This window comes from Caulobacter sp. GW821-FHT05F04, from assembly GCF_059419665.1.
The window spans coordinates 501465-557836 of the sequence record NZ_JBWKSF010000002.1; the positions used below are offsets into that span (position 1 = coordinate 501465).

Sequence of the window (56372 nt, forward strand, 5' to 3'; positions counted from 1 at the left end):
GCCTGCGCCATTCCTGGCATCATGTCGACGCGGGTGATCGACAACAAGGAAGACCGGCTGACCACCATCCTGGTCGCGCCGCTGATGACCTGCTCGGCGCGGATCCCGGTCTACACCCTGATCATCGGCGCCTTCATTCCCAAGCAGACCGTCTGGGGCGTGCTGTCGCTGCAAGGCCTGGTCATGTTCGGCCTCTACGCCGGCGGCATCGTCAGCGCCCTGCTGGTCTCGTTCGTCATCCGCCGCGTGTTCTGGCGCGGCGCGGTCGAGCCCTTCATGATGGAGCTGCCGACCTATCGCTGGCCCGAGCCGCGTAACGTGCTGATGAACCTGTGGACCCGCGCCCGGATCTTCATGAGCCGCGCCGGCCGGATCATCCTGCCGCTGATGGTGCTGGTCTGGGTCCTGTCGACCTTCCCCTATCCGCCGGAAGGCGCGACGGGGCCGGCCATCGACTACAGCTTCGCCGGTCGCATCGGTAACTTCATCGCGCCCGTCATGGCCCCGATCGGCTTCAACTGGCAGATGACGGTGGCCCTGATCCCGGGCTTCGCGGCCCGTGAGGTCGCGGTGGCGGCGCTGGGCACGGTCTATGCGGTGGGCGGCGACGGCGACGCGGCCGCCACGACCTTGGGCTCGCTGCTGTCCCACCAGTGGTCGCTGGCCAGCGCCCTGTCGTTCCTGGCCTGGTACGTCTTCGCTCCGCAGTGCGCGGCGACCCTGGGCGTGGTCAAGCGCGAGACCAACGGCTGGACCTGGCCGACGGTGATGTTCGTCTACATGACCAGCCTGGCCTATCTGGCCTCGTTCGTGACCTATCACGTCGCCGTGGCGATGGGCGCGGGCTGAGGTCTGCTACAGGCCCTTTAGCCAGGCGAAGACATCGTCGGGCCGCTCCTGGGCCGACAGGCCCTCCTGGCGCGCCGCCTCGCCCAGCTTGCGCAGCCGGCCGGGCGTGACGCCGAACCGGGCCCGGAAGGCGCGGCTGAAGTGGGCGTCCGACCGGAACCCATGGCGATAGGCGACCTCGGCCAGGGTCATCTGCTCGGCGCGATCCTGAAGGATCACGTCGAAGGCCTGGTCCAGCCGCCGCCGCTGGATGAAGGCGCTGACGCCGCCGGCGGGCTCGAACACCTTGTAGAGCTGGCTACGGGACACGCCCAGGTGCTCCCGCACCGTCTCCGGCGACAGGTCGGGATCGTCCAGCCGCCGCTCGACGAACTGCTGGCCAGCGATCAGCAGCACCTTCTCCAGCGGTCGGGGATCGGCGCCCATCGGTTCACCGCAGGCGAGTATCGCGCCGCTCACCAGGGCGGTCGTGGCCTTGGCGGCCATCGGCGTTTCAGCCGGCGTCATCGTCTCGATGGATTCCCACAGGGCGCGCAGATGCGAGGCCAGCATCCTCCCCGCCGGGGTGGCCTCCGAAACCACCCGGCCGTGGAAGTCGAGGCCGGCGGCCCGCGGGTCCAGCAGGCTGCGCGGCATCATGAGGTAAAGCGTGACGTAGGGGCTCTGGATCGTCGAGCGGTAGGGCCGCGCCATGTCCACCAGCCGGATCGCGCCCATGTCGCTGCTGGCCTCGCGGCCATCATAGTCGGCGCGCCAGACGTTCTTCCCCAGATCCAGCACCGCCATGACGGTGTCCGTCGCGTCGGCCATGATGTGGGTGAGCTTGCGCTCGAACCGCTGGGGAACGCCGACGCATCGCGCGAAGACGACATGGCCAAGCTGGTAGCCTTCCAGCCGGTTGTGGAAGTCGGCCTCGGGCGACAGCAGGGTGATGTCGAACAGATGCGCGCAGGCCTTGCGGTACAGTTCGACGGCGTCGGGCTGCTCGCGGGCGTCCAGCACCCATAGATCCCGACTCAGACGGTCACTCACGCGGAAGCCTCGCCGAACGGCCGAGACTCATCCCGGCGAAAATCCCAGAGCAATAGAATGTGGACCGTCGGTCAATGACAGAGCCACGACGCCGCGCGAGAACGAGGGGCATGTCGCGCGCCGGTGGGGTACAGGCGCGCCATGCCCAGAGCCTCCTCCTTCGCGGAACCCAGGAGGCGGTGGGGCGGTTCGTCGGCGCGCATACTGATCGCGCCGACGAAACGCTGGACCCTGTCGGGTCAAGCCTTGGCGGGTTTGGCCTTGGTGGCCCTAGCGGGTCGGAACCGGGACTTCGCCGCGATAGTCGTAGAAGCCGCGACCGGTCTTCTTGCCCAGCCAGCCGGCCTCGACATACTTCACCAGCAGCGGGCAGGGGCGGTACTTGCTGTCCGCCAGGCCTTCGTGGAGCACGTTCATGATGCTCAGCACGGTGTCCAGGCCGATGAAGTCGCCCAGTTCCAGCGGGCCCATCGGATGGTTGGCGCCCAGCTTCATCGCCGTGTCGATGGCGTCCACCGTGCCGACCCCTTCGTACAGGGTGTAGATCGCCTCGTTGATCATCGGCACCAGCACGCGGTTGACGATGAAGGCGGGAAAGTCCTCGGCGTTGCTGGTGATCTTGCCCAGCGACTTGGCGAAGGCCACGGCCGTCTCATAGGTCGGCACGTCGGTGGCGATGCCGCGGATGATCTCCACCAGCTTCATCAGCGGCACCGGGTTCATGAAGTGCAGGCCGATGAAGCGCTCGGGACGGTCCGTGGCCGAGGCCAGGCGCGTGATCGAGATCGACGAGGTGTTCGAGGCCAGCAGCGTGTCGGGCTTGAGGTGCGGCTGCAGGCTGCGGAAGATCGACTTCTTGACCTCCTCGTTCTCGGTGGCCGCCTCGATCGCCAGGTCGGTCGCGCCGATGGCCTCCAGGTTCTCGGCCGCCGAGATGCGGGCCAGGGCCGACTTCATCGCGGCGTCGTCGATGATGCCGCGGCCGACCTGACGGGCCATGTTCTTCTCGATCAGGGCCAGACCGGCGTCGATCCGCTCGCGCGAGACGTCATGGAGACGCACATCGTAGCCGGCGAGGGCGGCGACATGGGCGATGCCTGACCCCATCTGGCCGGCGCCGATGACGCCGACCGTCTTGATTTCACTCATAAAAGCCAAGCCTTCGCTTGAATTAGCGCCGGACCTGCGTGTCCGCGCCCTGGATGTGCCGACTTTTCTAGCACGAGAAACCGTGGCGCCGCCAAGGCTTTGCTGCGATGCAACGTGAGCTTGGTTGTCAGGCGGAGATCACGCCGTGGGCGGATAGGCGCGGACCGCGCCGTTCGGGTCCTCGACCGCGTCCCCTCCGGGTCCATGCGTGACATAGTTCGGTCCGACCGGGACCTTGCCGTGGCCGCCGGGGATGTCGAGGACATAGGTCGGCTGGGCCAGGCCCGAGACCGTTCCGCGCAGGGCTTTCATGATCGCCTGACCCTCGGCCAGCGTCGTGCGCAGGTGGGCGGTGCCGGGGGCGTGGTCGCCATGGTGCAGGTAGTAGGGGCGGATCCGCATCTCGACAAAGGCCCGCATCAGCGCGGCCAGCACCTCGGCGTCGTCGTTGACGCCCCGCAACAGCACCGTCTGGCTCAGCATCGGGATCCCGGCGTCGACGATCCGGGCGCAGGCGGCGCGGGCGGCCGGGGTCAGCTCGCGGACGTGGTTGGCGTGCAGGGCGACATAGACGGTCTTGGTGGTGCGCTTGAGGACCGCGACGAGGTCGTCGGTCACCGCGTCCGGATCGACGGCGGGCGCACGCGTGTGGAAACGGACGATCCTGACGTGGGGGATCGCCTCCAGCCGGTCCATCAGATCGGCCAGGCGGCGGGGCGACAGCACGAACGGGTCGCCGCCCGTGACGATGACCTCCCAGATCTCCGGCCGGCCGGCGATATAGGCGAAGGCGGCGTCCAGCTGGGCCGGGGTCAGGTTCGCCAGGCCCTCGGGGCCGACCATCTCGCGGCGGAAGCAGAACCGGCAATAGACCGCGCAGGTGTGGGTCGGCTTCAGCAGCACCCGGTCGCGATAGCGGTGGACGATCCCCTCGACGGGGCTGTGGACGGCATCACCGATCGGGTCGCCGTCCTCGCCGGGGCTGGCGACCAGTTCCTCGGGCGAGGGGATGAACTGGCGGGCGATCGGGTCGTCGGCGTCGGCGGGATCGATCAGCTCGGCCATGGCCGGGGTGATCGCCACGGCGTAGCGCGCCGCCACGGCCTCCAGCGCCGGCAGGCGCTCGGGCTGGACCAGTCCGGCCTCGGTCAGGGACCGGACGTCGCGGAGGGTTTTCCCCAGGGGCGGAAGGGGGGGCGGCATGAGGCGCGGGGATATGCGGGATTTCCGGGCCGGAGGCAAATTACGGGTCTGTTCAACTCTGGCCCTTAACCGTAGCCGCGAGGGAGAGGACCATCGTGACCCAGGAACGCAACATCGTCCCGCTCGCGGCGGCCCTGGCCATGGCGATGGTCTTCCTGTTCCTGCCCCAGGTGCTGAACGACGGCGACACCTACTGGCACATGGCCACGGGCGAATGGATCCTGGCTCACGGCCGCGTCCCCGACCAGGACGTCTTCTCCTACACCCAGGCCGGCCGGCCGTGGGTCGCGCACGAGTGGCTGTCCGAGACGCTGATGGCCCTGGCCGCGCGGCTGGCCGGCTGGGCCGGGGTGACGGCGCTGTTCGCCATCGCCGTCGGCGGGGCGACCTGGATGTTGGTCCGCCGGCTGTCCTTGCAACTGGGCGGCCTGACCCTGATCACGACGACGGTGCTGGCCCTGGCCTGCATGAGCGGCAGCCTGCTGGCGCGGCCGCACCTGTTCATGCTGCCTCTGCTGGTGGCCTGGACGATCGAGATGCTGACGGCCCGCGACGAACATCGGGCGCCGCGCCTTTGGTTCGCCCTGCTGATGATCCTGTGGGCCAATCTGCACGGCAGCTGGGTGTTTGGCCTGGTGGTCGCCGGCGCCTTCGGGCTGGAGGCGCTGGCCGAGCCGAACGCCGACAAGCTGAAGGTGCTGCGCGGCTGGGGCCTGTTCGGCCTGCTCGGTCTGGTCTGCGCCGCGATCACCCCCCATGGGCCGGCGGCGTTGCTGTTCCCGTTCCAGGTGACCAGCATGGCGGTGCTGCCGCACATCACCGAGTGGCGGGCCGAGGACTTCTCGCACCTCTCGCCCTTCGCGATGGCGCTGCTGGCGACCCTGTTCGTCTGCCTGGGCCGTGGCGTGAAGGTCCCCACCTTCCGGCTTCTGCTGTTGCTGTCTCTGCTGTTGATGAGCTTGCAGCACATCCGCCATCAACTGGTCCTGGCCGCCGTCGCGCCGCTGCTGCTGGCCGGGCCGTTGGCCGAAGCGCTGGGCCATGAGCCGGCCAAGCCCAAGCCCTCACGGACTTTGCTGGCCGGCTTCGGCGTGGCCTGTGTCCTGCTGCTGGGCGTGCGCCTGGCCTGGCCGCTGCAACGGATCGACGGCCTCAACAGCCCGGTTACGGCGCTCGACAGCGTGCCCGCCGAGCTCCGGAGCCAACCGGTGCTCAACGGCTACGGCCTGGGCGGCTACCTGATCTACAAGGGCGTGAAGCCCTTCATCGACGGCCGCGCCGACATGTACGGCGACGCGTTCAGCGCGCGCTACTTCCAGGCTGTCGAGCCCGACTCTGTCGCCCTGCGCAAGCTGCTGGCCGACTACCGCGTGGCCTGGACGATCTTCACGCCGGACGATCCGGTGGTGGCGCTGCTGGACAAGGATCCGGCCTGGCGTCGGATCCATGCGGACCCGTACGGCGTGGTCCACCGGCGGGTGAACTAGAGCTACGGGGCATCGAAGCTACAAACTCTTGTCATCCCGGAAGCCTCGCAGAGGCTGTCCGGGACCCAGGGGCCAATACGCTGCGGTTGCCCCTGGGTCCCGGCTCTCCGCTTCGCTGCGGCCGGGATGACAAGAAAGGGTGGCGTTCAATGGAGGCCGGATTAGCCCTCCGCCACCGGCGTCCAGATCACGTCCTCGATCCGCCGGGCGCCCGTGGCCAGGAGGACCAGGCGGTCGAAGCCGAGCGCTGACCCCGACGCTTCGGGCATGTGCTCCAGGGCGGCCAGGAAGTCCTCGTCGAGCGGATAGCGCTCGCCGTAGATGCGGGCCTTCTCGTCCATCTCGATCATGAACCGGCGGCGCTGCTCGGCCGGGTCGGTGAGCTCCCCGAACGCGTTGGCCAGCTCGACCCCGCAGGCATAGAGCTCGAACCGCTCGGCCACCCGCGGGTCGGCGTCCTTCGGGCGGGCCAGGGCCGCTTCCGAGATCGGATATTCGCACAGCACCGTGGCGCGGCCTTCGCCCAGGCGGGGCTCGACCTTCTCGACGATGACGCGGCTAAAGACGTCAGCCCAGCCGTCGTCATCGGCCACCCGGATCCCGGCGGCGCGGGCGGCGGCGGCCAGGGCGTCACGGTCGGTCGAGCCGTCGGCGGCCACGCTGGCCAGCAGGTCGACGCCGGCGTGGCGCTGGAACGCCTCGGCCACCGACAGCCGCTCGGGCTCGGCGAAGGGATCGCAGGCCATGCCCCGGAAGTCGAAGCGCGTCGCGCCCGCCGTCTCGGCCGCCAGGGCCAGCAAGGTCGCGCAATCGTCCATCAGGGTCTGGTAGGGCGCGCCGGCCCGATACCACTCCAGCATGGTGAATTCCGGATGATGCAGCGGCCCGCGCTCGCGGTTGCGCCACACCTTGCCCAGGCTGAAGATCTTCTCCTCGCCCGCCGCCAGCAGCTTCTTGCAGGCGAATTCCGGCGAGGTGTGCAGGTAGAGCGGGCTGGCCTCGCCCGAGATCGTCAGGGCTTGCGTGGCGAAGGCGTGCAGATGCGCCTCGTTGCCAGGGGACACCTGCAGGGCGGCGGCCTCCACCTCCTCGAACCCTTCGGTCTCGAACCAGGCGCGGAACGCCTTGGTGATCCGGTTGCGGGCCAGCAGGAACGGACGGCGGTCGGCGTGGACGCCGCTGCGCCACCAGGTGGCGCCTGGGGGGGAAGAGCTCTGGGACAAGGACAGAAACCGAAGAAGCTGGAGATTTCGCCCCGTTCGCTATAGGAGGGCGGGCACGGATCAATAGCACGATCGCGCCCGCGGCCTCGCGCGCGCTTTCCACCGAGGACGAAATTTAAGTGAAGGTCGCAGCCAGCTCGCTCCGCAAAGGCGCCGTCGTCGACATGGACGGCAAGCTCTACGTCGTCCTGACGGTCGACAACATCCACCCCGGCAAGGGCACCCCGGTGACCCAGCTGAACATGCGCCGCATCTCGGACGGCGTGAAGGTTTCGGAACGCTACCGCACGACCGAGCAGGTCGAGCGCGCCTTCGTCGACCAGCGTGACCACACCTTCCTGTATCAGGATGGCGACGGCTATCACTTCATGAACCCGGAAACCTTCGACCAGGTCGTGGCCACCGAGGACGTGATCGGCGACGCCGCGCCCTACCTGCAGGAGAACATGACGGTCCAGCTGTCGACCCACAACGACGTGCCGATCGCCATCGAACTGCCGCGCACCATGATCCTCGAGATCGTCGACACCGAACCGTCGGTGAAGGGGCAGACCGCTTCGTCGTCCTACAAGCCGGCCCTGCTGAGCAACGGTGTCAAGACGACCGTCCCGCCGTACATCACGGTCGGCACCCGCGTCGTGATCCTGACGGAAGACAATTCGTATCAGGAGCGCGCCAAGGACTAAGTCCTTCGGAGCTTCCGGAACGACGAAAGGCCCGACGGGAAACCGCCGGGCCTTTTTATTTGCGCATCCTCGCTCTCAGCGCCGCGGTCGCTCAAGCTAGAGGCCGATGGCCTCCAGCTGCGCGACGCTCATGGCGTCCAGCTGGGCCGCGGTCAGCTTGTTGACCTGGGCGCGCGACAGGCCGCTCAGCTGGTTGGGACTGAAGGCGGCGATCTGCTCGCCGGTGAAGCCCGAGATCTGGCTGGGCATGATCTGGCCGATCTGCTCGCCGGTGAGGCTGCGAATGGCCACGGCGGGCAGCTGGCCGACCTGGGTGGTGGTCAGGGCCCCCAGCTGGGCCCCGGACAGCCGCGCCAGGCCCTCGGCCCCGAACGCCGTCAGCTGCTCTCCCGAGAAGCCGCGCACCTGGGTCGCCGACAGGCTGCCGAACTGTTCGTTGCTCATGCCGTTCACCGCCGCCAGCGACAGCGCGCTGATCTGGCTGTTGGTGAGGGCCGCGACCTGGGTGCGGTTGAGCTCGCCGATGTCGGCGGGCGTGAGGCCGCGCACCTGCACGGGTGTCAGCGCCGAGATCTGGCCGGCCGAGAGCGCCGCCACCTGGGTGACGTTCAGGGCCGAGATGTCGGCGGCCGAGAAGCCTTCCAGCTGGCCGGCGCCCAGGGCGCCGATCTGGCTGGCGGTGAACTCGCCTATGTCGGCGCTGCTGAACCGCTCGATCTGGCTGGTCGTCAGGCCGCGCACCTGGGCGGTGGTCAGGCGGGCGAACTGGGTGGCGTCCAGGGCCGAGAGAATGTCGCCGCTAACCGCGCCGATCTGAGTCCCGGACAGCACGGCCACCTGGGTGGTGGTCAGCGCCCCGAAGGCGGTGGCGTCGAGGCTGGCCACCTGGGTCGTCGACAGGCCCGTGATCTGGCTGGTGGTCAGGCTGGTCAGGCGCGAGGTCCCGAGGGCCGCGAAGGCCGTGGGCGACAGGGCGCCCAGCTGGGTCGGATTCAGGTTGGCCACCTCGGTCGAGGTGAGGTTGGCGATGAACGTGCCGGACAGGCCCGCCATCTGGGTGGCGCTGAGCGTGGGCAGCCGGCCCTTGAAGACGCTGTCGGGCAGCACCGCCAGCTGGGTGGGCGACAGGCCGGCGAACTGGGCGGCCGTGAGGTCCGCGATGGCGGTGGTCGACAGGCCGCCGATATTGGTCGTCGACAGCGCGCCCAGTTGCGAGGGGGTCAGGCCGTCGACCTGGGTCGCGGACAGCTCGGCGAAGTCGGTGGTCGACAGGCTGGCGATCTGGGTGGTGCTCAGGCTCTGCACCTGCGCCGCCGACAGGCGGGCGACCTGGGTGGCGGTCAGGGCGGAGAAGGCCGTCGGCGTCAGGGCCGACAGGAACGCGCTCGAGAGGCTGCCGACCTGGGTGACGGCCAGGGCGGACAGCTGGTCGCCGGTCATGGATCCGGCCTGGGTGGTCGACAGGCCGGCCAACTGGGCGGAGGTGAACCCCGCCACCTGGGTGGCGCTCAACGCCGGCAGGGCTTCGCTGGCCAGGGCCCCGACCTGGATCGAGCTGAGCGCCGCCAGCTGGGTCGCCGACAGCCCGCCAACCTGGGTCGATTGCAGGGCCGAGATCTGCGACGGAACGAGCGCGCGGACCTGGGCGGTGCTCAGGGCGGCCAGCTGGTCCGGCTTGAGGGCCGCCACGTCGGTGGCCGAGAGGCCGCCCAACTGCGACGCGGCGATCGCGCCCACCTGGGTCGTGCTCAGTTCGCCCATGTCCTCGGGCGTTAGGCCGCGCAGCTGGGTGGCGTTCAGGCCGCCGATCTGGGTGGTCGTCAGGGCCGCGACCCGGGCGGCGTCCAGCGCCGAGAAGGCGGTCGCCGACAGGCCGCCGATCTGGGCGGGGCTCAGCGCGGTGAGGCGCGCGGTCTCGATCGCCGCCACCGCCGTACTGGTCAGGCCGGCCAGCTGGCTGGCGCGCAGGCCGGTCCACTGGGTGGTGTTGAGATAGGTGAGATCGGTGGCGTCCAGGCCGCTCAGCTGGGTGGCGGTGAGACCCTGCACCTGGGTGACCGCCAGCCCCGCCCACTGGGTGGCGTTGAGATTGCCGATCGTCTCCGGCGACAGGGCGCCCAGCTGCATGCCGGTCAGGGCCGCGATCTGGGTGGGGGCCAGAACGCCGAACATCGTCGTGGCGAAGCCTTTCAGCTGCGTCGATGTCAGGCCGCGCAACTGAGAGGCGGTCAGCTGCCGCAGGCTTTCGGGGTTCAGGCGGCCCAGATTGGTCACCGACAGCGCGCCGAGCTGACTGGCGTTGAGGCTGCCCAGCTGGGTGGCGCTCAGGTTCGTGGCGATGTCGGACGGCAGGCCGGCCATCTGTTCGGTGGTGAGGCCGCGAAGCTGGCCGGCGCCCAGGGCCGCGATCTGGGCGGCGCTGAGGCTGTCCAGCGCCGCGGTCGACATCTTGCTGATCTGGGTGCTGCCCAGCAGGCTCACGGCCGTGGTCGACAGGTGCGGAACCAGGACGCCCACCTGGGTCCCGGTCAGGGCGCCGATCTGGGCGCTGTTCAACTCGTCGACATCGCCGTCGGTCAGGCCCTTCAGCTGGGTTGTCGTCAGGCCGCGCATCTGCACGACGTTGAGCCGGGCCGTCTGGGTCGCGTCCAGGGCCGACAGCGACTCGGGCGTCAGGCCGCCGATCTGCGTGGCGCTCAACGCGGCGACCTCGGTGGCGGTCAGCCGGCCGATGTCGGTGGGCGTCAGCACCTTCATCTGCGTGGCGGTGACCCCCTTCAGCTGCAGGCTGCTGAGCGAGGCGACGCCGCGCAGCGTCGCGAACTGGGTCCCCGACAGCGCGCCGATCTGGTCGAAGGTCAGGGCCCCGACCTGCTCGGCCGTCATGGCGGCCAGGTCGCTGGTCGACAGAGCTTTCACCTGCAGCGGCAGCAGGGCCTTGATCTGGGTCGGGGTGAACGCGGCGAAGTCCTCGTCCGACAGGGTCGCCAGCCGCTCTGGCGGAAGCTCGCGGATCTGGGCGGCGGTGAAGGCCTTCAGCTGGGCGCGGGTGAACTCGTTGAAGTCGGCGCCGTTCAAGCCCTTCAGCTGATCGGGCCGCAGGCGGGCGATCTGGCTGGCGCTGAGCGCGGCCACGTGGGTGGCGTCGAGGCTGGAAAAGGCGGTGACCGACAGCCCGCCGACCGCCACCGGGTCCATGGCGGCCAGCAGTTCGGGCTTGAGGGCGTGGACCGCCGTCACCGACAGGCCGCCCGTGTGGTTGCCGGACAGCCCGGCGATCTGGGTCGGCGTCAGCTGGTTGAGGAAATCGGCGCCGGCGCGGCCGATCTCTACGGCGGGCAGGCTGCGGATCTGGGTCGGCTTCAGCGCGGCGATCCGCTCGGGACCAAGGGCGGCCAGCTGGGTGGCGGCGAGGGCCGACATCTGTAGGGCGCTGGCGCCGGCCCACTGTTCGGGGGTCGTCAGAGCGATGGCGTCGGCGCCCAGGCCTCTAAGGGTCTGCACCGACAGGCCCGCGAACTGGGTTGGGCTCAGCGCGCCGACCTGATCGGCGGACAGGCCGGTGAACTGGGTCTGGGTCAGGCCGCCGATCTGGGCGGCGGTGAGGGCCGACAGCTGCTGGTTGCTGAACTCGCGGATGTCGGATGCGGGCAGCTGTCGCAGCTGGGTCGGGGTCAGGGACCGCACCTGGGCCAGGGACAGGCTCTGGACCTGGTCGCGCGACAGGGCCGAGACCGCCGACGACGACAGGGCGACGATCTGGGTCAGGGCCAGGCTATCCAGGGTGGTGGTGCTGAGCTGCGCGATCGTCGTGCCCGACAGGGCCTGCACCTGGACGGCGTTCAGCAGCTTCAGCTGATCGGCGCTGAAGGCGACGGCCGACGACAGGCGCGGCAGCTGGGCGGTGGTCAGGGCCGACAGCTGGGTCTTGTTGAACCTGGCGAACTGCTCGGCGGTCAGGCCGCTGATCGCCGTGGCCGAGATCGCCGCGACCTGAGCCTTGGTCAGCTTGGCGAATTCGGACGGCGGCGCCTCGGCCAGCGCCGCGGCGCTCAGCGTGGCGATGCGGGCGGCGGGCAGGCTGGACAGGGCCGAGGTATCGGAAACGCCGGCGACCATCTCTACTCCACCCACTCCGCGCGCCAGAGGCGCCGCTAGCACGATCGCACGAATCGCAAATCCACTTTAAGTGGAAATTCGTACAGTTTAAACTATATTTCCAATTCGCGCGTAGCGGGTCAAGCCTTCGACCAGGGCGTCGAAGACCAGGCGGACCCGGCGAACGTCCTTCAGGTCCTCGTGGGTGACCACGAAGGTCTCCAGGTCGATGGCGAACAGATCGGCCATTACACGCTCCAGCATCGGATCGCGCGCGGCCAGGCCGACCTGGCAGATGCCCAGCCCCAGGCCGGCGCGGATCGCCGCCAGCTGGGCCACGTCGTTGTCGGTGCGGAAGGAAAAGTCCTCGACCCGCAGGTCGAGACCCAGGCCCATGGCCTTGACCGCCCGCACGCCGATCGTCTCGCTCTCATAGCCGATCAGCGGCATTCGGCGAGCGTCTTCCATCGTCGTCGGCCGGCCCCAGGCGTCCAGCACGCGCTTGTGGGCGAACATGCCGAGGCTGATATTGCCTATCCGCTTGGCGACCAGGGCCTCTTGAGTCGGCCGCACCATCCGCACGGCGATGTCGGCCTCGCGGCGCAGCAGGTCCTCGCTACGGTTGGTCAGGGCCAGCTCGAAGACCAGGCCCGGATGGGTCTCGCGCAGCTCCGCCAGCATCGCCGGCAGCACCTCCATGCCGACTACCTCGCTGGCGGTGATCCGCACCACGCCCGAGGCGGCGCCCGCCTCGGCCGAGGCGGCGCGGGCCAGGGAGGCGGCGGCCAGCGCCATGGCCCGGGCGTGCTGCGCCAGGTCCTTGCCCAGCGCCGTCGGCGTCAGGCCCGAGGGCGAGCGGGTGAAGAGGGCCACGCCCAGCTGGGCCTCCAGGTCCTCGATCCGTCGCCGCACCGTGGGCTGCGCCGCGCCCAGCTGGCGGGCGGCGGCCGACAGGCTGCCGGTGTCGATCACGGCCAGGAAGGCGCGCTGGCGCTCCCAGTCTACGGCGATGGGCGGCTCGAGGCTCATTCATTTTTGATAAGCCAATCAATCATTCTTAGCAATTTCTATCGAGGTATGCGCGGCGCATCTTCCGGTCATCGACTTTCACGGAGACCCCCGATGACCCCCTCCAACCGCATCGCTCTCGTCCTCGGTGCCAATGGCGGCGTGGGCGGAGAGACCGCCGCCGCCCTTGTCCGCCACGGCTGGACCATCCGCGCCCTGGTCCGCGACCTGGCCAAGACCGCCCGTCCGGGCTTCGACTACATCCAGGGCGACGCCCTCGACCGCGACGTCGTGGTCTCCGCCGCGAAAGGCGCGTCGATCATCGTCCACGCCGTCAATCCGCCCGGCTATCGCGGCTGGAAGAAGCTCGTCCTGCCGATGATCGACAACAGCATCGCCGCCGCCCGCGCCAGCGGCGCGCGGATCCTGCTGCCGGGCACGATCTACAACTACGATCCCGCCGCCCACGCGCTGATCGACGAGACCACGCCGCAGCGCGCCTTCACCCGCAAGGGCAAGATCCGCGTCCAGATGGAGGCGCGCCTGGAAGCGGCCGCCGCCCCAGGGAGCGAAAATGGCGGCGTGCGGTCGCTGACCCTGCGGGCTGGCGACTATTTCGGGCCGCGTTCGACGACGAACAGCTGGTTCGCCTCGGGCCTGGTCTCGCCCGGCAAGCCGGTGAAGACTATCCTCTATCCCGGTGACAAGGGTGTCGGTCACGCCTGGGCCTATCTGCCCGACGTCGGCGAGACCTTCGCGCGGCTGGCCGATCGCGAGGCCGAGCTGCCGGCCTTCGCCCGCTTCCACTTCGGCGGGGTCTGGGACGCCGACGGGACCGCCATGGTCCGCGCCATCGCCCGCGCCGCCGGCGACGAACGCCCGAACGTCCGCCGCCTGCCCTGGGGGCTGCTGCCGTTGGCCGCGCCGTTCAACGAAACCCTGCGCGAACTCCTCGAGATGAGGCCGTTCTGGCGAGAACCTGTCCGCCTCGACAACCGCCACCTCGTCGCCTTCCTCGGCCAGGAGCCGCGCACCCCGCTGGACGTGGCCGTGGCGGCGACCATGCGCGGCCTGGACGTGCCGGTGGTGGAGCAGGGCGCGCCGTCGCGGTTGGCGCGGGCCGCCTAAGCCCGCGCGAGCCGCCGGTCGAACTGTCCGATGGTCGAGACCAGGGTCGCCATCTCGATCGGCTTCTCGATGAAGGCGTTCATGCCGGCCGAGAGGGCTTCGGAGCGCTCGTCGTCCATGACGCCGGCTGTCAGGCAGATGATCGGCAGTCGCTCCCAGCGGGGCTCGGCGCGGATGCGGCGGGTGGCTTCCAGCCCGCCCATCCTGGGCATGTTGAAGTCGATCAGCACGATGTCGAAGTCGGCCTTGCCCAAGGCGTCGATCGCGGCCTGACCGTCGCCGGCCTCGACGATCTCGCAGCCCAGAGGAGCCAGCATCATGCCGATGACCTTGCGATTGACCGGATAGTCGTCGACGACCAGCAGCCTCAGCGGCGGTCCCGCCGGCGTCCCGCTGGGCGCGACCACGGCGGCGGGCGGGTCGCAGAGGAAGGTCAGGACGAAAGTCGAGCCCTTGCCGACTTCGCTTCGGGCCGTGACCGCGCCGCCCATCATCTGCGCCAGGCGGCGCGTTATGTTCAGGCCCAGGCCCGTGCCGCCCGTGCGTCGCGCCGTGGTCGGATCGGCCTGGACAAAGGGCATGAACAACCGCTCCAGCACCTCGGGGCGGATGCCGACGCCCGTGTCGGAGACGGTGATCTTCACCCGTAGGCGACCCACCTCGGGCGCGGGCGCGCAGCCGACCCGCACCAGGATCTGTCCGAAGGGGGTGAACTTCACGGCGTTGGAGATCAGGTTGGTCAGGCACTGGCGCACCCGCAGCGGGTCGAAAGTCAGGGCCGCGGGCACGGCGTCGTCGACCCGCAGGGTGATGGTCGAACCCTTCTCGCGGGCCTGCGACTGGTTCAGTCGCACCACGCGGTCGGCCAACTGGGCCAGGTCGCCGACGATCGGAGCGATCTCCAGCTTGCCGGCCTCGATCTTGGCGAAGTCCAGCACGTCGTTGAGAAGGGCCAGCAGGGTGCGGCCGGACTCTTCCAGCAGTTCGACCTGCTCGCGCTCGCCGGGCTCCAGAGGCTCCAGCTTCAGGGCCTGGGAGAGGCCCAGCATGCCGTTCAGCGGGGTGCGCAACTCGTGGCTCATCAGGGCCAGGAACTCGGACTTGGCCTGGCTGGCGATCTCTGCCCGGGCCTTGGCCTCCTCAAGAGCGCGACCGTTGCGCATGCTGGTCAGGGAGGCCTGGGCGGTGTAGGCGGTCAGCATCAGCGCGGCGAGGAACAGCACCAGCCGCTGGCCCGGCGGGAACGGGTTGAAGACCGCGGTCAGGGCCAGCAGCAGCAGGGCCGCGCCGCCGCCGACGATCAGCAGCAGGAGCTTGGATCGCGCCGTGAACGCCTGGGCGTGGACCAGCAGGGCCGACAGCAGGCACACGGCCGCCAGGCGCATGACCTCCTGGTCCAGGGTCCACAGCAGAACGACCAGCGCCCACCAGACCAGGTTCATCCAGACGACGGCCGCGACATAGGCCTGGCGCTGTCGGGCGGTGGTCGCCTGGTCGGCGCGCTGGGGCTTGCTGGCGACCCAGACCGCGGCCTCGGCGCTGGCGAAGGCCAGGCCCCAAAGCAGGCCTGCAAGCGGATCGACGAACAGGGCGTAGCACGTCGCGCTAAGCGCCCCGATGGCCAAGCGCAGGCCCAGCGTCGGCAGGCTGCGCGCCGTGACCGTGGTGACGCCTTCATCGACCCATTTCGACCAGCCCGGCACGATCGTTTCTCCTCGCTGCCCGCGCCCCTCGGATAGCGGCCAAGCTTTCGCACCCGGTCGCGGCGTGACGCAACAGACGACGCCGGGGGCGGGAACCGAGATCGGGTGTTTCGCTCAGCGGGCCCCGCATCACCGCCCAATAAGAAAGGCCCGGAGTCTCCTCCGGGCCTTTCCGCTATTCATGAGCCCGTGGAGGCTGGCTTACTTGCCCGCCGCCGTCAGGGCGTCCATCAGTTCCGGGACGGCCGTCTTGTAGTCGGCGACCAGGCCGAAGTCGGCCACCTGGAAGATCGGCGCGTCGGCGTCCTTGTTGATCGCGACGATCACCTTGGAGTCCTTCATGCCGGCCAGGTGCTGGATGGCGCCCGAGATGCCGATGGCGACGTAGAGCTGCGGGGCCACGACCTTGCCGGTCTGGCCGACCTGGTAGTCGTTCGGGGCGTAGCCGGCGTCGACGGCCGCGCGCGAGGCGCCGACGGCGGCGCCCAGCTTGTCGGCCAGCGGCTCGATCACGCGCTGGAACTCCTCGGCCGAACCCATGGCGCGACCGCCCGAGACGACGATCTTGGCCGCGGCCAGTTCCGGACGGTCCGACTTGACCATCTCTTCGCTGACGAAACGGGTCTTGGCCGCATCGGCGCCGCCAACCGTTTCGACCGAGGCCGAGCCGCCTTCCGCCGCCGCCGCGAAGGCGGTCGGACGGACGGTGATGACCTTCTTGGCGTCCGACGACTGGACGGTCTCCAGCGCGTTGCCGGCATAGATCGGGCGCGTGAAGGTGTCGGCCGAGACGACCTCGACGATGTCCGAGATCGGGGCCACGTCCAGCTTGGCCGCGACGCGCGGGGCGAAGTTCTTGCCGCCCGAGGTGGCCGGAACCAGGATCGCGTCATAATTGCCGGCCAGCGCCAGGACGGCGTCGGCCTGGGCTTCGGCGATGCCGTGACCGAGGGCGTCGCTCTCGGCCAGCAGCACCTTGCGGACGCCGGCGATCTTGGCCGCTTGGTCGGCCACGCCCTTGGCGCCCTTGCCCAGGACCAGGACGTCGACGTCGCCCGAGATCTTCAGGGCGGCGGTGACGGTCTTGTGGGTGGCGTCGCGCAGGTGCGCGTTGTCGTTATCGGCGACGACGAGAACAGCCATTACAGCACCCCCGCGGTGTTGAGCTTGGAGACCAGATCAGCGGCGGTTTCGACCTTGACGCCGGCCGAGCGCTTGGCCGGCTCGGCGACCTTGATCACCTTCAGGCGCGGCGCGATGTCGACGCCGTAGTCGGCGACCGTCTTGCTGACGATCTCCTTCTTCTTGGCCTTCATGATGTTGGGCAGAGACGCATAGCGCGGCTCGTTCAGGCGAAGGTCGGCGGTGATGATCGCCGGCAGGTCGACGTCGAGGACCTGCAGGCCGCCGTCGACCTCGCGGGTGACCTTGGCGGTCGAGCCCGAGACTTCCACCGCCGAGGCGTAGGTCGCCTGCGGCCAGCCCAGCAGGGCCGACAGCATCTGGCCGACGGCGTTGTTGTCGCCGTCGATCGCCTGCTTGCCCATCAGGACCAGGTTGGGGTTCTCTTCAGCGACGACGGCCGCCAGCAGCTTGGCCACGGCCAGCGGCTCGGGATCGGCGTCGGTGGTGATCAGGATCCCGCGGTCGCCGCCCATGGCCAGCGCCGTGCGGATCGTCTCCTGAGCTTGCGCCGGACCGATGCTGACGATGACGACCTCGGTCGCCACGCCCTTCTCCTTGAGACGCACGGCTTCTTCGACCGCGATCTCGCAGAAGGGATTCATCGACATCTTGACGTTCGCAAGGTCGACACCGGTCTGGTCCGCCTTTACGCGGGCCTTGACGTTGTAATCGATAACCCGTTTGACCGGGACTAGGACCTTCATCGGTTTCCACCGCCTCCAGGCTGCTTTTTATCCTGCTTGGCCTCCGACTTACCGTTTCGGCGCCGCAATGCAAGTTTCCCTTTGCGTAAGCGTAATGCATTAGGTCGGGCAGGGTTCAAACGGTTGTACGATTTCCGGCGCTTCGCTGCCCGATGACGCCGCCGCCGCCAATTCCCTTACGCGCGGAAAGACGGTAAGGGGCGCCCATGAACAAGACTTTCACTCGCCTGAAGTACATCTTCTTGGGCCTGTTCGTGCTGTTGAGCGGCGCCGCCCTGACCTACCACGTCGTATGGGTATGGCCGAAGGAGAAGTGCGAGAAGCAGGGGCGCCCCTGGGCGGGCAAGTGGATGAAGTGCGGGCGGGTCTATTCGATCGAGACCCTGACGCGCCGCCCGTTGAACGTGCCGCCGATCAATGGCGAGGCGGCGGTTCCGGCTCCCGCGGCTGCTCCGGAAAAGAAGTAGGCTCTACCGCGTCGCGCCGGGCTTCCACAGGACGTCGGCGCGCCCCTGATCGTTGCTCCACCGCGCCGCGACGAACAGCAGGTCCGACAGCCGGTTCAGATACTTGATCGCCGGCTTGCCCACGATCTCGCCCTCCATCTGCGACAACGCCACGCAGGTCCGCTCGGCTCGGCGGCAGACGGTGCGCGCCACGTGCAGGGCCGCCGCCGCCGGCGACCCTGCGGGAAGCACGAACGACGTCAAAGGCGCCATCTCGCCGTTCAGCAGGTCGATCTCGCGCTCCAGACGTTCGACCTGGCCGTCGAGGATGCGCAGGGGCTCCCAATCCGGCTTGCCGTGCTGCTCGGGCGTGGCCAGATCCGCGCCCAGGTCGAAAAGGTCGTTCTGGATGCGCTCCAGCATGGCGTCGAGCTGGGGATCGTGCGCCGTGTGCTGGCGAGCCATCCCGATCGTGGCGTTGGTCTCGTCCACCCCGCCATAGGCTTCCACCCGCGCGGAGGCCTTGCTGACCGGCGCGCCGGTGGCCAGCCGCGTCGAGCCGCCGTCGCCCGTGCGGGTATAGATGCGATTAAGCGTGACCATGCGTCGCGGACTCCGGTTCGACGAAGCAGGTTACCTACGCGCCGCCACGCCGCCACCAGAATGCGGCGGCGACCAGCACGATGATGGCGATGAACTGCAGCAGCACGCGCAGGCGCATCAGCTTGTTCGAATAGGAGCGGCCGAAGTCGCCGCCGCGGAACAGGGCGTAAAGCCCGGCGGCCAGAGCGATCAGGACCGCCAGCAGGGCGGCGGGAACGAGGAAATCGAACAGGTGGCTCATGGCCTCGGAGAATAAGGCGTCGCGTCAAGTCGCGCCATAGAGGCCGTAGCCGTAAGGGCGTCCGTGGCTCCAGGGCGACGACTTGGTTCGATGACTGTCGTCCGTTGAGCCAATTCGCCGAACCTGTTCGGTGAGTGAATTTGTCGCAGTGACGCTCTGAGAGCGCTCCCATATCTATACCATACGCTTTTGTCCGGCGATTTGAGTTCGCTTTTGCGGTTGCAATGGCCTCCCCCTAGCGTTATTGCGCCCGCTTCCTATTTTTCAGTGTGCGTTCGTTGAACATGATCAACCTCCCCCACCGCGGATCGTTCAACGCCTTTCACTCACCCCAGCGGGGGTAGGAGTTACCTGCAATGGCCCAGAGCGCTCTGCTCTCGACCAACGCTGCGCTCTCCGCGTCCGATCGCGAAGAAGCCATGGCCGAAGTCCGCCAACTGATCACCGACCTGCGCGACGCCGCGCAGGATGGCCGTCAGCTGGCCCGCCGTTACGCCGACGTCCTTCAGAACGTCGTCGATGAGTACTGCATTGAGTTCGAGAAGCGCGCTGAAGCCGCTCTCGCCCGCCTGGAGGCCGCCGCATGAGCTTTGTGTCCGTTAACATCGAGTCCGCCACCGACTCTCCGGTGAAGCTGACCCGCCGGGCCCTGGCCAAGCAGCGCACCCGCGAACGCGTCCTGGCCGCCGCCCGCAGTCTGTTCAGCGAGCGCGGCTATGAAGGCGCGACCATCAGGGATATCGCCCAGGTCGCCGGCATGTCGACCGGCGCCGTGTTCGCCAGCTTCGCCGACAAGTCGGAGCTGTTCGAAGAGATCCTGACCGCCGACTACGAGGTCATCTACGCCCAGATGATCCAGGCCTCGCGCAACGCCAAGACGGTCGACGAAGCCTTGCTGGGCCTGTTCGGCGTCGCCTACGGCTTCCACGTCGAGCAACTGCCGCTGCTGCGCGCCAGCATCGCGGTGTCCTGGACCCGGTCGGAAGCCGCCGAGCGCCGCGCGCGCGGCGATATCAAGCACCTGTTCCATCTGATCGCCGACGCTCTGCAACGGGCCATCGATCAGGGCCAGTTGAAGAAAGATATCGACGTCAAACTCTTGGCTGAAATGAGCTGGGACGTGTATGTCGCCAACTATCGCCGCGCCGTCTACGACGGTTGGTCGGTGGAAGCTCTGCTGGCGCGGCTTTCGGATCAACTGAAGGTGATCTTCGCGGGCGCTCGCGCCTGACGAACGAAACTGGGCGCTCCGTTCGGGGGAACGGAGCGCCTTTGTCACAGCGACGCTAGCGTGTTCGAGGGGGACGTGCGTGGGCGTAAGAGATGATCAGAAGGCGGCGACCCGGGAACGGGTGCTTGAGGCCGCCAGGGACCTCTTCAATGAGGTCGGCTACGATGAGACGACGATCCGCGCCATTGCTGAGCGCGCGGGGGTCTCCGTCGGGAGCGTGTTCACCACCTTCGCCTCCAAGGCCGAGGTGCTGAGCCATGTGATGAACCACCGGCTGGCCGAGCTCTATGCCGAGCTCGACCGCGTGGCGCCGCTCCTGCGCGGCGGCACCGCCGACAAGCTGTGCTCGATCTTCGCCATCCACTACGAGTTCGAGACCCGGCGGGTGAAGCTGTTCCTGGCTCACATCGCCGCCTCGTACAATCCGAACAACGATCCGGGCGTCACGCCCTACGGCCGCAATCCGCGCCTGTCCCAGATGCTGCTCGACGTCCTGGAAGAGGGCGTGCGCAAGGGCGAGGTGCGGGGCGACCTGGATCTGCGCCTGATCATCGACACCCTGAAGGCCTCGTACGCCTGGAATTACCGGATGGCCGCCGCGGCTGGCGGGAACATGCCGGCGGCCGAGATGTCGGCGGTCATGGACAAGCAGATCGCGGTGATCGCCGAGGGATGGAAGCCACGGTAACGGGGCGCTTTTTGATTTAGATCATCCGGAACAGGGCGTCCGTCTGGGAATTGTTAACGCGCCACCCAGGAGCGTCGGCATGCGCGTCCCGATCTCGTCCGCCGTCTCTTTCGCCCTTCCGCTGATGGTCGCGGTTCTGGCCGCGACGCCGGCCCTGGCTTGTTCGGCGCGGGCGGCGGCGGGAGACACCATCGCCGGGCCGGTGCTCGAGGTTCCCGCCGCTGGCGTAATCTGCGTGGCCTTGGGCCCCGAGCCGTCGGACTGGGTGCTGGTGCGCCTGGGCGGCGGCGCATCGATCGACCGCAAGGTCCTGATGGCCGCGGTCTTCGCCCGACGGGTGGAGTGCGTGATGGGCGCCGAGGGCCGGGGCCATTGCCGCCTCGACGGCGCCGACGTCGTGAGCCTGGCCCAGACGCCGACCGTGCAGCAGGCCGCGCTCAGCTGGCGCTGAGCACTCCTTTTTTCCTACTGCGGTCCCGCCCCTGGGTTCTGGAACTCGAAGCCGGGATCCTTGCGTCCCTTGCCCGTTCCGAAGGTCCAGGCCAGCGTGATGCGGATATTGCGAGCGTCGGGATCGCGGACCACCAGGCTCTTCAGCGACGGGGTGTCGATCACCTGCTTATCGCGGTAGAGGCCGAGGGCGTCCTGGACGGAGACCAGAAGCGACAGCTGCTCGCTGATCTTGCGGCGGTAGCCGAGGTCTATGCCCGCGAACGGCTTGGCGTAGCCTTGCGGCGTCAGGCGCTTGCCGACCAGGAAGCCGTTGACCTGCAGAAGATCCTTGGGCGTGGCCTGCCAGCTCAGGCTGGCGCGGCCCTGGGCCGTGGTGCCCGTGCGTTTGTCGGTGAAACCCAGGTTCGAGCCGTCCAGCTGCGCCCAGAACAGGGTGCTGCTGAGGTTATAGGTCAGCTTGGGCGTCAGCTTGCCGTTCAGGACCAGCTCAAGGCCGCCGTTGCGGGTCTGGGCGACATTGGCCTTGGTGGTGACGAAGACGCCGCCGCCCCGGTCGGTGACCACGTCGGTGACCACCTTGTCGTTCTCGCGGTAGAACAAAGTCGCCAGGGCCATCATCGGCGCCTTGCGGTATTGCCAGCCAAGCTCGAACGAGTGGGTCTGCTGGGGCTTCAGGTTCGGGTTGCCGATCCGGTAGTTCAGCGGGTCCAGCAGGAACGGCGCGGGATTGAGGTCGAACGGACCGGGACGCTGCAGCCGCTCGCTGTAGCTGGCGGTCAGTTTCTGCTGGTCGTTCAGCTTGTACGACAGGTGCAGGCTGGGCATCAGCCGGGTGGTGTCATTGTCGTCCTTGCGGCCGGTCGAGGTCAGATCCAGCTTCGACTGCTCGTAGCGCAGGCCGGCCAGCATCGTCAGGTCGCCGAGCGGGCGCTCGTAAGTGACATAGGCCTGGCTCAGCCGCTGTTCGTAAAAGAACGTGTTGGTCAGGCCGGGATCGATCGCGAGGCCGCTCAGCGCGCCGCCGCGCAGGCCGACATTGTCATAGACGTTGTCGTCGAACTGCAGATCAAAGCCCAGCTTCAGCGTCTGGCCCGGACCCATCGGTCGGACATAGTCGCCCTTGAGGTCGGTCTGCCGGGTGTCGTAGCCCAGCCGTTGCTGGTCGTAGGCGCTGGACGTCGCCGGCGCGGTCGCCGAGGTGTGGCCCGTGCGCGTGCGGTTGTCGTCGGTGACGTCGTAGCTGAGCCTCAGCGAAAGCTCGTGGCCGTCGCCGTCGAACTTGCGGCGCAGACTGCCGACGATCGCGCCGTTGTCGCGGCGCTGACGGAGCGTCATATCGCGCCGATAGGCCTGGATGAGCGCTCCATTGGCGTCCTCGCGCGTGGTGTCGGCGGCGCTGTCGAGCGCCAGGTTGAAGCGCGACAGCCGCGCCTCGCCGCCGATCCGCAGCTTGTCTGAGACGTCGTAGTCGACCGTGGCCTGGCCGGTGACGCCATCGATGTCGAAGTCGGTGGTCCCCTGGGTTTCGCTGTCGAGATTGGCCTGCCGGCGGCGCTCGTAGTCGACCTCGTCGAAGACGTCGCGGCGATAGTTGATGTCGCCGGCGGCCGACAGCTTGCCGCTGTTGTAGCCGATATTCCCCAAAAGGCCGTTGCGGCCGTGGTCGCCGCCCGTGACGCGGATCGAGCTGGTCCGGCCCGCGCCCTTGGCCTTCTTGGTGATCAGATTGATGACCCCGCCCGTGCCGTCGGCGCGGAACTCGGCCGAGGGGTTGGTGATCACCTCGACGCGATCGATGCGCTCGGCCGGCATCTGCTGCAGCGCCTGGCCGCGACCGTCGCCCTGGAACAGGCCCGAGGGCTTGCCGTCGATCAGGATGGTGACGTTGGGATCGCCGCGCATGCTCACATTGCCCTGCACGTCGACCTCGACGGACGGGACGTTGCGCAGGGCGTCGGCGATGCCGCCGGACTGAGCGGCCAGATCGCCCGAGACGCTGTAGCTGCGGCGATCGATCGAGGTGCGCACCGCCGGAGCATCGGCCGTGATGGTCACGGCGCTGACGCCGTTGGCGGCCTCGGCGGCGGGGGACTTCGCGGCCGGCGCCTGGGAAACGGGCGGTTGCGCGGCGGGGGAGGCCGCGGCGGCGGCTTGGGCGGCGAGCGCGATCCAGACGGTAGGCACTTGAAATTTCCCCTTAGGTCGTTGGCGTCAGCGACGGACTTGGCTAGGATACAGCTGTATTCTGCATTAGAATACAAATGTACTTTCGGTAATGGAGTTGGGCGCATGCGGATTTCGGGCGCCGAGAGCCAGATCATGGAGGCGCTGTGGCGCCGCGGTCCGTTGACGCCCGAGGGCGTCGTCGCCGAAGTGGGCGTGGCCCACGACTGGGCGCCGGGCACGGTAAAGACCCTGATCACCCGCCTCCTGAAGAAGGGCGCGATCGCCGGGGCGCGTGAGGCGGACGGCTATCTCTATCGGCCGCTGGTGTCGCGCGATGACTACGTGCAGTCCGAGAGCCAGAACCTGGTCGACCGGCTTTTCGGCGGCGAGGTAGCGCCCTTGGTCGCACACTTCGCGCAGCACCGGGCGTTGACGGCTAAGGACGTCAAGCTGCTGAAGGACCTGATCGCGGACATCGAGGACGATGGCTGAGCTGTTCGCCGACCTGCTGGACATGAACCTCGCCCTGGCCGTCGCGGTCGCGGCGGTGATGGTTCTGCGCCTGCCGGCGCGGCGGCTGTTCGGGGCGCGAGTGGCGTATGGTCTGTGGAGCCTGCCGGTGCTGGCCGTGCTGGCCATGCTGCTCCCCGCGCGAGTGCTGACGGTCCGGGTTCCGGCGGCGTCGGTCGAGGCGGGGCAGACCTCGGTCATGTCCGGAATGACCCTAGCCAATGCTCCGGTCGACATCCGGCCCTATCTGGCGGGGCTGTGGCTGCTGGGCGTGATCGCCAGCCTGGCCTGGCTGGCCTGGAACCAGCTCCAGTTCGCCCGCGCGGCGAAGGCGGGGAAGGCCGGGCCGGCGGTGATCGGCGTGCTGCGGCCGCGCGTGGTGGTTCCCGACGACTTCGAGGGCCGCTACACCCCGCGCGAGCGCGAGGTGGTGCTGGCCCACGAGCACGCCCACCTCCAGCGCCGCGACCCGCCGGTCAACGCCCTGGTGGCGCTGGCGACCTGCATCAACTGGTTCAACCCGGCCGTCCATGTGATGGGCCGCTGGCTGCGCATCGACCAGGAACTGGCCTGTGACGCTGGCGTGGTCGCCGCCTATCCGAAGGCGCGCCGCGCCTATGCCGAGGCGATGCTGAAGACCCAGCTGGCCGCCCGGCCGCTGCCGCTGGGTTGCCACTGGGCGACCCATCCGCTGGCCCAGCGCGTACGGCTGCTGTCGCGCCCGACGCCCAGCCGCTTCCACCGCCTGGCGGGTCTTTCCTGTATCGCCCTGCTGGTCGCGGGCGGCGCCGCGGCCGTCTGGGCCTCGCGGCCGCCGGAGGTGGTGATGGCCTTCGACCCGCCGCGCGTCGTCGAACCGCCACGGCAGGCCCCGCGTCCGGCCAGCGCTCCGGTCGCGCCGCCCGCGCCCAAGGCCGCGCCGCATCGTCCCGTCGCGCCCCCCGCGCAAGTCGCCGTCACCGAGCCGATCCTGGAGCCGGTGGCCGAGCCGCCGCCGGTCGCGATCGAGCCGCCGATGCAGATACGCCGCGTACGGATCATCCGCGCCGTGGCCGACCGTTCGCAGGTGCGGCCCGGCTCGGCGGTGCGGGTGGTGGCCAGCGGCGTCGCGCCGGACGGCGCCCACCTTTGGGCCGACTTCACCGCCTTCGGCTCGCAGCGGCTCTATCGCAAGGGCGCCTATGAGCGGGGCGGCAGCCGCTATTCGCTGTTCACCAGCGTCGTCCAGCAGGGCGAGCGCCTGCTGGTCACGGTCAGCCTGGGCCGGGGCTTCCGGCCCGACCAGACGGGCTCGATCGATCTCCTGCCCAACCAGACCGGCGTGGTGCGTCTGCCGACCGGCCAGGACATCGTCGTCACTACCAGTGTCCGCGCCGAGACGCCGGACGAGATCGAGGAGGGCCGCCAGCTGACGGCCTACCAGGCGATGTTCGAAGGAATGCGGCGCCCTGAACGGGGTTAGGCTTCCTTGGTCAGCCGCAGGTCCTGGTAGTCGAAGCTGAAGTCGGCCAGCGGCGAGACCGCCTTGACCAGGGCCGAGACCACCTTGCCGTCCTTGAGGTCGAAGGTGAGGAAGGCGTCCTCCTGGGTGCGGTCGTCGAAGACCGTCTTGAAGGTCTCGCCGTCGAAGACCTCCAGCTTGCCCTTCAGGAGCGGGGTCTTGTCGAAGGCGACGTGCAGGCCCTGCTTCTTGCCCCCTTTTCCCTTGGTTGGGCCGACGACCGTAATCGTCACCGTGCCGTACCAGGGGTCGCGATAGACCCCGGCATAGGCGGCCAGCGGCAGGCTGGGTTTGGCGCCGGACGATGGCGTCGTGGCCTTGGCCGCGTCCTTGATCGTATCGGCGTCGGCCTGGGCCTGGACACGCTTGGACGAGGCGATCCAGTCGAAGTCGCCGCGGCCCTGCAGGCGGTCCGGCCCGCCGTAGCGCATCGAGCGCAGGACCGGGTTCTCCTCGGCGTTGGTCATGACCATGATGCCGGATTTCCGGCCCGGCAGCAGGCCCGTGTAGGAGATGAAGCCGGCCAGGCCGCCGGTGTGCCACAACAGGCGCTCGCCGCGATGATCCTGCACGAACCAGCCCAGGGCGTAGGCCTGGATCGACGGACGGACCGGGTTCTCCGTGATCGGACCATCGGTCGAGGTGGTGATGGTCTGCGGCTTCCACATCTCCCTGGCCGAGGCCTCGCTCCACAGGCGCTTGCCGTTGGGCGACAGCCCCAGGCCCAGCTGGACCATCAGCCACTGGGCGATGTCCTTGGGCGTGGAATTGACCCCGCCGGCCGGACCCGCCGCGTCGAAGCTGCCGTCGAACGGCAGCACGGTCTGCGGACCCAGGCCCCGCACGGGCGGGCCCAGGCGGCAGTGCGGCTCGGCGCGGCGGGCGCGGTCGACCAGGGCCGGGCTCGAGACGGTGTCGTTCATGGTCAGCGGCTGGAAGATCCGGGTCTTGATGACCTCTTCCCACCTCGTCCCGGTGACGGTCTCGATCAGCACGCCGGCGGCCACATACAGCACGTTGTCATAGGCGTAGCCGCCCCGGAACTGGCCGCCGATCGGCAGGTACTTCAGCCCCGCCACGATGTCGGCGCGGGTGTGGGTGGGCGAGGGCCAGATCATCAGGTCGCCGGCCCCCAGCGTAAGCCCGCTGCGGTGGACCAGAAGGTCGCGGACGGTCATCAGCTTGGTGACCACCGGATCGCTCATCTGGAACGACGGCATGTACTTGGTGACCGGCGCGTCCCACTCCAGCTTGCCTTCCTCGACCAGCATGGCGATCAGGGCGGCGGTCATGGCCTTGGTGTTGGAAGCGATGCCGAAAGCGGTGTTTTCGTCGACCTTGTCCTGGCCCCCTAGGCGCTTGACGCCATAGCCCTTGGCCAGGGTGACCTTGCCATTCTCGACCACCGTGACACCCAGACCCGGCTGATCGGGGAAGGCGGCCATGACCTCCTGGGCGAACTTGTCGACCGCCGCGCCGACCGCCCCGGTGTCCTGGGCGAAGGCCCGGTTGCCGAACGCCGCCAGGCCGCCGGTGGCGACAGCCGAGACGAGAGCGGTGCGGCGGGTCGTGGCGAGCATGGGCGGGCGATCCTTCGATTGGAGGACGGAGGCTAAGCTGAGCCTCCGCCCACCGACAAGGGTCAGTTCCCGCCATCCAGAAGCCGTCGCGCGATCACCTGGGCCTGGATCTCGCCCGCGCCCTCGAAGATGTTGAGGATCCGGGCGTCGGCCAGCAGGCGGCTCGCCGCATACTCCATGGCGAAGCCGTTGCCGCCGTGGATCTGCAGGGCGTTGTCCGCCGCCGCCCAGGCGACCCGGGCGGCGATCAGCTTGGCCATGCCCGCCTCGAGGTCGCAGCGCTTGCCCTCGTCCTTCTGGCGGGCGGCGAAGTAGGTCAACTGGCGCACGCCCATGATCTCGGCGGCCATCATGGCCAGCTTGTTGGCGACGCGCGGGAATTCGAAGATCGCCTGGCCGAACTGCTGGCGGTCGAGCGCATAGCCGAGGCCGGTCTCCAGCGCCGCCTGGGCCACGCCGACGGCGCGGGCGGCGGTCTGGATGCGGGCGCTCTCGAAGGTGGCCATCAGCTGCTTGAAGCCTTGGCCCGGGACCCCGCCCAGCAGGTTCTCGGCCGGCACGGTGAAGCCGTCGAAGCCCAGCTCGTACTCCTTCATGCCGCGATAGCCGATCACCCCGATCTCGCCGCCGCTCATGCCCTGGGCGGGGAAGTCATTCCCTTCGACGCCGCGCGGCTTGGGGGCCAGCAGCATGGAGAGGCCGCGATAGTCGGTGGTGGCCGGGTCGGTGCGGACCAGCAGGGTCATGACGTCGGCGCGGGCGGCGTGGGTGATCCAGGTCTTGTTCCCGGTCACGACGTAGTTCTCGCCATCCAGCGTCGCGCGGGTGCGTAGGGACCCCAGGTCGGAGCCAGTGTTCGGCTCGGTGAAGACGGCGGTCGGCAGGATCTCGGCGCTGGCGATGCGGGGCAGCCAGTACTGCTTCTGCTCTTCCGTGCCGCCGGTCAGGATCAGCTCGCCGGCGATCTCCGAGCGGGTGGCCAGCGAGCCGACGCCGATCCAGGCGCGCGACAGTTCCTCGGAGACCACGCACATGGCGGTCTTGCCCATGCCCGAGCCGCCATATTCCTCGGGGATGGTCAGGCCGAACACGCCCAGGGCGCCCAGCTCTTCCACCAGCTCGATCGGGATCAACTGGTCCTTCAGGTGCCATTCGTGGGCGAAGGGGGTGACCTTTTCCTCGGCGAAGGCGTGGAACTGGTCGCGGATCATCTCGAAGGTCTCTTCGAGACCGGTATGCTCCAGCGTCGGGCGGCCGCGCGCCTCGGCCAGGCGCTGGGCGATGCGGGTCTTCACGGCCTGCGTGCCGCCCTCGACCATCAGCTTCATCAGGCCGTTGGAGTAGAGCCGGTTCAGTACGGCCCGGTCTTCGACCAGATGGGCCGGGCGGACGATCTCGCCCTGGTTCATCGGCACGCCGCCGACCAGTTGGGCGCAATATTCGCTGAACAGCAGCTGGGCCAGCAGGGCCTCGATCTCGCCGAACCGGCCCTCGTCCTGCAGCCGCTCGGCCCAGCCAGCGACCTGGTTCAGGAGCTCGGCATAGGCGGCGTACCAGCCATAGCCATGGACTCGGTGCTGGTGGACGTCGGCCAGCTTGCGGTCGATCTTGCCACCGTCCGGCGCGATGTGGGCCAGCACCTGCGGCTTGGCCTCGGCCACGAACAGCTGGGCCGCGTCGGCGGCCTCGCGCAGCAGGCCGATCAGGCCCGGCAGGATCAAGGTATCAGTCGTGTTCCGGCTGACCGTATCGGTCATGGCTTGCTCCCCTGCGCCAAACAGTTGTTTTCTTTCACCCTGACGCCTTTCGCATCTGCGAGCAATGCCGCAGCGCAACATGCGGTTCAAAAATCGGGGAAGAAACCATGCTGACGGTCCACCACCTGAACGAGTCGCGCTCGCAGCGGATCCTGTGGCTGCTTGAGGAGCTAGACCTCCCTTACGAGATCGTCTTTCACACCCGTGACCCCAAGACCCGCCTGGCGCCGCCGTCGCTGACGGACATCCATCCGCTGGGCAAGTCGCCCGTGATCGTGGATGGGGATCTCACGATCATCGAGTCCGGCGCGATCATCGACTACGTCATCCGCCGTCATGCCGAGGGCCGCCTGGCCCCCGATCCGGCCAGCGCCGACTACGACCGCTACCAGCAGTGGCTGCACTACGCCGAGGGCTCGGCCATGCTGCCGCTGATGCTCAACATGTATGTCGGCCGCCTGGGCGAGGCCGGCGCGCCGCTGCACCCGCGCATCCAGGGCGAGATCGCCAACCACCTGGCGTTCGTCAACGACCACCTGGCGGGGCGCGAATATTTCGTCGGCGAGACCCTGACCGGCGCCGACATCCAGATGAGCTTCGTGCCTGAAGTGGCCAAGGCCATGGGGCGTCTCGCCGACTATCCGAACATGGCCGCCTGGATCGAGCGGATGCACGCGCGCCCGGCCTGGAAGGTGGCGCTGGACAAGAGCGGGCCTTACGCTCTGGGGGCGTAAGCCGCCTCAGCCGCCGACGGCGATAACTTCGATTTCCAGCGAAGCGCCGCCGGCGGCGATCGCCAGCAGGCGGTCGACATTCGGATGCGCGCCCGGGCGCTCGCGCGCATCCGCCGTGTGCTCGGCGAACACGATCAGGCCCTGTTCGGCCGCCCGCGCGTCCAGGGCGCCGAAGCGCTGCTTCAGATACTGATAGACGGCCAGCGAGCCTTGCTGGCCCGGCTGGTTCTCGATGCTGGCGACCACGGCGCCGTCGGCGTCGACGAGATCGATGCGCCGCACGCCGTCGATGGGCGGCAATCGCCGAAGGTTGTCCTTGAACGTCGCGCCCGGTTGAATCATCGCCCGCTTTTCTCAACTGCCTGAGCCATCGCGGGCGGGCCTGTAGCACCGCTCGCGGATGTTCGCCACGGGGGGCGCGAAGCCCGGTCCCCGAACTTTTTTCAACATGAACGAAATCTGCTGAAGCCGTCCGCGCTACCGTTCAGCTTCACCCTGTCATGGTCTGTCTCACGGGGTTGCTGACCCCGGACACCTTCAAAGGGACATGAGACCATGACCATCACCACCCAAAAGACGATCAAGACCATCGCCCTGACCCTGGGCGCCGCCGCCACCGCTCTGTCGCTGGCCGCCGCCCCGCAAGCCAGCGCCGGCGTCGTCGGCTGCAAGGCCTCGGGCTCCAAGCAGGAAGTCGGCGCGGTCGTGGGCGGCCTGCTGGGCGCTCTGGCCGGCAACAAGATCGCCGGCAAGGGCGATCGCGGCACGGGCACGGCCATCGGCGCCGTGGTCGGCGCGGGCGCCGGTTCGGCGGTCGGCTGCGGCATGCAGAAGAAGGACGCGGCCCAGGAGGTCGGCGGCATCTACAAGTCGGGCGGCTATCGCTACGCCCAGACCGTCCAGGCCGCTCCGCTGATCGCGACCAAGGGCAAGTATGTCGCCCGTTCGACCCTGAACCTGCGCGCCTCCGCCTCGACCCGCGGTGAACGCCTGGGCGCGGTCGCCTCGGGTGAGACCTTCCAGGCCCTGGGCCGCACCGGCGACGGCAAGTGGATCCTGGTCGGCCAGGACGGCGTCGGCGTCGGCTATGTCAGCAGCGCGTACGTCTACCGCGCCTAACCAGGCCTAGCGTTTCGGGGCGCGTCCGCTCCGTCCCTCTGGCCGCGCCTTCGAGGAGAGCCCGTTCGGTCGCCCCCATGACCGGACGGGCTTTTTCGTGCGCGTTACGAGAGGGCGCTGACCCCGCCCAGCCAGGTCTGCCAGATCACCACCAGCGCCCAGTGCAGGATCACCGCCGGCCAGAGGGAGCCGGTCCTGTGGCGCATGATCGCGCAGCCCAGGCCCAGCACGGCGCAGCACAGCAGGAAGTCGGGGCGGAGGAAGATCGGGGCGGCGGACTTCAGGAAGGTGACCGCCTCGACCACGTGCCAGAGCGTATAGAGGCCGGTGGAGACGGCGATCTCCAGCCTCGGGCGGGCGCTCCCGTTGGGGCCGGGAATCAGCAGGCCTCGGAAAGGGATCTCCTCGCCGAGGGCGGGGATGAGGAACACCACCAGCATCCGCAGGGCGAGGCCCGGTTCGGTCGGTTGCAGGCGGTAGAGGCCGGTGACGAAGCCGACGACCATCATCAGCGCCAGGGTGGCGGCGGAGACGGCGAGGCAGAACAGCCAGCCGCGCGGGGACGGCAGGGTGCGGAGGCTGGTGAGGAGGCGGTGGCGGTAGATCGTCAGACTCAGCGTCATTCCCAAGCCCTCCTCTCGTTCGTCATTCCCGCCCTTGTGGCGGGAACCCCTCTATCCGCCGCAGGTGTGGAGGGGGCGGACTGCTGAGCAGTCCGCTTGCATCTCACGTGTCAACTGACCCAGGGGTTCCCGCCACAAGGGCGGGAATGACGGTGTTTTGGGGGCTAGGTCCGCCACCGCAGCGTCTGATCCTTCACCGGATTGACGAACGCCCGGCCCTCTTTCCGGCTGGCGGCCCACTCGCGCTTGCACTGGTGGTACCAGCGGGCCTGCTGGTCGGCGTCGCCCACCCACATCAGCGGCGGGTTCTGTCGCAGCCCCGGCGTCTGGGCCGCGACGATGGCGCCGTCCTGGCGCAGGAAGGCGCGGGCGGCCATGCGGATGATCGGATAGAGCGCCGTGAAGGCCCAATGATCCGACCACATGATCTGGTTCATCCGGGTCTTGCCGGCGTTGATCGGCGTCATGGCCGACAGGGCCAGCACCTGCCTATCGCCGACCGTCACATGCTCCCAGCGCAGCCCCGGCAGGCGGAAGGTGATCTCGGTCAGCGGCTCGCCGCCCAGGATGGCGTAGGCCTTGGAGTTCTTGGACGGCTCATGCCGCACCATGGTGAAGCCGGCCTCGGACGGGCTGAAGGTCTTCTTCTTCTCGTGCTGGCTGGTCTTGGTCCGCCACCACCATTGCTGGTGCACGAACGGTCCGTGGGCTGGGTCGATCAGGCCCAGCACGGCGTGGTCGATGTGGATGTCGTAGTCCAGATGGTCGACCAGCTTGGGCTTGCCGCCCACGATCCCGGGGATGGTCGGCGGCGGCTCGGGCGGCTGGCCGTCGAAGCGCGGGTCCGACGACATCCAGATCCAGACCATGCCCTGCTGCTCGACGGTGGGATACTTACGCACCCGCACCTTGGAGATGTCGAAGTCGCTGTCGGCGGTCAGGGACGGGATCGACTTGCACGCGCCGTCCGGCCCGAAGCGCCAGCCGTGATAGGGGCACTCGACGCTTTCGGTCCCGTCGGCCTCGCGGTGGACGCGGCCGGCCGAGAGGGCGGCGGCGCGATGGGGGCAGATGTCGCGAATGGCGTAGACCTCGCCCGCCCGGGTACGGCCCAGCAGCACCGGCTCGGCCAGATACTCCCGCTTCTCCATCCTGCCCGGCTTGAGGTCGGGCGACAGGGCGGCGACGTACCAGGCGTCCCAGACGAAGCCTTCGCCGAACTTGTCGCCAAGGGGCTGCTTGGCTGGACTGGCGCCGGGCTTGGCCTTCAGGAGCGGAACGTCGTCGGGCATGCGAGGGTTTCTAGCGGGCTTGGGTGAACGCTGTAACTTGAGGCGCAGTGTCGCAGCCGATTGCGACATCCGTGCTTGGACTCAGAAAAGCGTCAGCCAGAAGCCTGGACGGTCTCCCACCGCCAGGCGCGCCCAACCGAATTCCCCCGAACTCACGCCCCGCCCGACGGGCTCACCGCGACGCGGCGGTCTCCACCAGGCGCTGATAGAAGCGCACCATTCGCCCGACATTGTCCAGGCTGATGTGTTCGTCGGTGCCGTGGATGATCTTGGTCTCGTCGACCTTCAGTACCAGCGGCTGGAAGCGGTAGACGTCGCTGGCCACGCCGGTCAGGTAGCGGCTGTCGGTGCCGGCGGTGACCAGGCCGGGCACGACCGGAGCCTTGCTCTCGTCGGCGGCGAGGCCCGCCAGGGTCTTCCAGGCGTCGGAGCTGGTCGAGGAGATCGGCGAGGGCTCGTCGGTCTTGGTCCAGCTGAGCTCGACCGGCAGCTTGCCCACGGCGTCCTTGGCCCGCGCCATCACCTTGGCCGAGCTGTCGCCCGGCGCGATGCGGTAGTTGATCCAGGCGGTGGCATCCTGCGGCAGGACGTTTTCCTTGGGCGAGCCCTTCAGCATGGTGGGGGCGATGGTGGTGTGCAGCATGGCCGCGCCCGCGGGCGTCTTGGCCGTGACCTTCACCAGCAGCGGCGCGAACAGCCAGGTGTTGGCCGCGAAGACCTTGACCACGGGCGAAGCGTGCGGGGCGATGGCCTTCAGCATGTCGGCGCCGGGGCCCTGGAACTTCATCGGCGCCTGGTGCTCGTCGATCGCCTGCACCGCCTTGGCCAGGGTGACGACGCCGCCGCCGTCGGCCGGCGGGGCCGAGGAGTGGCCGCCGACCGCGGGGGCCACGACCTTCATGGTGCCATAGCCCTTCTCAGCCGTGCCGATGATGGCGGCGGGCTTGCCGGTGACGGGATGGTCGGCGACCACGGCCATGCCCTCGTCCAGCACGAACTGGGCCTTGATGTCGCGCGACTTCAGCAGCGCCGCGGCGGCTCGGGCCCCGACCCCGCGCACCTCCTCGTCATGGCCGCTGACGACGATGACGGTGCGCACGGGCTTGAAGCCGCTGGCGGCCACTGCGTCGATCGCCTCGAACAGGGTGACCAGAGAGCCCTTGTCGTCGATCGAGCCTCGGCCCCAGACCGCGCCGTCGGCCACCACGCCGTCGAACGGCGGATGGGACCAGGCACCCTCGCTGCCGGGGGTGACCGGCACCACGTCCTGGTGGGCCATCAGCACGATCGGCGGCAGGGCCGGGTTCGAGCCGGGCCAGGTGTAGACCAGGGTGTGCTCGGCCACGACCTCGCGGGTCATGACCTTGTGGGCCTCCGGATAGGTCGCCTGCAGCCAGGCGTGCAGCTTGTCCCACTCGGCCGGCTGGTCCTCGGCCCTATCCTGGTGGCTGATGGTCCGGAAGCGGACGGCCTGCGCCAGGTGGCCGGCGACCCTGTTGACGTCCACCGGACGCGCGGCGGCCAGCTTGACGCTGGCGGGATCCACCACGGCCGGCGCCTTGAAGGTGGCGGTCCGCACCGCGACCACGGCCGTCACGGCCAGGACCAGACCCACGGCCGTCAGCGCGACCTTACCCCCGACACCCATCCGTCACTCCCCAGGCGCTTTGGCCGAACACTTGTTGGAGGCGACTGTGCGTCGGGCGGGCGCGGCTGGCAATGGCGCCGTTGGGGAGCCTTGAGGTCAGGCCGCCCCTTCGCTCAGCTCCTGCACCTCTTCGAACGTCCGCAGGCCCGGACGCTGCGCGCAGACCAGCACCGCCATATTCCCGGGCAGGTGCTGGTTGGCCAGCATCTTCTCGTGGGCGGCGGGGATGTCGTTCCAGGGGAAGACTTCCGACAGGCACGGGTCGACGCGGCGGTCGATGACCAGCTGGTTGGCCGCCGAGGCCTGCATCAGGTTGGCGAAGTGGCTGCCCTGCACGCGCTTTTGGCGCATCCACAGGAAGCGGGCGTCCATGGTCAGGTTGAAGCCGCTGGTGCCGGCGCAGATGGCGACCATGCCGCCGCGCTTGACCACGAACACCGAGACCGGGAACGTCGCCTCGCCCGGGTGCTCGAACACCAGGTCCACGTCGCGGTTGCCGGTGATCTGCCAGATCGCCTTCCCGAACTTGCGGCTCTCCTTCATGTAGTCGGTGAACTCGGGGCCGTTGACCTTGGGCAGCTGGCCCCAGCAGTTGAACTCGTTGCGGTTCAGCACCGCCTTGGCGCCCATCGACAGCACGAACTCGCGCTTGTCCTCGGACGAGACCACGCCGATGGCGTTGGCCCCGGCCACGGCGGCCAGCTGCACGGCGAAGACGCCCAGCCCGCCCGACGCGCCCCAGACCAGCACGTTCTGGCCGGGCTTCAGCTCATGCGGCTTGTGGCCGAACAGCATGCGGTAGGCGGTGGCCAGGGTCAGGGTGTAGCAGGCGCTCTCTTCCCAGGTCAGGTGCTTGGGGCGCGGCATCAGCTGGCGCGACTGCACCCGGCAGAACTGGGCGAAGCTGCCGTCCGGCGTCTCGTAGCCCCAGATGCGCTGGCTGGGCGAGAACATCGGGTCGCCGCCGTTGCACTCCTCGTCGTCGCCGTCGTCCTGGTTGCAGTGGATGACCACCTCGTCGCCCAGCTTCCAGCGCTTGACCTTCTTGCCCACCGCCCAGACGATGCCCGAGGCGTCGCTGCCGGCGATGTGATAGGGCTGCTTGTGGGCGTCCAGCACGCTGATCGGCTCGCCCAGGGCGGCCCAGACGCCGTTGTAGTTGACGCCGGCGGCCATCACGAGGACCAGCACCTCGTCCTCGCCGATCTCCCAGGTGGGCACGACCTCGACCTGCATGGCCTGGGTCGGCTTGCCGTGGCGCTCCTTGCGGATGCTCCAGGCGTACATGGTCTTCGGGACGTGGAAGGCCGGCGGGATCTCGCCGATCTCGTAGAGGTCCTTCAGGACCGGCGTTTCAGACGTATCGAGCGTCGCGGTCGTCATCTCCACTCCCCATTCCTTGGCCGTCTTTCGCGCTGCAACAACGCATGAGGGCCAAACTCGGCTATGCGCGCCCGCTTGTTTTCGGGTCTCCCGAGCAAGGCTGAGACAACTGTTTGAAACTGGCAAGCGGAATCTTGTGCGTCGCAGCATCGCGTTGGGGAAGGTTGCCGGCGCCGACGCGCCGGGCCACGGTGGCGGCATGATCCACCTGTCGCATCCGCACCCCGCCATCGCCCTCGTCGAACTGGACACCGCGCCGGCCAACGTCCTGGCCATGGCCGAGCGGGCGCGGCTGCTGGAGGCCTTCGCCGCCATCGAGGCCGACCGGGCGGTGCGCGTCGTGGTGCTGACCGGCCGCAACGGCGCGTTCTGCACTGGAGACGATCTGGCCGAGTCGCTGTCGCGCGACGTCCCGACCCAGAGCGCGGCGATCCTGCACTTCCTCGACATGTGCGATCGCGTGGCGGCCTGCCGCGTCCCGGTGATCGCGGCGGTGGATGGCTGGTGCATCGGCGGCGGACTGGAACTGGCCCTGGCCGCCGACATCCGCCTGGCCAGCGACCGCGCCAGCTTCGCCTGCTCGGCGGTGCGGATGGGCCTGACCGCCTCGGCCGAACGCCTGACGCGCCTGATCGGCGAAAGCCGCGCCAAGCCTCACCTGCTGACGGGCGCGCCGTTCGACGCCGCGCGGGCGCTGGCGGACGGGGTTGTGGCGGAGGTCCATCCGGCCGAGGGGGTGCTGGACGCGGCGCTGGCGATGGCGCGGGTCATCGCCTCGCGCGCGCCGCTGGCCGTGCAGGCGACCAAGCGCGTGGCGTCGGGGGTGTCGACGACGGAGGCGGAGACGCCTGACCTCGCGGCGAGCGCCGACCATGCCGAGGCGCGGGCGGCGTTCATGGCCAAGCGGGCGACGGTGTTCGGCGGGCGTTAGTTCGCACCCGCGAACTGCATATTGCGTCGCAGCAAATCCCGGCTCATGATCACCGGTAAGTAAGGCCGCCAGAGCCGCCCGGGAGCCCGCCATGTCCTCGACGCCGTACCAGCACGCGCCCGATCCGCCGTGGATCTTCCGCACCTATGCCGGACACTCGACGGCGGAGAAGTCCAACGCGCTCTATCGGGCCAATCTGGCGCGCGGGCAGACGGGTTTGTCGGTGGCCTTCGACCTGCCGACCCAGACCGGCTACGATCCCGACCACATCCTGGCGCGGGGCGAGGTCGGCAAGGTCGGGGTGCCGATCAGCCATCTGGGCGACATGCGCCAGCTCTTCAGCGAGATCCCGCTGGAGAAGATGAACACCTCCATGACCATCAACGCGCCGGCCGCTTGGCTGCTGGCGATGTACGTGGCGCTGGCCGACGAGCAGGGGGCGGATCGGGCCCTGCTGCAGGGCACGACGCAGAATGATCTGATCAAGGAGTATCTGTCGCGCGGCACCTACATCTTCCCGCCAGGCCCGAGCCTGCGGCTGATCGGCGACATGATCGCCTGGTGCTATCGCGAGGTTCCCAAGTGGAACCCGATGAACGTCTGCAGCTACCACCTGCAGGAGGCGGGCGCGACGCCGGAGCAGGAGCTGGCCTTCGCCCTGGCCACCGCCATTTCGGTGCTCGACACGGTCAAGGCCGGCGGCCAGGTGCCGGATGAGGACTTCGAGATCGTCGCCTCGCGGATCAGCTTCTTCGTCAACGCCGGCGTGCGGTTCGTCACCGAGCTGTGCAAGATGCGCAGCTTCACCAAGCTGTGGGACCAGATCCTGCTGGAACGCTATGGCGTCCAGGACAAGAAGGCCCGCCGCTTCCGCTACGGAGTGCAGGTCAACAGCCTGGGCCTGACCGAGCAGCAGCCCGAGAACAACGTCTACCGCATCCTGATCGAGGCCCTGGCCGTCACGCTCAGCAAGGACGCTCGCTGCCGGGCCCTGCAGCTGCCGGCCTGGAACGAGGCCCTGGGCCTGCCGCGCCCGTTCGACCAGCAGTGGTCGCTGCGGCTGCAACAGGTGCTGGCCTACGAGACCGACCTCTTGGAATACGAGGACCTGTTCGACGGCTCCCACGTGGTCGAGGCCAAGGTCGCCGAGCTGTCGAAGGGGGCGCTGGAGCAGCTGGCCCTGATCGACGCGATGGGCGGGGCGCAGAACGCCATCGACTACATGAAGACCGAGCTGGTTGGCTCCAACGCCAGGCGGGTGCGCTCGGTCGAGACCGGCGACCTGACCGTCGTGGGCGTCAACCGCTGGACGGACACCGAGGTCTCGCCGCTGTCGGCCGGGGAGGGCTCGATCGAGACGGTCGACCCGCGCCTGGAGGCCGATGTGGTCGCCCGCCTCAAGGCTTGGCGCGAAGCCCGCGACGACGGCGCCGTGCAAGCGGCGCTGGCCGACCTGCAGGCCGCCGCCCGCGACGGCCGCAATGTCATGGAGCCCTCGATCGTCGCCGCCAAGGCCGGTGTCACCACCGGCGAATGGGCCGGAGCTCTCCGCGAAGTGTTCGGCGAATATCGCGGCCCGACCGGCGTGGCGGTGGTGGTCTCGACCGGCGAGGCCGAGGATGTCGAGGCCGTGAGGCGCGAGGTCGAGCGCGTCTCGCAACTGCTGGGCCGCACGCTCACCTACCTGGTCGGCAAGCCGGGCCTGGACGGCCACTCCAATGGCGCCGAGCAGATCGCCACCCGCGCCCGCGCCTGCGGCATGGAGGTGGTCTATGATGGCATCCGCTCGACGCCCGAAGAGATCGTCCGCCGCGCCAAGGAAAGCCGCGCTCACGTGGTCGGCCTGTCGATCCTGTCGGGCTCGCACCTGGACCTGGTGCAGGAAGTCATCCGCGTGATGCGCGCCGAGGGCCTGGGCGATATCCCCGTCGTGGTCGGCGGCATCATCCCCGACGCGGACGGCCTGATCCTCAAGCAGATGGGCGTGGCGCGGATCTACACGCCCAAGGACTTCAAGATCACCGAGATCATGGGCGATGTGGTGCGGTTGGTGGAAGCGACGGCGCTGGAGCGGGCCTAGGCTCTCCCCAGCCGCCAGGCCGCGACAAACCCGACCACGGCCAGCGGCAGGAATGCGCCGAACAGCACCAGGCCGTTGGTCGGGGCCAGAGCCAGATCCACGCCGTGGCTGAAGCCGAGGACGTTGGCGATCGCGCCCGCGCCGGCCGAGCCAGCGGCGCCGCCGATCAACTGGGCGGTGGGGACGGCGCCGGAAGCCGTGGCCTGTTCCTCGGCCGGGACAGCGGCGATGGCGCGGCGGGCGATGAAGGCGTGGCAGAGGCCAAAGCCGGCGCCGAGAACGCAAAAGGCGGCGGCGATCTCGATCAAGGTTCCGCGCGGCACGGCCCAGGCCGAGAGGGTGGCGCCGAGCAGGATCACCCCGGCCCCGAGGCGGACCAGGCGACCGTCTTTCTCGGCCGGCGTGTGGCCGACCAGCATGGCGCAGAGGGTCCAGCCGGCCGCGATGGCGCCGGTGACATAGCCCGCCGTCAGGGGCGAGGCGTGGTGGATGACCTGGATGAAGGCCGGGCCATAGACGGTGAAGCCGATCACCGCCGCCTCGCAGGCGAAGATGGTCAGCAAGCCGAGGCCCGTGGCGGTGCGCAGGTCGGCCGCCGTGCGGGGCAGCAGGCGGTGGTGGGTCCTGGCGTTGGCGGCCAGCATGGCGGCCATGCCGATGACGCCGCCGATCGCCAGGCCGATCGCCCATCGCGGCGAGGCCACGACGCCGGCCGCGCCGATCAGGCTGACGCCGACCACCAGCAGGAAGAGCTGCAGGCTGGGAATGCGGCTCTGACCCTTTTCGTTCTTGTCGGCCGGCAGCATGACCATCACCGCGCCGACGAAGATGATCGCCTGGACCACGAACAGCCAGAACGCTCCACGCCAGAAGCCGGCGGCGGCGAACAGTCCGCCCAGCAGCGGGCCCAGCAGGGTCGCCGCGCCCCAGATCCCCGCCACCGCGCCATAGACCCGGGGCCACAGGCTTTCGGGGAAAAGGGCGGTGATGGCGACGTAGCACAGGGCCACGACCGCGCCCGCGCCCAGGCCCTGGATCAGGCGGCCCAGAATGAAGGTGACGAACTCCGGCGCCAGGGCGCTCATCGCGCAGCCGATGGCGTAGACGAGGCCCGTCAAGGCCGTGGCGGTGCGCAGGCCCAGCGCCATGGAAAGCTTGCCCGAACAGGCCCCGGCGACGATCGAGCCGGTCAGATAGGCCGCCACCGACCAGCCGAAATACTGGTAGCCGCCGATCTCGTTGGCGACGCTGGGCATGATCGTCGCCGTCACCAGGGTGTCGGCGGCGTTCAGCCAGATGCCCAGACACAGCAGGGCGAAGCGCGGCGCCAGGGTCTTGTCGACCAGGCGCCCGGAAGAGGCGGGCGTGTTCATGCCGGGCACATGGCCTTTTTCCGCGTCCTAGCCAAGCCCGCCGGAGCGTTGACGGTTGAACCCGTCGCCTTGGTCGTGCTTGGTGACCGGCGTTAACCTTTTCCTTCGGGGCGCTTTCCCAGTTCCATGCGCTATCGCGTTCCGCACAATCCGCGCATCGAGCACGAGGTCCGTCATCGGGCGCGCCTGGCCCGTTACGCCGGCCTCGTCATCCTGTGGCTGATCGTGCTGCTGATGACCTTCGTGGCCGAGCGGAAGATTCCCGACCAGCACCTGCCGTGGAAGCCGCTCAGCGTCGTCGACCCCGTGGGCCTGGCCACCCGGGTCAAGGCGGCGCGGGCCGGGGCCGACCCGAAGCTGTGTCGCGGGATCATGGCCAAGGCCGGGGTCGTCTATGCCGAGGTCCCCGAACGCGCGGAGGGCGAGTTCTGCGAACTGCGCGACGCGGTCCTGTTGCGGTCGGGCCTGGCCAGGCTGGAGCCGGCCGAGGCGCCGCTGGTCTGCAAGGAAGCCCTGGCCCTGACCATCTGGGAGCGCCAGGTGGTGCAGCCGGCCGCCGACGAACTGCTGGGCCAGGGTGTGGCCGGCATCGAGCACTATGGCAGCTATGCCTGCCGGCGGATGTACGGCCAGAAGGATGGGCCGGTCAGCGAGCACGCCCGCGCCGACGCCATCGACATCGCCGGCTTCCGGCTGACCGACGGCCAGGTCGTCAGCGTGGCGTCGGACTGGACCGATCCGGGTCCGCGCGGCCAGTTCCTGCGGCGGGTGCGCGACGGCGCCTGCCGGGTGTTCCTGACCACGCTGAGCCCGGACTACAACGCCGAGCACCGCGACCACTTTCACCTGGATATGGATATGAGCGGGTGGACGAAGTGCTCGTGACAGGGCGTCAGAGCGTCGCCGCCAGCGCCGCCAGCTGATCCGCCACGATCCCCCAGCCTTCGTGGAAGCCCATCTGCTCGTGGGCGGCCTTGTCCTCGGCGGTCCAGTGGCGGGCCACGGCGCGGTAGCGGGTCTTGCCGTCGCCCAGGTCCTCGAAGGTGACGGTGGCGACCATGAACGGCTTGGCCGAGGGCTTCCAGGTCTCGGTGAAGGCGTCGGTGAAGACGATCTTCTCGTTGGGGATCACTTCCAGATAGACGCCCGGCTGCGGCACGACCTCGCCGTTCGGCCCGTTCATCTCCAGATAGGTGTTGCCGCCGGTGCGGACATCCATGCGCACATTGGAGACGGTCCAGGGCTTGGGGCAGAACCATTGCGGCATCAGCTCCGGCGTGGTCCAGCACGCGTAGAGCCTCTCGCGCGGCGCATTGATGATCCGTTCAAGGACGAGTTCGCGGTCGGCGGGGAAGTCGGCGGCGTGGGCGGTGTCGAGCGGCATTGAGCGTCTCCTGTTGATCCGAAGTCTCGCCGCAAGGACGGGCGCGATCCAGGCGTCCCGACATCGGTCGCTAAAAATTCCAAAGAACGATGTTCCGTGGTTGAATTCGCCAAATCCCGGCGGCTCCAGCACAGAGGCGCGGGTCCGAAAGACGGATGGTCGCCGTCAACGGTCGGACGGTCCGACCCGCCAAGGATAAGACCATGACCCGCAAGCTCGCCGGCGCGCTCGCCGCCCTGACTGTCTCGACCCTGTTCGCCACGACCTCGGCCCACGCGGTCGAGCCGTTCCCCGCCGGCTTCAAGGCCAGCGACATCGCCGCCAACGGCACGACCCTGCACGTCCGCGTCGGCGGGACGGGTCCGGCGGTGGTGCTGCTGCACGGCTTCGCCGACACCGGCGACATGTGGGCTCCGGCGGCCAGGGAACTGGCCAAGGCCCACACGGTCATCGTGCCGGACCTGCGCGGCATGGGCCTGTCGGCCCATTCGGAAGGCGGCTACGACAAGAAGACGCAAGGCGAGGACATCGCCGCGGTGATGGACGCCCTGAAGGTCCAGAAGGCCCAGCTGGTCACCCACGACATCGGCAACATGGTCGGCTACGCCCTGGCCGCCGAGCATCCCGATCGCATCACCAAGTGGGTGGTGATCGACGCTCCGCTGCCGGGCATCGGCCCCTGGGACGAAATCCTGAAGCTGCCGATGCTGTGGCACTTCAACTTCCGCGGCCCGGACATGGAGCGCCTGGTCGCCGGCCGCGAGCGCATCTATCTGGACCGCTTCTACAACGAGCTGTCGTTCAAGCCGGCCTCGATCACGGAAGAGACCCGCCAGCACTACGCGGCGCTCTACGCCCGCCCCGGCGCGATGCATTCGGCCTTCGAGCAGTTCAAGGCCTTCACTCAGGACGCCGTCGACAACCAGGCCTTCGCCGCCAAGGGCAAGCTGCCCATGCCGGTGCTGGCGGTCGGCGCCGACCATTCGTTCGGCGAGCGCCAAGCCGAGGTGCTGCGCTTCGTGGCCAGCGACGTAACGGCCAAGGTGCTGCCCGACTCCGGGCACTGGGTGATGGAGGAACAACCCGCCGCGACCACGGCGATCATCACGGGGTTCCTGGACTAGGATCGCCCGTTCCCTGTCTTCCCGGCCGCGGCGCCGCCGAGAGCCGGGATGACAGGATCGCTTGACCCATCGGCGGCTTGCCGCCAGTTTGAGCTCAAATTCAAACAAACGTTTAGGGTGGCGCGATGAACCTCTTCGACCTGACCGGCAAGGTGGCGATCATCACCGGGTCCTCGCGCGGCATCGGCAAGGCGATCGCCGAGCGGATGGCCGAGCACGGGGCCAAGGTGGTGATCTCCTCGCGCAAGCTGGAACCGTGCGAGGAGGTCGCCGCCGCGCTCAACGCCAAACACGGACCGGGGACGGCCATCGCGGTTCCGGCCAATATCGCCTCGAAAGAGGATCTCCAGCACCTCGTCGACCAGACTCGCAAGGTCTTCGGCCAGGTCGACATCTGCGTCTGCAACGCCGCCAGCAATCCCTACTATGGTCCGCTGGCCGGGATCAGCGATGACCAGTTCCGCAAGATCCTGGACAACAACATCATCAGCAATCACTGGCTGATCGGCATGGTCGCGCCGGAGATGCGGGAGCGGAAGGACGGCGCGATCATCATTGTCTCGTCGATCGGCGGCCTGCGCGGCAACGCCATCATCGGGGCCTATAACATCTCCAAGGCCGCCGACTTCCAGCTGGCCCGCAACCTGGCGCACGAGTTCGGGCCGGACAACGTGCGGGTCAACTGCATCGCGCCGGGCCTGATCAAGACCGACTTCGCCCGGGCGCTTTGGGAGAACCCCGAGACCCTGAAGCGCGCCACGACCGCCGTACCGCTGCGCCGGATCGGCGAGCCGGACGAGCTGGCCGGTGCGGCGGTCTATCTCGCCTCCAAGGCCGGCAGCTTCATGACCGGCCAGGCGCTGGTGGTGGATGGCGGGGCGACCATTTGAGCGGGGACGAACCCGAAGTCGCTCAATCCCAGCGACAAGCTTAACTGGTCCTACATCTATCGCCTCGAAGGGTGGCCGTAGTCTCCAGGGAACCGGACTTGCGGCGCCTTCTCGTCTTTCTTGCTCTGATCGGGTCCCTCGTGGCCGGCGCCGCGCACGCGCAAGGGTCCGTACCCCTGGCTCAGCGCCTGGACCAACTGGCTCGTGAGATCGGCGCGCACGAGGTTCGCAATCCTCCCCGCGGCAACGAAGACATCGAACGGGCCGGCCGCCGCGCCCTGCGTGATCGCGGCGAGGCCCGGCTCTACGGCCTGTGGCGGGTGCTCTACGCCTACAAGAGCAACCAGATCGAAGGCCGCTTTGGCGCTTGGGCCAAGCTGGCCCGCGACGCGGCCGCCCATGACCACGACACTCAGCTCGCCACGCTGGTCGAGCTGGAGGTCCTGGCCTATCGCCACGAGACCCACGGTTTCCGCGCCTTCACCGATGGCGACTGGCGCAAATATCTGAGCGGATCCGGCCCCGACATCCGCGTGATGGCCGGCGTCGAGCGCGTGCGGCACCTGGGGCAGACGGGCCGCTGGGCCGAGGCCGCTCGCCTGGCCGCCGACCTGCAGGTCGATATCGAGCGGCGCGGCCGCGTCGCCGAGCCGGTGCTGGCCGAGCTGCATCAGGTGCACAGCTACACGCTGTCGGACATTGGCGACAAGGAAGGCGCCTTGGACCACATGGCCCAGGCCGTGCGGCTGGACGAGCGCGACTCCTTCCACATCCGCAAGATCGAGCGGATCTACGACATCGCCTACACCGCCGCCGACCTTGGCGAGATGGGCGCCGCTCAGCGCATGGCCGACCTGCATCATCGGATGGTGCTGGCCGAACGCGACAAGGACCTGCTGACCTGGGATCAGCACCTGTGCGCCCGCATCGCTCTGCTGCTGAACCAGCCGCGCAAGGTGCTGGCGTGCCTCAGCGGCGCCCAGACCGAGTTGGACAACCCTAGTCGCCGGCTTCAAGTCATCATGCTGGGCCAGCGCGCCCAGGCTCTGGCCCAGCTGGGCATGGCCGTCGAGGCCCGCGCCGACCTGGAGCGGCTGAAGACCATTCCCACCGTGCTGACCCAGCGCGATCCGAGCACCGAGGCGCTGGTCCAGGCCTATATCGACCAGGCTGAAGGCCGCGGCGACCTGGCTTTCCGCGAGCTGGACGCCTGGCGGCGGGCCAATAGCGCCGAGACCGAGAAGGCCCATGCGCGCAGCGTGACCGAGATATCCTCGGCCCTGGACAGCGAGCTGCGCGCCAAGCGCGACGAGAGCCGCCGCCTGACCGAGGAGGTGCGGCTCAGCCGCAGCCTGGCGCGGGCGTCGGTTGTCATTGCGCTCTTGCTCGGCGTGCTGGTTGCCGGGGGTGTCGCCTGGGCCCTCCACCAGCGCCGCGCCTCTCGCCGCCTGAAGGGCGCCCAGGAGCACGCCGAGGCCGCCAGCAAGGCCAAGTCGGCCTTCCTGGCGGTGATGAGTCACGAGCTGCGTACGCCGTTGAACGGCATGCTGGGCCTGGCCCAGGCGTTGCGCGCCGGGACCCTGACACCGGAGCAGCGCGAGCAGGTCGACCTGATCATGGACAGCGGCGACACGCTGCTGGTCCTGCTGAACGATATTCTCGACCTCTCCAAGATCGAGGCCGGCAAGCTGGAGATCGCGCCCACGGTTGGCGATCTGGTCCAGACCTGCGCCCGTCTGGTCGGCGGCTACCAGCCGACGGCGCGCGAAAAGGGCGTGCTGCTGACCTTCAAGGTGGAGAGCGAGGCGCCTGGGCCGCTGATGTTCGACGGGGTGCGGGTGCGCCAGTGCCTGACCAACCTGGTCTCCAACGCCCTGAAGTTCACCACGGAGGGCAAGGTCGAGGTGGCCCTGGCCTGCTATCCGGAGGAGGAGGGGCGTGTCCGCGTGCGGCTGCGGGTGGCGGACACCGGCATCGGCATGAACGAGTCCACGGTCGCCAAGCTGTTCCACCCCTTCGTCCAGGCCGACGCCTCGACCACCCGTAACTTCGGCGGCACGGGTCTTGGCCTGAACATCACCCGCCGGCTGGTTGAGATGATGCGCGGCGAGATCCGCGTCGAGAGCGAAGCGGGGCGGGGCTCGGTCTTCACCATCGAGATGCTGGTCGACGCGGCCGACGCCTCCGAACTGCCGGTCAGCCAGGTCGAGGCTGGCGAGGACAATGTCCGGTTCGCCGCCCTGCATGGCCGCCGCGTGCTGGTGGTCGACGACCACCCGGTCAACCGCCGCGTCATCCGCCTCTTCCTCGAGCCGTTCGAGTGCGAACTGGTCGAGGCCCAGAACGGCCAGGAGGCGCTGGATGTGCTGGAGCGCGAGCCGGTCGACCTCGTCCTGATGGACGTCAACATGCCGGTGATGGACGGGCTTGAGGCCACGCGTCGGCTCCGCGCGGATTCGCGTTTGGCGCGGCTGCCGGTGATCGCGCTGACGGCCGACGTGATGTCGGCGCAGATCAAGACGTGCCTGGAGGCGGGCTGCGACGCGCACGTCGCCAAGCCGATCGACCTGCGGAACTTGCTGTCGGTGATGGACACGTGCCTGGCGCGGGGTGTGGCGCGCGAGGTGATGGCGGGACTGAGCGCGCTGTAGCCTATCGGCTTTGTCCGCTGAAAGCAGTCCGGGCCCTCGCCAGCCGCTCCACCGCCGCATCCAGCGTCGCGTCCGCCTTGGCGAAGCATAGCCGCACCACGTTGCGCACCGGGGCCTCGGCGAAGAACGCCGACACCGGGATCGCCGCGACGCCGAACTCGACGACGATCCGCTCACAGAAGGTCATGTCGTCGACCATGATCCCCGACGCCGTCAGGTCGACGTTGAGGAAATACGTCCCCTGGCTCTCCAGCACGACATAGCCCGCCGCGCGCAGGCCGGCGGTCAGGCGGTCGCGGGAGCGCTGCATCTCGGCGGGCATCTCGTCGAACCAGGCGCGGTGGTTGTCGAGGCCCCAGGCCACGCCGGCCTGCAGGTTCGGCGGCGTGGTGAAGGTCAGGAACTGGTGGGCCGCCGCCAGAGGCCCGATCAGGGCGGGCGCGGCCATCAGGAAGCCGACCTTCCAGCCGGTCATGCCGAACAGCTTGCCGGCCGAGCCGATCTTCACCGTCCGCTCGCGCATGCCCGGGAAGGTCATCAGCGGCCGATGCTCGCGTCCGTCGAACACCACCGCCTCCCACACCTCGTCGCAGACCGCGATCGTGTCGTGCTCCAGGCAGAATTCGGCCAGCAGGGCGAGGTCCTCGGCGGGGGTGACGATCCCGGCCGGGTTCAGCGGGCTGTTCAACACCACCATCCGGGTCCTGTCGCTGAACGCCGCCTCCAGCATCGCCCGGTCGAAGCGCCAGTGCGGCGGGGCCAGACGGACCAGTCGGGGAATCCCGCCCGCGCGGCGGACCAGCGGCAGATAGGCGTCGTACAGGGGCTGGAACAGCACCACCTCGTCGCCTGGCGAGATCAGGGCCGTGAACGCCGCCGCCAGGGCCTCCGTGGCGCCGGAGGTGACGACGATCTCCGTGTCTGGATCAAGTTCCAGGCCTTGCGTCCGGCCATAGTGCCCGGCCACGGCGGCGCGCAGTTCCGGCAGGCCGCGCATCGGCGGATACTGGTTGGAGCCCTCGATCAGCGCCCGCGCCGCGGCCTCGCGGACGGGCAGGGGGCCCTGGTCGTCGGGAAAACCCTGGCCCAGATTGATCGCGCCGTGCTGGCGCGCCAGCCCGCTCATCCGCTCGAAGATCGTGGTGGGCAGGTTATCGAAGACGGGATGGACCATGCCCTTGCCTAACACGGCGCGGGAATTCTGAAACCCGGCGGCCGCTCGCGCATTCTCATGGCTCAGCTTTTAGAGGAGGGCATCATCATGCACGGCGTCGGTTTCATCGGAGCCATCATCATCGGGATCTTCGCCGGCTGGATCGCCGAGAAGATCATGAAGCGCGACCACGGCCTGCTGACCAACCTGATCGTCGGCCTGGTCGGCGCGCTGATCGGCGCGTTCCTGGCCGGCATGCTGGGCATCCACTTCTGGGGCTGGGTCGGCAGCCTGCTGATCTCGACCCTGGGCGCGGTGCTGCTGCTGTGGCTGCTGGGGCTGGTGAAGAAGAACTAGGACGGGATCGTCGGAGGGGGAGGAAGGTCGGGCGTCTACCCCACCGCCGTCTCTTCTTCCTCCGCGCCGTCGTCCGCGCCTTCCCGCCGCATCCGCCGCGCCAGGTTCGACAGCAGGAAGCTCGGGATGTCGCCCACCGGCATCGGCCGCCCGTACAGGAAGCCCTGGAAGGTGTCGCAGCGCATGTCGGACAGCAGCCGCGCCTGGGCGGCGGTCTCGACGCCCTCGGCGGTGACCTCCAGGTTCAGGGTCTGGCCCAGCAGGGCGATGGTGCGCAGGATGTCGGCGATGGCCGTATTGTCCTGCATTTCCGCCACGAACGAACGGTCGATCTTGATCTTGTCGAACGGGAACCGCCACAGATAGGCCAGGCTGGAATAGCCGGTGCCGAAGTCGTCCATGGCGATCTTGACGCCCAGGGCCTTCAGGGCGGCCAGCTGTTCCAGGGTTTTGGCGCTGTCGTGCAGCAGCAGGCCCTCGGTGATCTCCAGTTCCAGGCGGCCCGGCGCCAGGCCCGACCCGGCGAGAGCGGCCTTGACCTGGGCGACCAGGTCGCCCGAGGCGAACTGGTTGGGCGACAGGTTGACGGCGACGGTCAGGTGCGAGGGCCAGCCGGCGGCGGTCCTGCAGGCCTCGTGCAGCACCCACTCGCCGATCTTGCCGATCAGGCCCCATTGCTCGGCGGACTCGATGAAGTCGTCCGGCGGCACCAGGCCCCGGCGCGGATGCTGCCAGCGCAGCAGGGCCTCGAAGCCGGTGGTTTCGTGCTCATGAGCGCCGATCAGCGGCTGGAAGAACAGCTTCAGCTCGTTGTTGGCCAGGGCGTCACGCAGGTCCAGTTCCAGCGCCCGGCGCTCCTGGGCCCAGACGTCCATGGCGGTCTCGAAGAAGCGATAAGCCCCGCGTCCGTCACCCTTGGCGCGGTAGAGGGCCAGGTCGGCGTTCTTCAGAAGGCCGTCCGGATCGTCGGCGTCGAATGGCGCGACGGCGATGCCGACGCTGGCTCCGATCAGCACGTTGTGGCCACGCACGTCGTAGGGATGCGAGAGCGCGTCGACGATGGTCATGGCCAGGACACCCAGCGCCTCCGCGCCCGGCGAGGGGGCGATGACCACGGCGAACTCGTCGCCGCCGAGGCGCGAGACCAGACCTTGGGCTCCGACGCAGTCGCGCAGGCGGGCGGCGGCCTGGACCAGCAAGGCGTCGCCGATCGGGTGACCCAGGCTGTCATTGACGCCCTTGAAATGGTCGAGGTCCAGGCACAGCACGGCGCAGCCTTTGCCGCTTCCGCCATGGGCCTTGGGCTTGCCATGCTCGGTCCAGGCCTTACCCAGGGCCTGCAGGAACGACAGGCGGTTGGGCAGCTGGGTCAACACGTCGTAGTGGGCCAGGCGCGAGATGCGGGCCTGGTCCTCGCGGGCCCGGGTGATGTCGGCGCCCACGCCTCGGAAGCCGATAAAGGCCCCGTCCATGTCGAGCACGGGCTTGGCCGACAGCGACCACCAGTGGGTCTCCTCGCCGACGCCGATCGAGACGACCACGTCGCGGAAGGTCTTCTGTTCGGCGAACAGGGCCGAGAGGGAGGCGACCGGGCCGCTCGGAGCCTCGGCCGCGCCGCACAGCTCGGACATCGGCCGGCCGATCAGCGCGTCCTTGTCGGCGCCGGCCGCGGCGGCCATGCGGTCGGAGACATAGGTCATGGCCCCGGAAGCATCGACCTCCCACAGCCAGTCGCTGGCGCCTTCCTCGAAGTCGCTGAGCAACAGCGACACGACCAGCCTCTGCTGTTCCAGCTCGTCGGCGGCGACGAGGCGTTCGACGAAGATCTTGGCGTGCGACAGGCACGAGACGCTGACCACCAGGTGGCAGAAGATCAACAGGCCGCCCAGGGCGTACAGGACCGGGTCGTTGCTGGTGGCCAGCACCCACAGGGCGCCGATGACCATGGGAGTCGAATAGGCGATGGCGGCGGCCGGCAGGGTCAGCATGGCGAAGCCGCCACAGCCGATCATGCCGGCCAGGACCGAGGCGACTAGCATCGGCATGGCGTCCGAGAAGCCCTGCGCCTTGGGCATGGTCAGGACTGGCAGCACGCTCCACAACAGGCCCAGCAGGCCCGCCTGGATGACGATGCGGCGCACGCCGCGCGCGGAAACCGTGGACTTGGCGCTCTTGCGGCGTCGGGCGGCGTACCAGCCGCGCAGACCCAGCAGCGCGTAGCTCATCACCAGCGCCGCCCAGATCGTCAGGATGACGCGGTGCGGGCCGGTCAGGCCGGCCAGATTGACCAGCAGGGCGATGACGATGTTGGCGCTCATCATCACCGGGGTCATGCGCAGGATGCTTTGCACCTGCTCCATGCGCACGCGTCCGGCCATGGCCTCGGGCACGGCGGGAGTCACCCGCTCGGCGAGCGCGGCCAGGCCGCGGCCGATCCTCGAGCTGGCGATGGCGCGCACGCGCGGTCCTCGTCTCATCCGGAGTGGAGATCCCCTGGGCAAATTATCGCTCGCCCGGGTAAACCTCTGGTTAAGTCGACGTATCGTTTGAGCAAACCGTGCAATGGATTCGCATGCGGGCCCGTATTCGCGCGCGGCGCTTCAGATGACGCCGTCGCGTCAACCGCAAAGAAAAAGGCCGCCGTCCTTTCGAACGGCGGCCCAATTTCCGAAGGGTGAAGAACCCTACTCTTCCTTGACGCGACGCTTGCGGAACGACGGGTTCAGGATCTGCTTGCGCAGGCGGATGCTCTTCGGGGTCACCTCGACCAGCTCGTCTTCCTCGATATAGGCGATGGCCTGTTCGAGGGTCATGCGGCGCGGCGGGGTCAGGCGGATCGACTCGTCCTTGCCCGAGGCGCGGACGTTGGTCAGCTGCTTGGCCTTCATCGGATTGACGTCGAGGTCGTCCTGACGGGCGTTCTCGCCGATGATCATGCCGAGGTAGCATTTCTCGTTGGCGCCGACGAACATCACGCCACGCTCTTCCAGGTTCCACAGCGCGTAGGCCGCGGTCTCACCGTCCGAGTTCGAGATCAGCACGCCCTTGCGCTGCTGGTCGAAGGCGCCCTTGTACGGCTCGTAGTGGCTGAACACGCGGTTCAGCACGCCCGAACCGCGGGTATCGGTCAGGAACTCGCCCTGATAGCCGATCAGCGAGCGCGAGGGGGCGACCAGCTGGATGCGGGTCTTGCCCGCGCCCGACGGGCCCATGTCCTTCAGCTCGGCCTTCCGCAGCGACAGCTTCTCGATGACGATGCCCGAGAACTCGTCGTCGACGTCGATCATGACGTCTTCCATCGGCTCCAGGCGCTTGCCGGTTTCCGGATCGGTCTGGAACACGACGCGCGGACGGCTGATCGACACCTCGAAGCCTTCGCGGCGCATGTTCTCGATCAGGACGCCCAGCTGCAGTTCGCCGCGGCCCGACACTTCATAGGCGTCGCCCTCGGCCGTCTCGGTGACCTTGATGGCCACGTTCGATTCGGCTTCCTTCAGCAGGCGGTCGCGGATGACGCGCGACTGGACCTTGTCGCCTTCGCGGCCGGCCAGCGGGCTGTCATTGACCGAGACGGTCATCGAGATGGTCGGCGGATCGATCGGCTGGGCCGGCAGGGCCTCGGTCACTTCCAGGGCGCACAGGGTGTCGGCGACGGTGGCCTTCGACATGCCGGCGATGGCGACGATGTCACCAGCCTCGGCGCCTTCGTCGACCGGCGAACGCTTCAGGCCGCGGAAGGCCAGCACCTTGGTGATGCGGCCGCGCTCGATTTCCTTGCCGTTACGATCCAGGGCCTTGATGGCCATGCCCGGGATGGCCTTGCCGCTCTCGATGCGGCCGGTCAGCAGGCGGCCCAGGAACGGGTCGCTTTCGATCAGCACGTTCAGGATCTGGAACGGCTCGTCGGTCTTGGCGATCTGCTTCGGCTCCGGCACGTGGCGGACGATCAGGTCGAACAGCGGAGCCAGGTTGTCGTTGGGCACGTTCATGTCGAGCGTGGCCCAGCCGGCGCGGCCCGAGGCGTAGATGTGCGGGAAGTCCAGTTGCTCGTCCGTCGCGCCGATGGCGGCGAACAGGTCGAAGGCGGCGTTGTGGACGCGGTCCGGATCGGCGTGGGCGCGGTCGACCTTATTGATGCAGAGGATCGGCTTCAGGCCCATCTTCAGCGCCTTGGTCAGCACGAACTTGGTCTGCGGCATGACGCCTTCCTCGGCGTCGACCAGCAGGACGCAGCCGTCCACCATGCCCAGGATGCGTTCGACTTCGCCGCCGAAGTCGGCGTGGCCGGGGGTGTCGATGATGTTGATGCGGGTTTCGCCCGCTTCACCGTTCCACAGCACGCTGGTGCACTTGGCCAGAATGGTGATGCCGCGCTCGCGCTCCTGGTCGTTGGAGTCCATGGCGCGCTCGGTGGTGGCTTCGTTGGCGCGGAAGACGCCCGACTGGGCCAGCAGCTGGTCGACGAGGGTGGTCTTGCCATGATCGACGTGCGCGATGATGGCGATATTTCGCATGGACATGGGAACGGACGGACTTTCGGGAGGAATAGGAGATGACGCTCTACGCGTCAGGCGCGCGGCTTTTACGCGACTGCGGCCGATTTATCCACCCCTGACGCTCGGAAAGACTTGTCGCAGGTAACCGGTGTCATCAACAAAGCCTTATGAGGCTTGGGTTTGCGAGGTGTTCTCGCCAGAGACCGTTTCAAACGCAACAAATTGTGCGCCGCAACATGCCCAAAGTTGAGGCAGTTCTGAATAGCGCCGTTCCGCGATCCTTATCCCACAACGGGTTGCGCGATACTCCTGTCAAAAAATCGACATTAACGCCGACTTTTTTACTTGCCTGTTTTTGCGCCGCACCCTATAAACATTCCCGTGAGGCGGCGCTGCCGCTTCTGCCCTTCCTGGGCGTTTCCTCCCTAATGAACTGGCCCGGCGGTTTCGCCGGGCTTTTTTTTCGTCCGAGCGGCCGCGGGCGTCTTTGATCGATGACAACGCGTGTCGAGCGATAGGTTCGGATCAAATTCGAGCGCCGGGCGCCGTGGCCCTTCCCGCCTTAACGCAGCTCCGCCAGATCCAGCCGCGCCAGCGCCCTGGTCAGCGACTCGGCGTCGGCCGTGAGTCGCGCCAGGCCCTCAGTCGGCTCGCGGGTTGTCTCATTCATGTAGAGCGCGCGGTTGATCTCGATCTGCAGGGCGTGGGTGCGGCGGGCCGGGCGACCGTAGTGCTCGGTGGTGTAGCCGCCCGCATAGGGGGCGTTGCGGACGACGCGGTAGCCCAGGGTCTCCAGCTCGCGCTCGACTAGGCCGGTCAGCTTGGGGGAGCAGGCCGCGCCGAAGCGGTCGCCCAGCACGATGTCGCACGGCCCCCCGTTGCGGGCCCGCTGGCCGTGCGCGGCCGCCGCCGGCATCGAATGCCAGTCGATCAGGATCGCCGCCCCGTGCGCCGCGCGCGCCGCCGCCAGTTGGCGGTCCAGGGCGTCGTGATAGGGGCGGTGGGTCAGCTCCACCCGCGCTCTGGCCTCGGCGAAGGTCAGCTTGCGGGCGTAGATCGGCCGGCCCTCGCCGGCGATGCGGGGAATCGTGCCCAGCCCCGCCGCCACCCGGGCCGAGCGGCCGTGGGCGTAGTCGGGCAGGGCCTCGGCGAACATCGAGGGGTCCAGCTCCCACGGCTCGCGATTGAGATCGACATAGGCGCGGGCGAAGCGGGCGCGGATGACGCTGGCCCCCAGGGCCGGCGCGCCGCCGATGATCCGATCGACGAAGGCGTCCTCCGAGGCGCGCAGCGTCTCGAGCGGCAGGCGGGCGGCGGCGATCATGTCTTCCGGATAGATCCCGCCCGAATGGGGCGAGGCGAACACCAGGGCCGTGGGCGGGGCGGCCCCGGCCGGGGCGGCGCGCGTCACTTCGAACGCCGGGCCGCCGAACGTCTCAAGAGGCGCGGTCATTCCCCCGTCCTTTGGGACGTCGTCCGCCGAGAGGGGCCGCCAAGCGCTCATGCCTCGCATCATCGAAGCCCGACCGCGCCGGGTCAAACGACAAACAGCGCGACGGCGGTTCGTCCACAGCCCGCGACACTTAGGTTCATCCCCGATTTACGCTCATCGCGCTAAGATGACCGCTTACGATCGACGACTTTCCTTGGAACGTGACCTCATGGCCCGCATCCTTCTCGCCGAAGACGATGATTCCCTCCGCGGTTTCCTGGCGCGGGCGCTGGAACGCGCCGGCTTCGAAGTCCAGGCCTGCGCGGATGGCGAGGAAGCCGTCCAGCACCTGGAACATCCCTGGGACCTGCTGCTGACCGACATCGTCATGCCGGGCATGGACGGCATCGAGGTGGCCCGCCAGGCCGCCGCCCGCGACCCCAGCCTGCGCATCATGTTCATCACCGGCTTCGCCGCCGTCGCCCTCTCGGCCCAAGACCGCGCGCCGGCCGGCGCCAAGGTTCTGTCCAAGCCGGTCCACCTGCGCGATCTGGTCGCCGAGGTGGAAAAGATGATGGCCGCATAGGGCCTTCAAAAAGTTTCGCTAAAAGTTTTCGGGGCGGCTTGCGCACCGGCCAAGCCGCCGCTATACCCCCACACCTTCCCGGCCGGGACGTCTTCACGGAGACGCTTCGGATCGCTTCGGCGGACGCGTAGCTCAGCGGGAGAGCACTACGTTGACATCGTAGGGGTCACAGGTTCAATCCCTGTCGCGTCCACCATTCCCTTCCTGATAAATCAGTGACTTGCGGCGATACCGGGGATTCGATCCTCGACCGTCTTCCGCTGCCTCCCCTCCGCCTTCGCGCGCGCCCGCCGTCGGTGACGATCGCGGCCGGCGCTGGGGCCGGGCTCTCGGGACCGGGGGTGTTTCAGCGTGCGACGGCTTCGAGTTCGGCGGCGTCGACGTGGTCGACGTGGCCGAAGCCCTTGCGGTAGTCGAGCACCGAGATCACCAGGGGCGTGACGCAGAACACCGCCATCGCCTGGTCGCCGACCGCGAAGGCGCTCTCCAGTTGAGGAAACCTGGCCAGGAAGAGGCGGCCGATGGCGATGAGTTGGTCGGGATCAGCCAGTCTGGCGGCCGAGCCGCTCATCGACAGGCCCCGGATCTCGCTCCAGTCGCCGTAAGGCAGGTTGATGGTGAGGGCCACGCGCGAATCGCGCGCCAGATTGTGGGCTTTCTGAGAGTCGGCCGAACAGCCGAAGTAGATGGAAAGTCCGTCGCTGACATAGGACACCGTGGTGGCCTGGGGCGCCCCGTCGTCGCGAAGGGTCGCCAGGGTCAGGTCTCTGCCAGCCTCCAGGACTGTCAGAATCTCGTGTCGAAGGGCGTGATCCATGGTGACCTCCAAGGCTGTCGGAAGATGATGCGCGTCGTTATCCTGTTGATCGTGGCGTCGGGGGGCGCGGCGAACCGGGGGGGGGGAGGCGACGAGGTCCTCCCCAACCAGGGTGTCAGCGGGAGTCCGGGCGGCGCCTCGCCGGCGCTTCCGGCTCGTCGATGTCCAGAGACTTGATATAGGCCGTCAGGGCCGCGATCTCGGTCGACGAGAGGGGCTTGCGGGGCATGCGATAGTGGCCGACGGCGGAGATCGTCTCGAGCTCCCAGTCCAGACGCGTGTCCTGGTACCGGCGCGCGACCTCCTTGAAGGTCGGCGGCGCGCCGGTGGCCGATGCGCCTTCCAGTTGATGGCAGGTCAGGCACTTGTTGCTCGCCAGGACGCGGCCGGTATCGACGGCGCGCCCGCGCGCGACCTCGGCGGGAGAGACCCGGTCCAGGGCCGCGCAGCCCGCGAGGGTCGCCAGCGCCAGGGCGCCGAAAAGCATTCGATAGTTTCGCATGAAGCCTCCCACGCCGCTCCACGGCCTTGACGCGGTCATCATCGCCCGCCTGGCCGGCGGAGATTTGACATGGAGCAACGCGCCTACGGGAAACTGCGGATGTCGGCCTGGCTGGCGCGGCGCCACAACGGCGCTGACCAAAAGGACCGCTGGCGGCCCGCTCCCTTTGCTTCCCAGGAGAACGGCAGTGAAGAACATTCTTTTGCTCGTCCACGGCGACAAGGGTCTGGAGGCCCGGCTGCAGGTGGCGCTGGATCTCGCTCGGGCGTTCGAGGGCCACATTCAGTGCGCCGACGTCACGCCCCTGACCCTCTATCCCGCCGATCCGATGGCATGGTCGAGCGGCATGCCGCTGGACGAGGACCGAAAGCTCGAAGTGGAGCTTCGCCAACGCCTTGAGCCGCGCCTGGCGGGCGAGGGCGTTTCCTGGAACTGGACCGAGAGCGTCGGCGACATCGGCGTCTGCCTGACCAACCAGTCGCTCCTGTCCGATCTCATCGTGGTCAATTGTCGGCGCGACGCTTTCCTCGCGGATCATCGTCGCGGCCTTGTCGGCGATCTGGCCGTCCACGCGCGTCGCCCGATCATCGCCGCGCCCGAGACGGCGGCCGGGATCAAGCTGGGCGGGGCGGCGATCGTGGCCTGGGACGGCTCGGCGCCCGCCGCGGCCGCGCTGCGCTCGGCGATTCCGCTGCTGTGCCTGGCCTCGGAGGTCCACCTGGTGACCGTCGGAGAACTGGATAGCGGGCCTTCGGCCGAGGACGCGGCTGTCTACCTGTCGCGGCATGGCGTGCGGCCCCAGGTTCATGCGATCGCGCGGGGCAAGGCCTCGCCGGACCGGGTGCTGCTGGACCTGGCCGACAATCTCCGCGCCGGCTACTGCGTGATGGGGGCGTACGGGAAGGGACGTCTCTCCGAAGCGCTGTTCGGCGGCGTGACGCGGCGCATGGTCGAGGCGGCCGCCCTGCCGCTGGTCCTCGATCACTAGACACGTCGTCCGTCACAAATGTGTCAGGCAGGGCCGCTAGGTCAGCGCGGGGCTTGGCAGGGCGGGCGTAATGTTCAATTTCTCGGACGAGCGGACGCGATGGTTCATGAACCACGTCCTGCCCCACGAGCCTCGATTGCGGGCCTGGCTGCAAGGTCGGCGCAGCGCGGTCTTCGAC

Annotated in this window: 50 protein-coding genes and 1 tRNA gene (2 of these 51 cut by a window edge); 24 read left to right on the forward strand and 27 right to left on the reverse strand. The window is 68.6% G+C overall.

Features of this window, described 5'->3' with window-relative positions:
• A protein-coding gene (gene feoB, locus AC07R7_RS06805) for a ferrous iron transport protein B (protein WP_492886577.1) crosses the window boundary here: on the forward strand, positions 1-849 show its 3' end. It extends 1050 nt beyond the left edge of the window; only the last 849 of its 1899 coding nucleotides appear in the window; its start codon lies off the left edge, out of view; the stop codon is at positions 847-849.
• A 6-nt stretch (positions 850-855) separates the two neighbouring features.
• Here feoB and AC07R7_RS06810 read toward each other — a convergent pair whose 3' ends face one another.
• The 3 genes from AC07R7_RS06810 to AC07R7_RS06820 all read right to left on the reverse strand — a co-directional run bounded on the left by AC07R7_RS06810 (position 856) and on the right by AC07R7_RS06820 (position 4233).
• Positions 856-1881, reverse strand: coding sequence for an AraC-like ligand-binding domain-containing protein (locus AC07R7_RS06810; RefSeq protein WP_494634614.1), 1026 nt, complete (start codon positions 1879-1881; stop codon positions 856-858).
• A 270-nt stretch (positions 1882-2151) separates the two neighbouring features.
• Positions 2152-3030 carry a 3-hydroxybutyryl-CoA dehydrogenase gene (locus AC07R7_RS06815; RefSeq protein WP_492837227.1) on the reverse strand — a complete coding sequence of 293 codons (879 nt, stop codon included), beginning with the start codon at positions 3028-3030 and terminating at the stop codon, positions 2152-2154.
• A gap of 138 nt (positions 3031-3168) precedes the next feature.
• On the reverse strand, positions 3169-4233 hold the full coding sequence (locus tag AC07R7_RS06820; protein WP_494634615.1) for a lysine-2,3-aminomutase-like protein: 1065 nt from the start codon (positions 4231-4233) through the stop codon (positions 3169-3171).
• Between the two features lie 95 nt (positions 4234-4328).
• On the opposite strand from AC07R7_RS06820, the gene AC07R7_RS06825 reads away from it, so the two are divergent.
• On the forward strand, positions 4329-5720 hold the full coding sequence (locus AC07R7_RS06825) for a hypothetical protein (protein WP_494634616.1): 1392 nt from the start codon (positions 4329-4331) through the stop codon (positions 5718-5720).
• A 161-nt stretch (positions 5721-5881) separates the two neighbouring features.
• On the opposite strand, the gene epmA is transcribed toward AC07R7_RS06825, so the two are convergent.
• Positions 5882-6943, reverse strand: coding sequence for an EF-P lysine aminoacylase EpmA (epmA, locus tag AC07R7_RS06830; protein WP_494634617.1), 1062 nt, complete (start codon positions 6941-6943; stop codon positions 5882-5884).
• Between the two features lie 119 nt (positions 6944-7062).
• Between epmA and efp the strand changes: the two genes are divergently transcribed.
• A complete protein-coding gene (gene efp / locus AC07R7_RS06835; RefSeq protein WP_492886371.1) occupies positions 7063-7629 on the forward strand; it encodes an elongation factor P in 567 nt (188 codons plus the stop codon).
• Positions 7630-7725: 96 nt separating this feature from the next.
• Here the strand turns inward: efp and AC07R7_RS06840 are convergent, their stop codons facing one another.
• Positions 7726-11748, reverse strand: a complete 4023-nt coding sequence (locus tag AC07R7_RS06840; RefSeq protein ID WP_494634618.1) for an ice nucleation protein — start codon at positions 11746-11748, stop codon at positions 7726-7728.
• Between the two features lie 87 nt (positions 11749-11835).
• Complete coding sequence (locus tag AC07R7_RS06845; protein ID WP_492886367.1) at positions 11836-12756, reverse strand: LysR family transcriptional regulator; 921 nt, start codon at positions 12754-12756, stop codon at positions 11836-11838.
• Between the two features lie 93 nt (positions 12757-12849).
• On the opposite strand from AC07R7_RS06845, the gene AC07R7_RS06850 reads away from it, so the two are divergent.
• Entirely contained in the window at positions 12850-13863 is a 1014-nt protein-coding gene (locus AC07R7_RS06850; protein ID WP_494634619.1) for an NAD(P)H-binding protein, read from the forward strand.
• On the opposite strand, the gene AC07R7_RS06855 is transcribed toward AC07R7_RS06850, so the two are convergent.
• The 3 genes from AC07R7_RS06855 to AC07R7_RS06865 form a co-directional block, all read right to left on the reverse strand.
• The gene (locus tag AC07R7_RS06855; RefSeq protein WP_494634620.1) at positions 13860-15566 is read right to left on the reverse strand and encodes an ATP-binding protein; all 1707 of its coding nucleotides are present in this window, start codon (positions 15564-15566) and stop codon (positions 13860-13862) included. The genes AC07R7_RS06850 and AC07R7_RS06855 overlap by 4 nt on opposite strands.
• A gap of 201 nt (positions 15567-15767) precedes the next feature.
• Positions 15768-16709 carry an electron transfer flavoprotein subunit alpha/FixB family protein gene (locus AC07R7_RS06860; RefSeq protein WP_492837218.1) on the reverse strand — a complete coding sequence of 314 codons (942 nt, stop codon included), beginning with the start codon at positions 16707-16709 and terminating at the stop codon, positions 15768-15770.
• Positions 16709-17455 carry an electron transfer flavoprotein subunit beta/FixA family protein gene (locus tag AC07R7_RS06865; protein WP_494634621.1) on the reverse strand — a complete coding sequence of 249 codons (747 nt, stop codon included), beginning with the start codon at positions 17453-17455 and terminating at the stop codon, positions 16709-16711. The genes AC07R7_RS06860 and AC07R7_RS06865 overlap by 1 nt, the downstream gene beginning before the upstream one ends.
• Before the next feature lie 206 nt (positions 17456-17661).
• Between AC07R7_RS06865 and AC07R7_RS06870 the strand changes: the two genes are divergently transcribed.
• A complete protein-coding gene (locus AC07R7_RS06870) occupies positions 17662-17922 on the forward strand; it encodes a hypothetical protein (RefSeq protein WP_492837216.1) in 261 nt (86 codons plus the stop codon).
• 3 nt (positions 17923-17925) lie between these two features.
• Here AC07R7_RS06870 and AC07R7_RS06875 read toward each other — a convergent pair whose 3' ends face one another.
• Positions 17926-18504, reverse strand: coding sequence for a cob(I)yrinic acid a,c-diamide adenosyltransferase (locus tag AC07R7_RS06875; RefSeq protein WP_494634622.1), 579 nt, complete (start codon positions 18502-18504; stop codon positions 17926-17928).
• Positions 18505-18538: 34 nt separating this feature from the next.
• Entirely contained in the window at positions 18539-18745 is a 207-nt protein-coding gene (locus AC07R7_RS06880; protein ID WP_125155340.1) for a twin transmembrane helix small protein, read from the reverse strand.
• 356 nt (positions 18746-19101) lie between these two features.
• Here AC07R7_RS06880 and AC07R7_RS06885 point away from each other — a divergent pair, with 356 nt between their 5' ends.
• The 4 genes from AC07R7_RS06885 (at position 19102) to AC07R7_RS06900 (ending at position 21115) form a co-directional block, all read left to right on the forward strand.
• Complete coding sequence (locus tag AC07R7_RS06885) at positions 19102-19332, forward strand: CC0731 family SpdR-regulated protein (protein WP_492837214.1); 231 nt, start codon at positions 19102-19104, stop codon at positions 19330-19332.
• On the forward strand, positions 19329-19976 hold the full coding sequence (locus AC07R7_RS06890; protein WP_492837213.1) for a TetR family transcriptional regulator: 648 nt from the start codon (positions 19329-19331) through the stop codon (positions 19974-19976). Before AC07R7_RS06885 ends, AC07R7_RS06890 begins: the two co-directional genes overlap by 4 nt.
• Before the next feature lie 79 nt (positions 19977-20055).
• Positions 20056-20664 carry a TetR/AcrR family transcriptional regulator gene (locus AC07R7_RS06895; protein ID WP_492837212.1) on the forward strand — a complete coding sequence of 203 codons (609 nt, stop codon included), beginning with the start codon at positions 20056-20058 and terminating at the stop codon, positions 20662-20664.
• A 79-nt stretch (positions 20665-20743) separates the two neighbouring features.
• Positions 20744-21115: a hypothetical protein gene (locus tag AC07R7_RS06900; protein ID WP_492837211.1), complete on the forward strand. Its 372-nt coding sequence runs from the start codon at positions 20744-20746 to the stop codon at positions 21113-21115.
• 14 nt (positions 21116-21129) lie between these two features.
• Here AC07R7_RS06900 and AC07R7_RS06905 read toward each other — a convergent pair whose 3' ends face one another.
• Positions 21130-23301: a TonB-dependent receptor domain-containing protein gene (locus tag AC07R7_RS06905; protein WP_494634623.1), complete on the reverse strand. Its 2172-nt coding sequence runs from the start codon at positions 23299-23301 to the stop codon at positions 21130-21132.
• A gap of 105 nt (positions 23302-23406) precedes the next feature.
• Here AC07R7_RS06905 and AC07R7_RS06910 point away from each other — a divergent pair, with 105 nt between their 5' ends.
• Complete coding sequence (locus AC07R7_RS06910; protein WP_494634624.1) at positions 23407-23775, forward strand: BlaI/MecI/CopY family transcriptional regulator; 369 nt, start codon at positions 23407-23409, stop codon at positions 23773-23775.
• Complete coding sequence (locus tag AC07R7_RS06915) at positions 23768-25255, forward strand: M56 family metallopeptidase (RefSeq protein ID WP_494634625.1); 1488 nt, start codon at positions 23768-23770, stop codon at positions 25253-25255. Before AC07R7_RS06910 ends, AC07R7_RS06915 begins: the two co-directional genes overlap by 8 nt.
• Here AC07R7_RS06915 and AC07R7_RS06920 read toward each other — a convergent pair.
• Positions 25252-26874 carry a serine hydrolase gene (locus AC07R7_RS06920; RefSeq protein WP_494634626.1) on the reverse strand — a complete coding sequence of 541 codons (1623 nt, stop codon included), beginning with the start codon at positions 26872-26874 and terminating at the stop codon, positions 25252-25254. The genes AC07R7_RS06915 and AC07R7_RS06920 overlap by 4 nt on opposite strands.
• 62 nt (positions 26875-26936) lie before the next feature.
• Positions 26937-28631 (reverse strand): acyl-CoA dehydrogenase family protein, encoded by a 1695-nt coding sequence (locus AC07R7_RS06925; RefSeq protein WP_494634627.1) that lies wholly within the window; start codon positions 28629-28631, stop codon positions 26937-26939.
• Between the two features lie 107 nt (positions 28632-28738).
• Between AC07R7_RS06925 and AC07R7_RS06930 the strand changes: the two genes are divergently transcribed.
• The gene (locus AC07R7_RS06930) at positions 28739-29365 is read left to right on the forward strand and encodes a glutathione S-transferase family protein (protein WP_494634628.1); all 627 of its coding nucleotides are present in this window, start codon (positions 28739-28741) and stop codon (positions 29363-29365) included.
• A gap of 6 nt (positions 29366-29371) precedes the next feature.
• On the opposite strand, the gene AC07R7_RS06935 is transcribed toward AC07R7_RS06930, so the two are convergent.
• On the reverse strand, positions 29372-29707 hold the full coding sequence (locus AC07R7_RS06935) for a DUF2322 family protein (RefSeq protein WP_492886347.1): 336 nt from the start codon (positions 29705-29707) through the stop codon (positions 29372-29374).
• 213 nt (positions 29708-29920) lie between these two features.
• On the opposite strand from AC07R7_RS06935, the gene AC07R7_RS06940 reads away from it, so the two are divergent.
• Entirely contained in the window at positions 29921-30484 is a 564-nt protein-coding gene (locus AC07R7_RS06940) for an SH3 domain-containing protein (protein ID WP_494634629.1), read from the forward strand.
• 104 nt (positions 30485-30588) lie between these two features.
• Here AC07R7_RS06940 and AC07R7_RS06945 read toward each other — a convergent pair whose 3' ends face one another.
• From AC07R7_RS06945 to ccrA, 4 genes are all read right to left on the reverse strand, one after another.
• On the reverse strand, positions 30589-31107 hold the full coding sequence (locus AC07R7_RS06945; RefSeq protein ID WP_494634630.1) for a CPBP family glutamic-type intramembrane protease: 519 nt from the start codon (positions 31105-31107) through the stop codon (positions 30589-30591).
• 164 nt (positions 31108-31271) lie between these two features.
• Positions 31272-32399: a Rieske 2Fe-2S domain-containing protein gene (locus AC07R7_RS06950; RefSeq protein WP_494634631.1), complete on the reverse strand. Its 1128-nt coding sequence runs from the start codon at positions 32397-32399 to the stop codon at positions 31272-31274.
• A gap of 172 nt (positions 32400-32571) precedes the next feature.
• Positions 32572-34047, reverse strand: a complete 1476-nt coding sequence (locus AC07R7_RS06955) for a M20 family peptidase (RefSeq protein ID WP_494634632.1) — start codon at positions 34045-34047, stop codon at positions 32572-32574.
• Between the two features lie 96 nt (positions 34048-34143).
• Complete coding sequence (ccrA, locus tag AC07R7_RS06960; RefSeq protein ID WP_494634633.1) at positions 34144-35430, reverse strand: crotonyl-CoA carboxylase/reductase; 1287 nt, start codon at positions 35428-35430, stop codon at positions 34144-34146.
• 199 nt (positions 35431-35629) lie between these two features.
• On the opposite strand from ccrA, the gene AC07R7_RS06965 reads away from it, so the two are divergent.
• Positions 35630-36361, forward strand: coding sequence for an enoyl-CoA hydratase/isomerase family protein (locus tag AC07R7_RS06965; protein ID WP_494634857.1), 732 nt, complete (start codon positions 35630-35632; stop codon positions 36359-36361).
• Positions 36362-36452: 91 nt separating this feature from the next.
• Positions 36453-38441 carry a methylmalonyl-CoA mutase family protein gene (locus tag AC07R7_RS06970; protein WP_494634634.1) on the forward strand — a complete coding sequence of 663 codons (1989 nt, stop codon included), beginning with the start codon at positions 36453-36455 and terminating at the stop codon, positions 38439-38441.
• On the opposite strand, the gene AC07R7_RS06975 is transcribed toward AC07R7_RS06970, so the two are convergent.
• Positions 38438-39814: an MFS transporter gene (locus AC07R7_RS06975; RefSeq protein WP_494634635.1), complete on the reverse strand. Its 1377-nt coding sequence runs from the start codon at positions 39812-39814 to the stop codon at positions 38438-38440. The two genes, AC07R7_RS06970 and AC07R7_RS06975, sit on opposite strands and share 4 nt — an antisense overlap.
• Positions 39815-39940: 126 nt before the next feature.
• On the opposite strand from AC07R7_RS06975, the gene AC07R7_RS06980 reads away from it, so the two are divergent.
• Positions 39941-40699, forward strand: a complete 759-nt coding sequence (locus AC07R7_RS06980; protein WP_494634636.1) for an extensin-like domain-containing protein — start codon at positions 39941-39943, stop codon at positions 40697-40699.
• A gap of 7 nt (positions 40700-40706) precedes the next feature.
• Here AC07R7_RS06980 and AC07R7_RS06985 read toward each other — a convergent pair whose 3' ends face one another.
• A complete protein-coding gene (locus tag AC07R7_RS06985) occupies positions 40707-41198 on the reverse strand; it encodes an SRPBCC family protein (RefSeq protein WP_494634637.1) in 492 nt (163 codons plus the stop codon).
• A 203-nt stretch (positions 41199-41401) separates the two neighbouring features.
• Between AC07R7_RS06985 and AC07R7_RS06990 the strand changes: the two genes are divergently transcribed.
• The 3 genes from AC07R7_RS06990 (at position 41402) to AC07R7_RS07000 (ending at position 45863) form a co-directional block, all read left to right on the forward strand.
• Complete coding sequence (locus AC07R7_RS06990; RefSeq protein ID WP_494634638.1) at positions 41402-42322, forward strand: alpha/beta fold hydrolase; 921 nt, start codon at positions 41402-41404, stop codon at positions 42320-42322.
• A gap of 125 nt (positions 42323-42447) precedes the next feature.
• Positions 42448-43212, forward strand: coding sequence for an SDR family oxidoreductase (locus AC07R7_RS06995; protein WP_492886329.1), 765 nt, complete (start codon positions 42448-42450; stop codon positions 43210-43212).
• A gap of 98 nt (positions 43213-43310) precedes the next feature.
• Positions 43311-45863, forward strand: coding sequence for a hybrid sensor histidine kinase/response regulator (locus AC07R7_RS07000; RefSeq protein WP_494634639.1), 2553 nt, complete (start codon positions 43311-43313; stop codon positions 45861-45863).
• Between the two features lies 1 nt (position 45864).
• Here the strand turns inward: AC07R7_RS07000 and AC07R7_RS07005 are convergent, their stop codons facing one another.
• Complete coding sequence (locus tag AC07R7_RS07005) at positions 45865-47037, reverse strand: aminotransferase (RefSeq protein WP_494634640.1); 1173 nt, start codon at positions 47035-47037, stop codon at positions 45865-45867.
• Between the two features lie 87 nt (positions 47038-47124).
• Between AC07R7_RS07005 and AC07R7_RS07010 the strand changes: the two genes are divergently transcribed.
• Positions 47125-47373 carry a GlsB/YeaQ/YmgE family stress response membrane protein gene (locus tag AC07R7_RS07010; RefSeq protein WP_492837237.1) on the forward strand — a complete coding sequence of 83 codons (249 nt, stop codon included), beginning with the start codon at positions 47125-47127 and terminating at the stop codon, positions 47371-47373.
• A gap of 35 nt (positions 47374-47408) precedes the next feature.
• Here the strand turns inward: AC07R7_RS07010 and AC07R7_RS07015 are convergent, their stop codons facing one another.
• The 3 genes from AC07R7_RS07015 to AC07R7_RS07025 form a co-directional block, all read right to left on the reverse strand.
• The gene (locus tag AC07R7_RS07015) at positions 47409-49832 is read right to left on the reverse strand and encodes a putative bifunctional diguanylate cyclase/phosphodiesterase (RefSeq protein ID WP_494634641.1); all 2424 of its coding nucleotides are present in this window, start codon (positions 49830-49832) and stop codon (positions 47409-47411) included.
• A 225-nt stretch (positions 49833-50057) separates the two neighbouring features.
• Positions 50058-51893 carry a translational GTPase TypA gene (typA, locus tag AC07R7_RS07020; RefSeq protein WP_492837187.1) on the reverse strand — a complete coding sequence of 612 codons (1836 nt, stop codon included), beginning with the start codon at positions 51891-51893 and terminating at the stop codon, positions 50058-50060.
• 538 nt (positions 51894-52431) lie between these two features.
• A complete protein-coding gene (locus tag AC07R7_RS07025; RefSeq protein ID WP_492886322.1) occupies positions 52432-53373 on the reverse strand; it encodes an N-formylglutamate amidohydrolase in 942 nt (313 codons plus the stop codon).
• 157 nt (positions 53374-53530) lie between these two features.
• On the opposite strand from AC07R7_RS07025, the gene cpdR reads away from it, so the two are divergent.
• Together cpdR and AC07R7_RS07035 are read left to right on the forward strand one after the other, a co-directional pair.
• Positions 53531-53887, forward strand: a complete 357-nt coding sequence (gene cpdR / locus AC07R7_RS07030) for a cell cycle two-component system response regulator CpdR (RefSeq protein WP_004616083.1) — start codon at positions 53531-53533, stop codon at positions 53885-53887.
• Positions 53888-54008: 121 nt separating this feature from the next.
• Positions 54009-54083, forward strand: a tRNA-Val gene (locus AC07R7_RS07035).
• Between the two features lie 150 nt (positions 54084-54233).
• Here the strand turns inward: AC07R7_RS07035 and AC07R7_RS07040 are convergent.
• Positions 54234-54704, reverse strand: a complete 471-nt coding sequence (locus tag AC07R7_RS07040; protein ID WP_492886320.1) for a pyridoxamine 5'-phosphate oxidase family protein — start codon at positions 54702-54704, stop codon at positions 54234-54236.
• 115 nt (positions 54705-54819) lie between these two features.
• On the reverse strand, positions 54820-55206 hold the full coding sequence (locus AC07R7_RS07045) for a c-type cytochrome (RefSeq protein ID WP_494634642.1): 387 nt from the start codon (positions 55204-55206) through the stop codon (positions 54820-54822).
• 187 nt (positions 55207-55393) lie between these two features.
• On the opposite strand from AC07R7_RS07045, the gene AC07R7_RS07050 reads away from it, so the two are divergent.
• Both AC07R7_RS07050 and AC07R7_RS07055 read left to right on the forward strand, forming a co-directional pair.
• Positions 55394-56194 (forward strand): universal stress protein, encoded by an 801-nt coding sequence (locus tag AC07R7_RS07050; RefSeq protein WP_492837183.1) that lies wholly within the window; start codon positions 55394-55396, stop codon positions 56192-56194.
• 106 nt (positions 56195-56300) lie between these two features.
• Positions 56301-56372, forward strand: partial view of an RNA polymerase sigma factor gene (locus AC07R7_RS07055; protein WP_492837182.1) — the 5' end (the start) only. The gene runs 492 nt beyond the window's last position; the window shows 72 of its 564 coding nt (coding positions 1-72); it begins with the start codon at positions 56301-56303; its stop codon lies off the right edge, out of view.

Coding starts and splice junctions, on each gene's coding strand:
- AC07R7_RS06815 (WP_492837227.1), bottom strand. CDS start 3,030: ATGAGTGAAATCAAGACGGTCGGCGTCATCGGCGCCGGCCAGATGGGG.
- AC07R7_RS06820 (WP_494634615.1), bottom strand. CDS start 4,233: ATGCCGCCCCCCCTTCCGCCCCTGGGGAAAACCCTCCGCGACGTCCGG.
- AC07R7_RS06840 (WP_494634618.1), bottom strand. CDS start 11,748: ATGGTCGCCGGCGTTTCCGATACCTCGGCCCTGTCCAGCCTGCCCGCC.
- AC07R7_RS06845 (WP_492886367.1), bottom strand. CDS start 12,756: ATGAGCCTCGAGCCGCCCATCGCCGTAGACTGGGAGCGCCAGCGCGCC.
- AC07R7_RS06850 (WP_494634619.1), top strand. CDS start 12,850: ATGACCCCCTCCAACCGCATCGCTCTCGTCCTCGGTGCCAATGGCGGC.
- AC07R7_RS06860 (WP_492837218.1), bottom strand. CDS start 16,709: ATGGCTGTTCTCGTCGTCGCCGATAACGACAACGCGCACCTGCGCGAC.
- AC07R7_RS06865 (WP_494634621.1), bottom strand. CDS start 17,455: ATGAAGGTCCTAGTCCCGGTCAAACGGGTTATCGATTACAACGTCAAG.
- AC07R7_RS06870 (WP_492837216.1), top strand. CDS start 17,662: ATGAACAAGACTTTCACTCGCCTGAAGTACATCTTCTTGGGCCTGTTC.
- AC07R7_RS06875 (WP_494634622.1), bottom strand. CDS start 18,504: ATGGTCACGCTTAATCGCATCTATACCCGCACGGGCGACGGCGGCTCG.
- AC07R7_RS06880 (WP_125155340.1), bottom strand. CDS start 18,745: ATGAGCCACCTGTTCGATTTCCTCGTTCCCGCCGCCCTGCTGGCGGTC.
- AC07R7_RS06885 (WP_492837214.1), top strand. CDS start 19,102: ATGGCCCAGAGCGCTCTGCTCTCGACCAACGCTGCGCTCTCCGCGTCC.
- AC07R7_RS06890 (WP_492837213.1), top strand. CDS start 19,329: ATGAGCTTTGTGTCCGTTAACATCGAGTCCGCCACCGACTCTCCGGTG.
- AC07R7_RS06900 (WP_492837211.1), top strand. CDS start 20,744: ATGCGCGTCCCGATCTCGTCCGCCGTCTCTTTCGCCCTTCCGCTGATG.
- AC07R7_RS06910 (WP_494634624.1), top strand. CDS start 23,407: ATGCGGATTTCGGGCGCCGAGAGCCAGATCATGGAGGCGCTGTGGCGC.
- AC07R7_RS06915 (WP_494634625.1), top strand. CDS start 23,768: ATGGCTGAGCTGTTCGCCGACCTGCTGGACATGAACCTCGCCCTGGCC.
- AC07R7_RS06920 (WP_494634626.1), bottom strand. CDS start 26,874: ATGCTCGCCACGACCCGCCGCACCGCTCTCGTCTCGGCTGTCGCCACC.
- AC07R7_RS06925 (WP_494634627.1), bottom strand. CDS start 28,631: ATGACCGATACGGTCAGCCGGAACACGACTGATACCTTGATCCTGCCG.
- AC07R7_RS06930 (WP_494634628.1), top strand. CDS start 28,739: ATGCTGACGGTCCACCACCTGAACGAGTCGCGCTCGCAGCGGATCCTG.
- AC07R7_RS06935 (WP_492886347.1), bottom strand. CDS start 29,707: ATGATTCAACCGGGCGCGACGTTCAAGGACAACCTTCGGCGATTGCCG.
- AC07R7_RS06940 (WP_494634629.1), top strand. CDS start 29,921: ATGACCATCACCACCCAAAAGACGATCAAGACCATCGCCCTGACCCTG.
- AC07R7_RS06945 (WP_494634630.1), bottom strand. CDS start 31,107: ATGACGCTGAGTCTGACGATCTACCGCCACCGCCTCCTCACCAGCCTC.
- AC07R7_RS06950 (WP_494634631.1), bottom strand. CDS start 32,399: ATGCCCGACGACGTTCCGCTCCTGAAGGCCAAGCCCGGCGCCAGTCCA.
- AC07R7_RS06955 (WP_494634632.1), bottom strand. CDS start 34,047: ATGGGTGTCGGGGGTAAGGTCGCGCTGACGGCCGTGGGTCTGGTCCTG.
- ccrA (WP_494634633.1), bottom strand. CDS start 35,430: ATGACGACCGCGACGCTCGATACGTCTGAAACGCCGGTCCTGAAGGAC.
- AC07R7_RS06965 (WP_494634857.1), top strand. CDS start 35,630: ATGATCCACCTGTCGCATCCGCACCCCGCCATCGCCCTCGTCGAACTG.
- AC07R7_RS06970 (WP_494634634.1), top strand. CDS start 36,453: ATGTCCTCGACGCCGTACCAGCACGCGCCCGATCCGCCGTGGATCTTC.
- AC07R7_RS06975 (WP_494634635.1), bottom strand. CDS start 39,814: ATGAACACGCCCGCCTCTTCCGGGCGCCTGGTCGACAAGACCCTGGCG.
- AC07R7_RS06980 (WP_494634636.1), top strand. CDS start 39,941: ATGCGCTATCGCGTTCCGCACAATCCGCGCATCGAGCACGAGGTCCGT.
- AC07R7_RS06985 (WP_494634637.1), bottom strand. CDS start 41,198: ATGCCGCTCGACACCGCCCACGCCGCCGACTTCCCCGCCGACCGCGAA.
- AC07R7_RS06990 (WP_494634638.1), top strand. CDS start 41,402: ATGACCCGCAAGCTCGCCGGCGCGCTCGCCGCCCTGACTGTCTCGACC.
- AC07R7_RS06995 (WP_492886329.1), top strand. CDS start 42,448: ATGAACCTCTTCGACCTGACCGGCAAGGTGGCGATCATCACCGGGTCC.
- AC07R7_RS07005 (WP_494634640.1), bottom strand. CDS start 47,037: ATGGTCCATCCCGTCTTCGATAACCTGCCCACCACGATCTTCGAGCGG.
- AC07R7_RS07010 (WP_492837237.1), top strand. CDS start 47,125: ATGCACGGCGTCGGTTTCATCGGAGCCATCATCATCGGGATCTTCGCC.
- typA (WP_492837187.1), bottom strand. CDS start 51,893: ATGTCCATGCGAAATATCGCCATCATCGCGCACGTCGATCATGGCAAG.
- AC07R7_RS07025 (WP_492886322.1), bottom strand. CDS start 53,373: ATGAGCGCTTGGCGGCCCCTCTCGGCGGACGACGTCCCAAAGGACGGG.
- cpdR (WP_004616083.1), top strand. CDS start 53,531: ATGGCCCGCATCCTTCTCGCCGAAGACGATGATTCCCTCCGCGGTTTC.
- AC07R7_RS07040 (WP_492886320.1), bottom strand. CDS start 54,704: ATGGATCACGCCCTTCGACACGAGATTCTGACAGTCCTGGAGGCTGGC.
- AC07R7_RS07045 (WP_494634642.1), bottom strand. CDS start 55,206: ATGCGAAACTATCGAATGCTTTTCGGCGCCCTGGCGCTGGCGACCCTC.